The organism is Vogesella fluminis, from assembly GCF_014652335.1.
GTDB lineage: Bacteria > Pseudomonadota > Gammaproteobacteria > Burkholderiales > Chromobacteriaceae > Vogesella > Vogesella fluminis.
In genome coordinates this window covers 1-40,926 of sequence record NZ_BMYP01000028.1, presented here as the reverse complement: position 1 = coordinate 40,926, position 40,926 = coordinate 1, and the positions used below count along the sequence as shown (strand labels likewise).

At 63.5% G+C, this 40,926-nt stretch carries 39 protein-coding genes; 25 read left to right on the top strand and 14 right to left on the bottom strand.

The genetic code is table 11. The annotated features are described in order from the left end of the window. Window positions 1-227 precede the first annotated feature (227 nt). The 5 genes from IE083_RS11340 to edd form a co-directional block, all read right to left on the bottom strand. Complete coding sequence (locus IE083_RS11340) at window positions 228-1,403, bottom strand: MFS transporter (protein WP_189353713.1); 1,176 nt, start codon at window positions 1,401-1,403, stop codon at window positions 228-230. Window positions 1,404-1,475: 72 nt separating this feature from the next. Further along, window positions 1,476-1,994, bottom strand: coding sequence for a MarR family winged helix-turn-helix transcriptional regulator (locus IE083_RS11335; RefSeq protein ID WP_189353712.1), 519 nt, complete (start codon window positions 1,992-1,994; stop codon window positions 1,476-1,478). A gap of 74 nt (window positions 1,995-2,068) precedes the next feature. Then, window positions 2,069-2,305 carry a DUF932 domain-containing protein gene (locus tag IE083_RS11330; protein ID WP_373295188.1) on the bottom strand — a complete coding sequence of 79 codons (237 nt, stop codon included), beginning with the start codon at window positions 2,303-2,305 and terminating at the stop codon, window positions 2,069-2,071. Between the two features lie 44 nt (window positions 2,306-2,349). After that, a complete protein-coding gene (locus IE083_RS11325) occupies window positions 2,350-2,976 on the bottom strand; it encodes a bifunctional 4-hydroxy-2-oxoglutarate aldolase/2-dehydro-3-deoxy-phosphogluconate aldolase (RefSeq protein ID WP_189353711.1) in 627 nt (208 codons plus the stop codon). A 172-nt stretch (window positions 2,977-3,148) separates the two neighbouring features. After that, complete coding sequence (gene edd / locus IE083_RS11320) at window positions 3,149-4,990, bottom strand: phosphogluconate dehydratase (RefSeq protein ID WP_189353710.1); 1,842 nt, start codon at window positions 4,988-4,990, stop codon at window positions 3,149-3,151. A gap of 253 nt (window positions 4,991-5,243) precedes the next feature. On the opposite strand from edd, the gene zwf reads away from it, so the two are divergent. The 6 genes from zwf to IE083_RS11290 all read left to right on the top strand — a co-directional run bounded on the left by zwf (window position 5,244) and on the right by IE083_RS11290 (window position 13,035). Beyond that, on the top strand, window positions 5,244-6,716 hold the full coding sequence (zwf, locus tag IE083_RS11315) for a glucose-6-phosphate dehydrogenase (protein WP_189353709.1): 1,473 nt from the start codon (window positions 5,244-5,246) through the stop codon (window positions 6,714-6,716). Window positions 6,717-6,837: 121 nt separating this feature from the next. After that, on the top strand, window positions 6,838-7,515 hold the full coding sequence (gene pgl / locus IE083_RS11310) for a 6-phosphogluconolactonase (RefSeq protein ID WP_189353708.1): 678 nt from the start codon (window positions 6,838-6,840) through the stop codon (window positions 7,513-7,515). Continuing rightward, on the top strand, window positions 7,496-8,482 hold the full coding sequence (locus tag IE083_RS11305) for a glucokinase (RefSeq protein WP_189353707.1): 987 nt from the start codon (window positions 7,496-7,498) through the stop codon (window positions 8,480-8,482). Before pgl ends, IE083_RS11305 begins: the two co-directional genes overlap by 20 nt. Continuing rightward, the gene (gene hexR / locus IE083_RS11300; protein ID WP_189353706.1) at window positions 8,475-9,326 is read left to right on the top strand and encodes a transcriptional regulator HexR; all 852 of its coding nucleotides are present in this window, start codon (window positions 8,475-8,477) and stop codon (window positions 9,324-9,326) included. Before IE083_RS11305 ends, hexR begins: the two co-directional genes overlap by 8 nt. 91 nt (window positions 9,327-9,417) lie before the next feature. Further along, window positions 9,418-11,064, top strand: a complete 1,647-nt coding sequence (gene pgi, locus IE083_RS11295; RefSeq protein ID WP_189353705.1) for a glucose-6-phosphate isomerase — start codon at window positions 9,418-9,420, stop codon at window positions 11,062-11,064. A 360-nt stretch (window positions 11,065-11,424) separates the two neighbouring features. Further along, the gene (locus IE083_RS11290; RefSeq protein ID WP_189353704.1) at window positions 11,425-13,035 is read left to right on the top strand and encodes a methyl-accepting chemotaxis protein; all 1,611 of its coding nucleotides are present in this window, start codon (window positions 11,425-11,427) and stop codon (window positions 13,033-13,035) included. A 43-nt stretch (window positions 13,036-13,078) separates the two neighbouring features. Here IE083_RS11290 and IE083_RS11285 read toward each other — a convergent pair whose 3' ends face one another. After that, complete coding sequence (locus IE083_RS11285) at window positions 13,079-13,336, bottom strand: hypothetical protein (protein ID WP_189353703.1); 258 nt, start codon at window positions 13,334-13,336, stop codon at window positions 13,079-13,081. 173 nt (window positions 13,337-13,509) lie between these two features. Between IE083_RS11285 and IE083_RS11280 the strand changes: the two genes are divergently transcribed. After that, window positions 13,510-14,298, top strand: coding sequence for a substrate-binding periplasmic protein (locus IE083_RS11280; protein WP_189353702.1), 789 nt, complete (start codon window positions 13,510-13,512; stop codon window positions 14,296-14,298). Window positions 14,299-14,366: 68 nt separating this feature from the next. Here the strand turns inward: IE083_RS11280 and argH are convergent, their stop codons facing one another. Both argH and IE083_RS11270 read right to left on the bottom strand, forming a co-directional pair. Beyond that, on the bottom strand, window positions 14,367-15,749 hold the full coding sequence (gene argH / locus IE083_RS11275; RefSeq protein ID WP_189353701.1) for an argininosuccinate lyase: 1,383 nt from the start codon (window positions 15,747-15,749) through the stop codon (window positions 14,367-14,369). Window positions 15,750-15,854: 105 nt separating this feature from the next. Further along, complete coding sequence (locus tag IE083_RS11270) at window positions 15,855-16,388, bottom strand: hemerythrin domain-containing protein (RefSeq protein WP_189353700.1); 534 nt, start codon at window positions 16,386-16,388, stop codon at window positions 15,855-15,857. A 576-nt stretch (window positions 16,389-16,964) separates the two neighbouring features. On the opposite strand from IE083_RS11270, the gene ampD reads away from it, so the two are divergent. Next, entirely contained in the window at window positions 16,965-17,552 is a 588-nt protein-coding gene (gene ampD, locus IE083_RS16045; protein WP_373295190.1) for a 1,6-anhydro-N-acetylmuramyl-L-alanine amidase AmpD, read from the top strand. 25 nt (window positions 17,553-17,577) lie between these two features. Here ampD and IE083_RS11260 read toward each other — a convergent pair whose 3' ends face one another. The 4 genes from IE083_RS11260 to IE083_RS11245 all read right to left on the bottom strand — a co-directional run bounded on the left by IE083_RS11260 (window position 17,578) and on the right by IE083_RS11245 (window position 21,536). After that, window positions 17,578-18,663 carry a hypothetical protein gene (locus IE083_RS11260; protein WP_189353698.1) on the bottom strand — a complete coding sequence of 362 codons (1,086 nt, stop codon included), beginning with the start codon at window positions 18,661-18,663 and terminating at the stop codon, window positions 17,578-17,580. 382 nt (window positions 18,664-19,045) lie between these two features. After that, window positions 19,046-19,936 (bottom strand): Tim44 domain-containing protein, encoded by an 891-nt coding sequence (locus tag IE083_RS11255; RefSeq protein ID WP_189353697.1) that lies wholly within the window; start codon window positions 19,934-19,936, stop codon window positions 19,046-19,048. Between the two features lie 76 nt (window positions 19,937-20,012). Next, a complete protein-coding gene (gene tsaA, locus IE083_RS11250; protein WP_189353696.1) occupies window positions 20,013-20,714 on the bottom strand; it encodes a tRNA (N6-threonylcarbamoyladenosine(37)-N6)-methyltransferase TrmO in 702 nt (233 codons plus the stop codon). Between the two features lie 69 nt (window positions 20,715-20,783). Continuing rightward, window positions 20,784-21,536: a GNAT family N-acetyltransferase gene (locus tag IE083_RS11245; RefSeq protein WP_189353695.1), complete on the bottom strand. Its 753-nt coding sequence runs from the start codon at window positions 21,534-21,536 to the stop codon at window positions 20,784-20,786. 269 nt (window positions 21,537-21,805) lie between these two features. Here IE083_RS11245 and mnmG point away from each other — a divergent pair, with 269 nt between their 5' ends. The 16 genes from mnmG (at window position 21,806) to glmS (ending at window position 37,382) form a co-directional block, all read left to right on the top strand. Then, window positions 21,806-23,698, top strand: a complete 1,893-nt coding sequence (gene mnmG, locus IE083_RS11240; RefSeq protein WP_189353694.1) for a tRNA uridine-5-carboxymethylaminomethyl(34) synthesis enzyme MnmG — start codon at window positions 21,806-21,808, stop codon at window positions 23,696-23,698. 107 nt (window positions 23,699-23,805) lie between these two features. Further along, a complete protein-coding gene (gene rsmG, locus IE083_RS11235) occupies window positions 23,806-24,432 on the top strand; it encodes a 16S rRNA (guanine(527)-N(7))-methyltransferase RsmG (protein ID WP_189353693.1) in 627 nt (208 codons plus the stop codon). Continuing rightward, entirely contained in the window at window positions 24,429-25,220 is a 792-nt protein-coding gene (locus IE083_RS11230) for a ParA family protein (RefSeq protein ID WP_189353692.1), read from the top strand. Before rsmG ends, IE083_RS11230 begins: the two co-directional genes overlap by 4 nt. A 2-nt stretch (window positions 25,221-25,222) precedes the next feature. Beyond that, window positions 25,223-26,080 (top strand): ParB/RepB/Spo0J family partition protein, encoded by an 858-nt coding sequence (locus IE083_RS11225; protein ID WP_189353691.1) that lies wholly within the window; start codon window positions 25,223-25,225, stop codon window positions 26,078-26,080. Then, window positions 26,031-26,534, top strand: a complete 504-nt coding sequence (locus IE083_RS11220) for an ATP synthase subunit I (protein WP_229799721.1) — start codon at window positions 26,031-26,033, stop codon at window positions 26,532-26,534. The genes IE083_RS11225 and IE083_RS11220 overlap by 50 nt, the downstream gene beginning before the upstream one ends. A gap of 10 nt (window positions 26,535-26,544) precedes the next feature. After that, a complete protein-coding gene (atpB, locus tag IE083_RS11215; RefSeq protein ID WP_189353690.1) occupies window positions 26,545-27,357 on the top strand; it encodes a F0F1 ATP synthase subunit A in 813 nt (270 codons plus the stop codon). A gap of 62 nt (window positions 27,358-27,419) precedes the next feature. Beyond that, a complete protein-coding gene (gene atpE, locus IE083_RS11210) occupies window positions 27,420-27,707 on the top strand; it encodes a F0F1 ATP synthase subunit C (RefSeq protein ID WP_047968194.1) in 288 nt (95 codons plus the stop codon). Window positions 27,708-27,757: 50 nt separating this feature from the next. Next, entirely contained in the window at window positions 27,758-28,228 is a 471-nt protein-coding gene (locus tag IE083_RS11205) for a F0F1 ATP synthase subunit B (RefSeq protein ID WP_189353689.1), read from the top strand. Between the two features lie 7 nt (window positions 28,229-28,235). Next, a complete protein-coding gene (locus tag IE083_RS11200) occupies window positions 28,236-28,772 on the top strand; it encodes a F0F1 ATP synthase subunit delta (protein ID WP_047968192.1) in 537 nt (178 codons plus the stop codon). A gap of 8 nt (window positions 28,773-28,780) precedes the next feature. Next, window positions 28,781-30,322, top strand: a complete 1,542-nt coding sequence (gene atpA / locus IE083_RS11195; protein ID WP_189353688.1) for a F0F1 ATP synthase subunit alpha — start codon at window positions 28,781-28,783, stop codon at window positions 30,320-30,322. 45 nt (window positions 30,323-30,367) lie between these two features. Then, window positions 30,368-31,234 carry a F0F1 ATP synthase subunit gamma gene (gene atpG / locus IE083_RS11190; RefSeq protein WP_189353687.1) on the top strand — a complete coding sequence of 289 codons (867 nt, stop codon included), beginning with the start codon at window positions 30,368-30,370 and terminating at the stop codon, window positions 31,232-31,234. A 42-nt stretch (window positions 31,235-31,276) separates the two neighbouring features. Further along, window positions 31,277-32,671, top strand: a complete 1,395-nt coding sequence (atpD, locus tag IE083_RS11185; protein ID WP_189353686.1) for a F0F1 ATP synthase subunit beta — start codon at window positions 31,277-31,279, stop codon at window positions 32,669-32,671. A gap of 15 nt (window positions 32,672-32,686) precedes the next feature. After that, the gene (locus IE083_RS11180; protein ID WP_189353685.1) at window positions 32,687-33,109 is read left to right on the top strand and encodes a F0F1 ATP synthase subunit epsilon; all 423 of its coding nucleotides are present in this window, start codon (window positions 32,687-32,689) and stop codon (window positions 33,107-33,109) included. A 112-nt stretch (window positions 33,110-33,221) separates the two neighbouring features. Beyond that, window positions 33,222-34,586 carry a bifunctional UDP-N-acetylglucosamine diphosphorylase/glucosamine-1-phosphate N-acetyltransferase GlmU gene (glmU, locus tag IE083_RS11175; RefSeq protein ID WP_189353684.1) on the top strand — a complete coding sequence of 455 codons (1,365 nt, stop codon included), beginning with the start codon at window positions 33,222-33,224 and terminating at the stop codon, window positions 34,584-34,586. A 174-nt stretch (window positions 34,587-34,760) separates the two neighbouring features. Next, a complete protein-coding gene (locus tag IE083_RS11170) occupies window positions 34,761-35,549 on the top strand; it encodes a DeoR/GlpR family DNA-binding transcription regulator (protein ID WP_189353683.1) in 789 nt (262 codons plus the stop codon). A gap of 3 nt (window positions 35,550-35,552) precedes the next feature. After that, window positions 35,553-37,382, top strand: a complete 1,830-nt coding sequence (gene glmS, locus IE083_RS11165; protein WP_189353682.1) for a glutamine--fructose-6-phosphate transaminase (isomerizing) — start codon at window positions 35,553-35,555, stop codon at window positions 37,380-37,382. 332 nt (window positions 37,383-37,714) lie between these two features. Here the strand turns inward: glmS and IE083_RS11160 are convergent, their stop codons facing one another. Next, window positions 37,715-38,500, bottom strand: a complete 786-nt coding sequence (locus IE083_RS11160) for an AraC family transcriptional regulator (RefSeq protein WP_189353681.1) — start codon at window positions 38,498-38,500, stop codon at window positions 37,715-37,717. 157 nt (window positions 38,501-38,657) lie between these two features. Between IE083_RS11160 and IE083_RS11155 the strand changes: the two genes are divergently transcribed. After that, window positions 38,658-39,689 (top strand): 1-aminocyclopropane-1-carboxylate deaminase/D-cysteine desulfhydrase, encoded by a 1,032-nt coding sequence (locus IE083_RS11155; protein ID WP_189353680.1) that lies wholly within the window; start codon window positions 38,658-38,660, stop codon window positions 39,687-39,689. Window positions 39,690-39,745: 56 nt separating this feature from the next. Here IE083_RS11155 and IE083_RS11150 read toward each other — a convergent pair whose 3' ends face one another. Continuing rightward, a complete protein-coding gene (locus IE083_RS11150) occupies window positions 39,746-40,858 on the bottom strand; it encodes an IS30 family transposase (RefSeq protein ID WP_189353714.1) in 1,113 nt (370 codons plus the stop codon). Window positions 40,859-40,926 lie beyond the last annotated feature (68 nt).

Genomic DNA, 40,926 nt, shown 5'->3' with positions numbered 1-40,926 from the left:
TCAAAATTCTGCACACCCTCGTCCGCGGGAGTATCGCGCAGGTGAAGGAGAGACAGCAGCCTGTCGTAAGACATCATGTTCGGGTTTTCTGAAAACTGTTTGAATGACTGTGGGATGACAATAAGGACTTCCATGTAACCTCGACTATCTAATGGAGCACCACATTGAAGCTGGCAGGCGCGATTGCCAGTTGTCTCCAGGTCTCAAGCCTGTTGTTATTTATTGAGCTACGCCGTGATGGCGCGGCGTCCCGTCATCACATACAGGGTTGCCGCTCCCAGTAGCACGGCCAGAACCAGAAACGCCTGCCTTGTGGACTGCTGAACAGTTTGCTGTGCCAGCCACGGCCCAAGGCTGGCGCCGACGAATAGCACAAAGGTGTAGAACGCGACCGCTAATCCACGCACTGATGCGTCAGCCGTAGTGGCTACGCGGGCAATCAACCCCGGCACGCTGATGCCAACCCCGGCCACAAACACCACGCTGGCGACAAGTAGTCCATACAGCTGCACATCACCAGCCCAAGCACACAGGGCCAAGCCGCAGGTCGCGATCACCAGTCCAACCTTCACCACCCGCTCGGCTCCATAGCGTGGCATAACCAGTGCCACGGCCAAGGGGGCAAGAAAGGCGGGCAACGCCAGCTCACGTGCGATCAAGGGTGTAATGCCTTGTGCCAGCAGTGTCGACCCGAGATGAGTGTCCAATCCCATGTAGAAGGCAACGAAGCACATCAGCAGCAACAAGGCCGGACCATAGACACGGCGTAGTTGCGGACAGGCCAGAATCCGCCCGATCTGCCGATAGCCGGCCAGCAGCGAAGATGTTGGCGCACCAGCAGCATCAATCGGCGTCGTCCATAGGCACCAGGCGGTCAGGGCAAAAACTGCGGCCAAGGGTTGCAATGCAGAGCCTAGTCCCCAGCGTCCTGCTACCTCTGTGCCATAGATCTGCCCTAGCAGTCCGGCGGATAAGAAGGCTGTGCTCAGCCAGGCTACGCTCCATACCCGCTGCCTGGGCGTACCGCGTTCGGCAAGATAAGCGATGGCGACCGGCGGAAACGTGGCGGCAGCCAAGCCCTGTACCGCCCGGCCAGCAAGCAACAGTGGCATAGCTTCGACCGTTGATAGCCATACAGTGACGAGTGACAGTGTGGTCAATCCCCACATCATCACCGTGCGCCGCCCCAGTCGATCAGACAGTGGACCGAAGATCAGAAAGCCCGTCGCATAGGCGAAGCCAAAAGCGCTAATCACGCCCGCTGCCGTCGCAGTGCCCATGCCGTGGGCTTGCGCCAACTGCGGCAGGATGGGCAGTGGCAGATAAAGCAGCGATACCACTGCCAGTGCACAGAGCACCAACAAGGCTCGCAAGGGGAATGACGGAAAATGTGTAGATGACATTTCATGACTCCAAGTAATCAGCTAGCTACATAAATGGATAAAAAACAGCTGGCTACATAATTTCCCAAAAAATTAGCCAGCTTCCCCATGCCCGGCCAGTACGCCCGTCTGGGTGAGCTTGAGCATGAGTTGGTTGAGCATCCGACGTTCGTCAGCATTGAAATGGCTCATCAATTTAGCCACCCAGGCATAGTGGCTAGGTAGTGCTTTGTCCAGTATTTCATCGCCTGCCTGCGTCAGGCGCACCAGCCGGGCCCGTGCATCGACCGGATCGACATCACGACTGCAGAGGCCCGCACCCACCATGCGATCAATGATCCGCGTCATGGTCTGGGACGTAACTGACACGCCATCTGCCAACGTCCCCACACCTAGCCCGTCTGGGTTGCGCTTGAGCAACAGCAGCACAAAAAACTGGGTCTGCGACAGCCCGCAGCTATGCGCAAGGTTGGCTTCGAAAGCCGACAGCATTTCCTGGGTTGCCGATGCCCAGATCAGCCATGTCTGGAGACCTTGCACATCGGTATTGCCGTAGGTGGCGCCGAAACGTTCCAGAGTGTCGTAGCTGGGTAAGTCTTTGAGTTCGAACATCAGGGAAGCACCTCCTTTGCTTAAAATGTAGCTGGCTACATTTTTATTGTCAAGCGTCGTCTTCCTGTCATTCCTCAGACCGAATAATCACAGCGTCTGGCCGCGCTGCCTCCCAATCTCCCATGACATGCCATTGCCGCAAACGAAGCGGAACATCCGGCCAGCATCTGATAGTTACTGGTGTCATCGTGCGAGTTCAACAGCACGATTTCATTGACTGTCGTGCCGTTGATCTGGCTGCATGACGCAGCCGGATTATGTGCCTGGTACTCGTGCCTGCCTCCATGGCGCACACGGGGCTGTGTCACCATGAGAGGCGGCAAGCCCTTGTCAAAAACGGGAGCAGATCCGTGCGTCAGCGTGTCGCCAGCGCGCTGGCCTGTTGTGCCAGCGCGGTGATGCGTGCCCAGTCCTGGGCGGCGATGGCGTCGTCCGGGGTCAGCCAGCTGCCGCCGACGCACAGCACGTTGGGCAGCGCCAGGTAGTTCGGCGCGCTGTTGATGTCGATGCCGCCGGTGGGGCAGAAGCGCAGTTCCGGCAGCGGGCCGGCCAGCGCCTTCAGCAGCTTGATGCCGCCGACCGCCTCGGCCGGGAACAGCTTGAGGATGTTGAAGCCCTCGTCCTGCGCGTGCATCGCCTCGGACGGGGTGGCCACGCCGGGGATGAAGGGCACGCCGGACGCGCGCGCGGCGGCGGCCAGTTCCGGCGTCAGGCCGGGGCTGATGCCGAACTGGGCGCCGGCGTCGAGCGCGGCCTCCAGGTGGGCGCGGGTGCGCACGGTGCCGGCGCCGACGATGGCGTCCGGCACTTCGTCGCGGATGCGGCGCATCGCCGCCAGCGCGGCCTTGGTGCGCAGCGTGATTTCCAGCGTGCGGATGCCGCCGGCGACCAGCGCGCGGGCGAGGTCGACCGCGACCGCGGCGTCGTTGACCACGATCACCGGCATTACCGGGCCTTGGCGTAGCAGAGTCAGTGCGTCCATCTTTGTTTCCTCTTGATTGGCCACGGAAGCACACGGAAAACACGGAAAAAATCATGACCGGGCAGGGGGCGTTGTGATCGCGCGGGACAACCGTCATTCCGACGCCCTGTCCGTGTCTTCCGTGTGTTCCGTGGCTAAAAAAGGTGTTCGTGTTTTCCGTGGCGAAGGGTTGTTACTTGGCGTCCGTCCACAGCGGATGGGCGAAGGTCATCGCGCCTTCCTCGGCGGTGGTGGCCTGCTGGCGGAAGCCTGCGAACAGGTCGCGGCCGACGCCGTGCTGGTGCCCGTCAAGGTTGGCCGCAACGCGTTCGCGCGCCGCCCACTCGGTCGCTTCCACCAGGATGCTCAGCTCGCCGCGGTCGGCATCCAGCCGCACCAGGTCGCCGTTCTGCACCTTGCCGATGTCGCCGCCCAGCAGCGCCTCCGGCGACACGTGGATGGCGGCCGGCACCTTGCCGGACGCGCCGGACATGCGGCCGTCGGTGACCAGCGCCACCTTGAAGCCGCGCTCCTGCAGCACGCCCAGCGGCGGCGTCAGCTTGTGCAGCTCCGGCATGCCGCAGGCAGCCGGGCCCTGGAAGCGGATCACCGCGACGAAGTCCTTCTCCAGCTCGCCGCGCTTGAAGGCGGCCAAGAGTTCGTTCTGGTCGTGGAACACCACGGCCGGCGCTTCCACCACGCGGTGTTCCGGCTTCACGGCGGAGACCTTGATCACCGCGCGGCCGATGTTGCCGGTCAGCACCTTCAGGCCGCCGTCGGCGGAGAAAGGGTTGGCCGCAGTGCGCAGCACGCCGTCGTCGCCGCTGGCTGCCGGCGCCGCGCGCCAGGCCAGCTGGCCGTCGTTAAGCCACGCTTCGCTGCAGTGCGCGCGCAGGCCACGGCCCATCACGGTGGTCACGTCGTCGTGCAACAGGCCGGCGTCCAGCAGTTCGCGGATCACGAAGCCCATGCCGCCGGCGGCGTGGAAGTGATTCACGTCGGCCTTGCCGTTGGGGTAGGCGCGCACGATCAGCGGCACCACCGCCGACAGTTCGTCGAAGTCGTCCCAGTTGACATCGATGCCGGCGGCGCGGGCGATGGCATTGATGTGCAGGGTGTGGTTGGTGGAGCCGCCGGTGGCGAGCAGGCCGACGATGCCGTTGACGATGGCCTTCTCGTCGATCACGTCGCAGATCGGGGTGAAACGCGGGCCCTGGGCCGAGATCTCGGTGGCGACGCGGGCGGCGTGGCGGGTCAGCGCCTCGCGCAGCGGGGTGTTCGGGTTGACGAAGGCGGCGCCCGGCAGGTGCAGGCCCATGATCTCCATCAGCATCTGGTTGCTGTTGGCGGTGCCGTAGAAGGTGCAGGTGCCGGGGCCGTGGTAGGACGCCGATTCCGATTCCAGCAGCGCGTCGCGGCCAACCTTGCCCTCGGCGAACAGCTGGCGCACCTTGGCCTTGTCGTCGTTGGAGATGCCGGTGGTCATCGGGCCGGCCGGCACGAACAGCGCCGGCAGGTGGCCGAAGGACAGCGCGCCGATCAGCAGGCCGGGTACGATCTTGTCGCACACGCCGAGGTACAGCGCGGCGTCGAACATCTGGTGGGAGAGGGCGATGGCGGTGCTCATCGCGATCACGTCGCGCGAGAACAGCGACAGCTCCATGCCCTCGAAGCCCTGCGTCACGCCGTCGCACATCGCCGGCACGCCGCCGGCCACCTGCGCGGTGGCGCCGGCCTTCAGCGCCTCGTCCTTCAGCAGCGCCGGAAAGGTTTCCAGCGGCTGGTGCGCGGACAGCATGTCGTTGTAGGAGGTGACGATGGCCAGGTTAGGGCGTACCGACTCTTTCAGGTGAATCTTGATCCCGTCCGGCATCGCGGCGAACGCGTGCGCCTGGTTGGTACAGGACAGGTGGGCGCGCTCGACCTTGCCCTGGCGCACGGCGGCGCGGGCTTGGGCCAGATAAGTGGCGCGGGTGACGCGGCTACGCTCGATGATGCGCTGGGTCACGGCAGCAAGAACGGGATGCAGACTCATTGGTGTAGGCCCTGATTGGTGTGCCTGAATGGTAGTTTTACTACAGTATGTTGGCAAGGTGTTACGCGATAAAAAAGCGGATTCCGGCGCCGACGATGCCTTTAAGTCCATATAAATCAGCTGTTTGATGGCGTGTTGGTGATCGGCAACAGTGGGGTGTGCCGATTCGACCGGCTGCGTTTTCACGTAGACAAGTTGTTTTCGTTTGGTAATATAACTACATCACAACCCACTGTGCGAGAGAACACTCAGGATGGAGAACACAAACCTGCACACCCCGGCCTTCGACATGGTGCTGTTCGGGGGCACCGGCGATCTGGTGATGCGCAAGCTGCTGCCGTCGCTGTACCAGGCGCACGCCGCCGGCCTGCTGCACGACGACGGCCGCCTGCTGGCGCTGGGCCGCCGCGACATGAGCCGCGACGACTACCTGGCGATGGTGGAAAAGAGCGCGCGCGTCCACATCAAGGAGCATTTCTCCGACGCCGCCTGGCACAGCTTCCTCGCACGGGTGGAATACCTGAAGGTCGACGCCGCCACGCCGGAGCACTACCCGGCACTAGCCGACGCGCTGAACCGGCACGCCGGCCGCGTGGCGGTCTGTTATCTGGCCACCGCGCCGGACCTGTTCGAGGGCATCTGCGACAACCTCGCCGCCGTCGGCCTCAACCACGACAAGGTGCGCGTGGTGCTGGAGAAGCCGCTGGGCCACGACCTGGAGTCGTCGCACGAGATCAACGAAGCCGTCGCCCGCCACTTCCGCGAAGAGCAGCTGTACCGTATCGACCACTACCTGGGCAAGGAGTCGGTGCAGAACCTGCTGGCGATCCGTTTCGCCAACGCGCTGTTCGAGCCGCTGTGGCGCCGCGAGTGGATCCACGACGTGCAGATCACCATCGCCGAGGACCTCGGCGTCGGCACCCGTGGCGACTTCTACGACAGCACCGGCGCACTGCGCGACATGGTGCAGAACCACCTGCTGCAGCTGTTGTGCATCGTGACGATGGAGCCGCCGGCCAACCTCGGCGCCGACGCGGTGCGCGACGAGAAGCTGAAGGTGCTGAAGGCGCTGCGCCCGTTCGGCGAGCAGGACGTCGCCAACAAGACGGTGCGCGCGCAATACAAGGCCGGCGCCGTCGGCGGCCAGCCGGTGGTTGGCTACCTGCAGGAGCAGGGCATCCCCGCCGCCAGCCACACCGAGACCTTCGTCGCCATCAAGGCCGAGATCGACAACTGGCGCTGGGCCGGCGTGCCGTTCTTCCTGCGCACCGGCAAACGCATGCAGGAGCGCGTGGCCGAGATCGTGATCAATTTCCGCGACGTGCCGCACCAGCTGTTCCCGAGCCCGATGGGCCTGAACACCGCCAACCGCCTGGTGATCCGCCTGCAGCCGGAGGAGAGCATCCGCCTGTACTTCCTGTCCAAGGAGCCGGGCGACACCCAGCGCCTGCAGCCGGTACACCTGAACCTGGATTTCCACGAATCGTTCAAGGTGCGCCGCGCCGACGCCTACGAGCGCCTGCTGCTGGACGTGATCCGCGGCAAGCTGGCGCTGTTCATGCGCCGCGACGAGCTGGTGGAGGCCTGGCGCTGGGTGGAGCCGATCATGGACAACTGGGCGCGCAGCACCACGCCGCCCAAGCAGTACACCGCCGGCAGCTGGGGCCCGGCCGCGTCCAGCGCGCTGCTGAGCCGCGACGGCATCAGCTGGCACGAGGAGTGTTGAAAGCCGGCTCGCGGCCGGCCTTCAAGGTTGGCCGCATGACCGGCGGCGACACGCCGCCGGCGCATTGAGACAACAAGACGCGCGGCAACACAGCCGCGCGCATGGCAACGGAGACACAGAGATGATGTTCCACGCTTTCGAATCGCAAGCGGCGGCGGCCGAGGTGCTCGCCCGCCGCGTCGCCGCCGACCTCGCCGCCGTCATCGGCCGCCGCGGTCACGCGGTGCTGGCGGTGTCCGGCGGCCGCTCGCCGGTGCCCTTCCTGCAGGCGCTGTCCGCCGAGGTGCTGGACTGGTCGCGCGTCTGCGTCACCCTGGTCGACGAGCGCGTGGTCGCGCCCGATCACGCCGACAGCAACGCGGCGCTGGTGCGCGACCACCTGCTGCAGGGCGGCGGCGCCGACGCCGTGTTCCGGCCGCTGGTGAGCGTTGCGGCCAACGTCGACGCCGAGCTGGCGCAGGCCGCCGCACAGTGGCAGACCCCGGACGTGGTGGTGCTGGGCATGGGCGACGACGGCCATACCGCGTCGCTGTTCCCCGATGCGGCCAACCTCGCCGAGGGCCTGGACCCGGCCAATCCGGCCGCGCTGCTGGCGGTGGTGCCGCCCGAGGCGCCGCACACCCGCATCAGCATGACGCTGGCCGAGATCCTGCGCAGCGGCAAGCTGTATCTGGCGATTGCCGGTGACAACAAGCGGCGGGTGCTGGAACATGCCAGCCGCACGCTGAGCGCGGCGCAGCCGGTCAGCCATCTACTGCAACAAACGGAGAACCCGCTTCATGTCTACTGGGCAGCCTAATCCTTTCCCGCGCCTGCTGGCCGACATCGGCGGCACCAACGCCCGCTTCGCACTGGAAACCGCCCCCGGGGTGCTGGAAGACATCGACGTGTTGCCGTGCAAGGACTACCCGACGCTGGTCGACGCCATCCGCAGCTATCTGGAGCGCGCCGCCAGCCGCGCGGTGCACCATGCCGCTATCGGCATCGCCAACCCGGTGACCGGCGACTGGGTGCAGATGACCAACCATCACTGGGCGTTCTCGATCGAGGCCACCCGCCGCGAGCTGGGCTTTGCCACCCTGCTGCTGCTCAACGACTTCACCGCGCTGGCGATGTCGCTGCCCTTCCTGCCGGCCGGCGAGCTGGTGCAGGTCGGCGGCGGCGAGCCGCGCCACGGCGCCAAGGCGCTGATCGGCGCCGGCACCGGCCTCGGCGTCTCCGGCCTGCTGCCGCACGCCGGCGGCTGGGTGGCGATCGCCGGCGAGGGCGGCCACGTCGCCTTCGCCCCCGGCAACGAGGAAGAGGTGGCGCTGTGGCGCTACGCGCAGCGCCGTTTCGGCGAGCACGTGTCCGCCGAGCGCTTCCTGTCCGGCCCCGGGCTGGAGCTGATTTTTGACGCGCTGGCCGAGGCCGACGGCGAAGCCGCCGGCCAACTGCCGGCGGCGGCGATCAGCGAGCGCGGCCTGTCCGGCACCTGCCCGCGTTGCGTGAAGGTGCTGGCGCTGTTCTGCGGCATGCTCGGCAACGCCGCGGCCAACCTGGCGGTGACGCTGGGCGCCGTCGGCGGCGTCTACATCGGCGGCGGCATCGTGCCGCGCTTCGGCGAGCTGTTCGCGCGCTCGCCGTTCCGCGAGCGCTTCGAGGCCAAGGGCCGCTTCCGCGACTACACCCGCGCGCTGCCGGTGTACGTGATCCACAGCGCCTACCCGGCGCTGACCGGGGTGCAGGCCGCGCTGCGCGAACATCTGGGAGAACGTGATGCTTGAGAAAATCCGTGCCGAGCTGGATACCCTGTCCGGTGCCGAACGTCGCGTCGCCGAGCAGGTGCTGGCGCAGCCGTATACCGTGATGCAGTCGGCGGTGTCCGACATCGCCGCCAGCGCCGGCGTCAGCCAGCCGACGGTGATCCGCTTCTGCCGCAGCATGGGCTTCTCCGGCCTGTCCGACTTCAAGCTCAAGCTGGCCGGCACCCTGGTCGGCGGCGTGCCCTTTGTTCACTCCAGCGTGCGCCCGGAAGACCCGGTGTCGGAGATCACCGCCAAGGTGTTCGACAACACCGTCACCGCGCTGCTCAAGTGCCGCAACGAGGTCAACCCGCAGGCGGTGGACGAGGCGGTGGAGCTGCTGGCCCACGCCCGCCGCATCGAGTTCTACGGCCTCGGCAACTCCGGCATCATCGCCGCCGACGCGCAGCACAAGTTCTTCCGCTTCGGCATCCCCACCGTCGCCTACGCCGACAGCCACATCCAGATCATGGCCGCCTCGGTGCTGACCCCGGACGACGTGCTGGTGACCATCTCCAGCTCCGGCCGCTCGCGCGAGCTGATGGACGCGGTGGACGTGGCGCTGGCCAACGGCGCCAAGGTGATCGCCATCACCGTGCCGGACACGCCGCTGGCGGCGCGTGCCACGGTGACGCTGGCGGTGGATGCACCGGAAGACAGCGAGACCTACAGCCCGATGCTGTCGCGCATCCTGCACCTGGTGATCATCGACATCCTGACGGTCGGCGTCGCGCTCAAGCGCGGCCCCGGCCTGGTGACGCAACTGGAAAAAGCCAAGCGCAGCCTGAAGCAGAAGCGCCTGCGCGGTGACGAAGACCATGACTAGCGCTGCCGCCAACCGCCCGCGCGGCCGGCGCAAACCAGCCAGCCCGCCAGAGCTTGGCCGCAACAAGACGACAAAGAGACCCGGAGCCATCATGAGCAAACTGACCCAGCTTCCCGCCTGGCACGCCCTGTGGGACCACTTCAACGACGCCAAGAACCTGCACATGCGCGAGCTGTTCGACAGCGACCCTGCGCGTGCCGAACGCTACTCGCTGGAAGTCGGCGGCCTGTTCCTGGACTACTCCAAGAACCGCATCACCGACGCGTCGCTGCAGGGCTTGATGCAGCTTGCGCGCGAGGCCGGCCTGCCGGCACGCATCAAGGCGATGTTCAAGGGCGAGAAGATCAACAGCACCGAACACCGCGCCGCGCTGCACGTGGCGCTGCGCAACCGCACCAACTCGCCGATCCTGGTCGACGGCGAGGACGTGATGCCCAAGGTGAACTCGGTGCTGTCGCGCATGGGCAAGTTCGCGCACGCGGTGCGTTCCGGCGAGTGGCTGGGCTACACCCACCAGCCGATCACCGACATCGTCAACATCGGCATCGGCGGCTCCGACTTAGGCTCGCTGATGGTCTGTAGCGCGCTCAAGCCCTTTGGCCACCCGCGCATGAACATGTACTTCGTGTCCAACGTCGACGGTGCGCAGCTGAAGGAAACGCTGAAGAAGGTGCACCCGGAGACCACGCTGTTCGTGGTGGAATCCAAGACCTTCACCACCCAGGAAACGCTGACCAACGCGCTGACCGCGCGCGACTGGTTCGTGGCGCGCGCCCGCGACGAAAAAGCCGTGGCCAAGCACTTCGTCGCGGTGTCCACCAACAAGAAAGCCGTCGCCGACTTCGGCATCGACCCGGCCAATATGTTCGAGTTCTGGGACTGGGTCGGCGGCCGCTACAGCCTGTGGTCGGCCATCGGCCTGCCCATCATGCTGTACCTGGGCGAGGAGAACTTCACCGAGCTGCTCAACGGCGCCCACATCATGGACCAGCACTTCGCCAACGCGCCGTTCGAGCAGAACATGCCGGTGCTGCTGGCGATGATCGGCATCTGGTACATCAACTACTACGGCGGCGGCAGCCATGTCATTGCCCCGTACGACCAGTACCTGCACCGCCTGCCGGCCTTCATCCAGCAGCTGGACATGGAGTCCAACGGCAAGCAGACCATGCTCGACGGTGCGCCGGTGGACTTCGAGACCGCGCCCATCATCTGGGGCGAGACCGGCATCAACGGCCAGCACGCGTTCTTCCAGCTCTTGCACCAGGGCACCCACATCTCGCCGATCGACCTGATCTGCTCGCTGCAGAACAGCTCCAGCCTGCCCGGCCACCACGAGATCCTGCTCGCCAACGTGTTCGCGCAGGCCGAGGCCTTCATGCGCGGCAAGACCGCGGACGAGGCGCGCAGCGAACTGGAGGCGCAGGGGCTGACGGGCGAGGCACTGGAGGCGCTGGTGCCGCACAAGGTGTTCGCCGGCAACCGTCCGACCAACACCCTGCTGATGGACAGACTCGATCCGCGCAACCTGGGCAGCCTGATCGCCGCCTACGAACACAAGATCTTCGTGCAGGGCGTGATCTGGCACATCAACAGCTTCGACCAGTGGGGGGTGGAGCTGGGCAAGCAGCTGGCCAAGACCATCCACGCCGAGCTGGCCGGCAAGCTGAAATCGGCGCCGCACGACAGCTCGACCAAGGCGCTGATCGAGCGCTACCGCCGCGCCAACGCGCAGTAAGGCGTCGCCATTTCCAAGCCAACCGGAGCCTCGCGCTCCGGTTTTTTCATGGCCGCGGCTGCGGCAACTAGGGAAAGCCGCAATGCGGTACTCCCCAATGGTGGGGCGGCCAAGGGCGGCACTAGCATGCTCTTGCCGTCGCGGCCGCCATGGCGCCTTGTTTCATGACAATGGCTGGCTATGCTGTAGCAAGGTTATGACGTTGGCCGCAAGGGGCCGTGCGCGGCGGCCGGCAAGCCGCAATATTACCAAGCCGTTGTCAGCGCTTTGTAAGGCCGCGCTGCTAGTCTGGACCGCGAATTGTCTGCGCGGGCCGCTTGCCGGCCTGCCTCCCCCGTCTTTGTTTGCAAGGAAATCATCATGCGCGTTTCTACCCGGCTGGCCGTCATCATCCTGGCCAGCTTTATCGGATTGCTGCTGCTGGCCGGGCTGTCGCTGCACAGCATCCGCCAGTCGCTGTACGAGGAAAAACAGGCCTTCATCGTCAACCAGCTGCGCATGGCGGAAGGGGTGCTCGGCCACTACGCCGCCGCGGCACAGCAGGGGCGGCTGAGCCAGGCCGAGGCGCAGCAGCAGGCGCGGCAGGCGCTGGCGATGCTGACGGTGGACGACGTGTACTACTTCGCCCGCGACAAGGACAACGTGATGCAGGTGCACGTGAAGGCCGACCGCATCGGCAAGGTCGACCTCGGCTCCAGGCTGCCGGACGGGCGCACGGCAGTCGATGCCTACAATGAGGCACTGCGCACGGCCAAGTACGGCCTCACCGAGATCTACACCACACGCAAGGGCTCGGACCAGCAGGTACCCAAGCTCAACGGCGTGGTGCGCTTCGAGCCGTGGGGCTGGATGGTGGGCACCGGCATCTTCGTCGACGACATCGCCGCCACCTTCTGGCGCAATGCCTCGCTGCTGCTGGCGCTGGCGGCCGTGGTGGTGGTGGTGCTGGCGGCGCTGGCGCTGACCATGTCGCGCCGCATTATCGGCTCGCTCGGCGGCGAGCCGGCCTACGCGGTGGCGGTGGTGGAGGCGATCGCCGCCGGCGACCTCAACCAGAGCATCCGCCACAATGGCAAGCCGCACAGCCTGCTGTTCGTGATGGCGGCGATGCAGCAGAAGCTGCGCGAGATGATCGCGCAGATCAGCGACTCCGCCGCGCAGCTGGGCGACACCGCCGCGGCGCTGGGCGAGCAGATGCAGCGGCTGGATACGGTGTCCGCCACCGCCAACGATTCCACCACCGCGGCCGCGGCGGCGATCGAGCAGCTGTCGGTGAGCATCGATCACGTGTCCGACAGCGCGCGCCAGACCGAGGTCGATTCGCACGGCGTGGCACAGCTGGCACAGCAGGGGCTGGGGGTGGCGCAAGGCGTGGTGTCCAGCATCCGCGGCATTGCCGGCGAGGTCAGCGACGCCTCCGGCCGCGTGCTGTCGCTGAGCGAGCGCACGCGCAGCATCAGCGGCATCGCCGACACCATCCGCGACATCGCCGACCAGACCAACCTGCTGGCGCTGAACGCGGCGATCGAGGCGGCGCGGGCCGGCGAATTGGGACGCGGCTTCGCGGTGGTGGCGGACGAGGTGCGCAAGCTGGCGGAGCGCACCGCGCAGGCCACCAGCGAGATTTCCACCATCATCCACAGCGTGGTGCAGGAGACCGCCGGGGTATCCGGCGCGATGGAACAGATCGCGCCGCTGGTGGAGGACGGCGTGCAGCAGGTGACGCAGCTGGCCGGTGCGCTGGGCCAGATCGACGACAAGGCCGGCCACACGCTGGAACGCTTCCGCAACGTGGCGCTGGCGATGAGCGAGCAGAGCCAGGCCGGGGTCAGCATCGCCGGCAGCGTGGAGCAGGTGGTGCAGGTGGTGGAGGAAACGCAGTCCTCGGTGCGCTTCACCACCGGCGCCTCGGCGCGGCTGCAAACGTTGGCCGCAGGCCTGCAGCAGGCGGTGTCGCGCTTCCGCGTGTAGGCGTGAGCGTCCGGTGAGCGCCAGCACTCACCGGACGTATGACTCAGGGGGCGCTGCTGTCGCGCATACACTTCTTCACGAAGCTGTTCTTGGCGGCGCCGGCCAGTTTTTTCTCGGCGGCCTTGCCGTCGCACATGGCTTGCGCGTTGCCCGGCTGTTCGCGTTCGCACTTCTTCATGAAGCTGTTCTTGGCGGCGCCGGCGAGCTTCTTCTCGGCAGCCATTTTTTCGCAGGCCGGATTGGCGGCCAGCAGCGGGCCGGAGAACAGGGCGAGGGTAAGCAGCAGGATCAGTTGACGCATGGTGTGTCCTTTCGGGAGGGGGAGTCGGGGCCAGGCGCCGTCGCGGCGCCTGGCTTCACTATGGTTGCTGCCGGTCAAAAATGAAATGCCGCTTGTTGCGCTATGCTGGTCATGGCATTGTCACGCGGCAATGCCATCATCACTGCCAGGACAGATACGGGATGCGACAGGGAATGAGCGGGAGAGGGGTTGGCGTATGGCTGGGGCTGCTGTGCGCCCTGCCGCTGGTAGCGCTGGCGGCAAGCGAACGGCCGCAGCTGAGCATCGTCGCCATGGATCAGGCGTCGCCGCCCTATCTCATCGGCGAGGGCGACCGCTTCGCGCCGCAGCCCGGCCTTGCCGTCGAGCTGGCGCAGCGGGCGGCGAACGCCTGCGGCGTCGAGCTGCAATTGCTGCGTCAGCCGGGGCTGCGCATGCTGCAGAGCCTCAAGAGCGGCAGCGCCGACGCCGCGCTGCTGCTGTCCTACAACGAGGAACGCGCGCAGTTCGCGGTCTACCCGCTGCGCGACGGCCAACCCGACGGCCGCCAGCGCATGAGCACGCTGCGCTATGTACTGTTTGTGCGCCACGACAGCCAGCTTGTGTGGGATGGCACGCGGCTGACTCCGCCGCAGGCGGTGGTGGGCAGCAATATCGGCTGGTCGGTGATCAAGGATCTGGAGCGCTACCAGATCAGGGTCGAAACCGCGCTCAGTGTCGGCAGCAACTTCAACAAGCTGCAGGCCGGGCGCATCGATGCCTACGCCATCCAGGATCTGCTGGCCGAGGGCTATCTGGCGGCACAGCCGCAGCTCACGGTGCGCGCGCTGCCGCAGCAACTGGTCAGCAAGGACTACTTCATGCCGTTCAGCCGCCAGTTCGCCGCCCGCCAGCCGCAGCTGGTGCAGTGCATGTGGCAGCAGGTGGCGCGCCAGCGTGATGCGCTGCTGAAACAGCGCATGGCGGTCTATATCAATCACTGATGCGGCCAACGTTGGCCGCAAAAAAGCCGACGCACGGGCGTCGGCTTTTTGTCGGGCGGGATGGATGATCAGCCGGCCAGTCGCGCGCGGTGGCGGGCGATCTGCGCGCGCACCTGGTTCGGCGCGGTACCGCCGACGTGGTCGCGCTGCGCCAGGCTGCCTTCCGGCGTCAGCACGGTGAACACGTCCTGCTCGATCAGGGTGCTGAACTCGCGCAGTTTTTCCAGGCTCAGGTCGGCAATGTCCACGCCCTGCAGCTCGGCGTGGCGCACGGTCAGTGCCACCACTTCGTGGCTGTCGCGGAACGGCATGCCTTTTTTCACCAGGTAGTCGGCGAGGTCGGTGGCGGTGGCGAAGCCCTGCAGCACCGCGGCGCGCACCGCGTCCTTCTTCACGGTGATGCCGCGCATCATGTCGGCGTAGATGCGCAGGGTGTCGATCAGGGTGTCCGCGGTGTCGAACAACGGTTCCTTGTCTTCCTGGTTGTCCTTGTTGTAGGCCAGCGGCTGCGCCTTCATCAGGGTAACCAGCGCGATCAGGTGGCCCACCACGCGGCCGGATTTGCCGCGTACCAGCTCCGGCACGTCCGGGTTTTTCTTCTGCGGCATGATGGAGCTGCCGGTGCAGAAGCGGTCGGCGATGTCGATGAAGCCGACGCGCGGGCTCATCCACAGGATCAGCTCTTCCGACAGGCGGCTCAGATGCACCATCACCAGGCTGGCGGCGGCGGTGAATTCGATGGCGAAGTCACGGTCGGATACCGCGTCCAGCGAGTTGTGGCACACGTCGTCGAAGCCCAGCAGTTGCGCGGTGTAGTGGCGGTCGATGGGGAAGGTGGTGCCGGCCAGCGCGGCGGCGCCCAGCGGCAGGCGGTTCACCCGCTTGCGGCAGTCGGTCATGCGCTCGGCGTCGCGACCCAGCATTTCGACGTAGGCCAGCATGTGGTGGCCGAAGGTCACCGGCTGGGCGACTTGCAGGTGGGTGAAGCCCGGCATCACGGTGTCGGCATTGGCTTCGGCCAGGTCCAAGAGGCTGGTCTGCAGCTCGGCGATGAAACCGACGATGGTGTCGATCTGCGCGCGCAGCCACAGGCGGATGTCGGTGGCGACCTGATCGTTACGCGAGCGGCCGGTGTGCAGGCGCTTGCCGGCGTCGCCGATCTTGTCGGTGAGGCGGCGCTCGACGTTCATGTGCACGTCTTCCAGGTCCACGCTCCACTCGAAGTTGCCGGCGCGGATGTCGGCGATGATGGCGGCCATGCCGTCGCGGATGGCGGCGAGGTCGGCATCGGACAGCACGCCGCACTTGTTGAGCATCGCGGCGTGGGCCAGCGAGCCTTCGATGTCGAATTCGGCCAGACGGTTATCAAAGGTGACCGAAGCGGTGTATTTCTTGACCAGCTCGGAGACCGGCTCGGAGAAGCGGCCAGACCAGGCGTGCGTGTCTTGCATGGTGATGATGTCCCGGGTTTGTACGTGGAGGGCGTGTCTGGCCAACGATTATAAGGAAAGCCCGCCATCAGGGCGAGGGCGGGCTGGTTCCGTATGCAGACGGGATCAGCGTGGCAAAGTGCGCCGCGCCGCCATGCGCTTGCCGGCGTCGCGCAGCTCGTCCTCGCTGATCAGCTGGCCGGCGACCGGGAACAGCCAGTCTTCCTCGCGCTGCGCGTGCTCACGGTACAGGCGGGTGAACTCGGCGATGGCGGCGGTGTCCAGTTCCGCCAGCTCGCCGCGACCGAAGGTCTGCAGCTGCTCGTGGATCGCGTTCCAGCGCGCATGCAGGTAGCCGTGCTCGGCCAGCAGCTGCTCGATCTTGGCGGCGGCGTCCGGCTGCCGCGCCACGATCAGCGGAAACAGCTCACCTTCTTCGTCCTGATGATGCGCGGGGCCGGCAATCTCGAAATAGCGCACGATGCCGGCGATGGTATTCAGCACGGCATGGCTGTGGCCGTGCTCGGTGATATAGCCGGGCAGTGCGTCCAGCTGCTTGCAGAAGTGGCGCACCTTGTCGTGACAGGCATACAGCATGTCCAGCGGTTCGTCGAAGGAAGGCGCGGGGACCGCGCTGGTCAGGGCATCCAGGCTCAGCATGGCAGGCTCCAGAATTGATGGCGGGTTACTGCAGTATGGCGCATGGCGGCGCCGCTGCCCATGATCCGTCTCAAGCGGCGGGCGGAGATTTGCATTACAGTCTCGGCTGATATTTCTTGTTGCAGGCGAGTGATGACTGTCCCGTTCCTGATCCGTGAACTGTGCCGCGACGATGCGGCCAACCTTGGCGCCGCGCTGGTGCTGCACGACGCCGCCCACGCGCTGGAAGCGGCGTGGCTGGATGGCTACCCGCTGCCGCGGCTGTGGGATAGCGCCGCCGACATCGCCGCCAGCCCGCTGAACATCCTTGCCGGCTACGACGAAGCGATGCAGCTGTGTGCGCTGCTGGCCTGCGGCCGGGCCGACGACGGCGGCCTCGACATCGTGCGCCTGCTGGTGGCGCCGGCGCGGTTGGGCGAGGGCTGGGCCGGGCGCCTGCTCACCGCCGCGCTGGCCGGCGAAACCGCCGCCACGGCCGGCAGCGCGCAGGCCAACTGCGCTGCGCTGCGCTGCTATCACAAGGCGGGTTTCGTGCGCGTGCGCGACTTTGCCGCCGCGGACGGACTGGCGCTGACCATGCTGCGCTGGCAGCGCGACGACAGCGAGCTGCTGCTGACGCTGGATGCCGGCGGCTGGGTCAAGGAGGCCGAGCGGCTGCCGTCGCCCAATTGCGACAGTTATCCACAGCCAGAGGTGCCGCTGCTGGTTATCCACAATATCAGCCTGCCGCCCTACCGCTACGGTGGCGACGGCGTGGCACAGCTGTTCGGCAACAGCCTCGATCCGGCGGCCGATCCCTACTACGCCACCATCGCCCACTTGCGGGTGTCGGCGCACTTCTTCATCCGCCGCGACGGCAGCCTGCTGCAGTTCGTGTCCACCCGCCGGCGCGCCTGGCACGCCGGGGTGTCGCAGTGGCGCGGCCACGAGCGCTGCAACGACTTCGCGCTCGGCATCGAGCTGGAAGGTTGCGATTTCGAGCCGTTCTGCCACGCGCAGTACCGCACGCTGGCGGCGCTGGCGCGGCTGCTGCAGCGCGAGTGCGGTATCCGCGCCATTACCGGCCACCAGCACATCGCGCCGGGGCGCAAGACCGATCCGGGGCCGTACTTCGACTGGCCAAGGTTGGCCGCAGCGGTGGGGCGGGCATTGCCGGAGAACTGAGGCGGCGGCGTGGGCGGTAGCGGAGTCAGAAGTCGCGCCAGGAGGCGGTTTTCCTGGCGATGGTATATTCGGCGCCGGGGAGACCGGGCAAGGACCCGAATGACGGATTGCCCATATTGGGCCAGCCCGTGAATTTGGTATTGGCGGTGATGTCGGTCAGGTCGCCTTCGATTGCCAGCGTGCCGGTGAGGGTGGCGCCGCCCCAGCCGTTCTTGCTGCAGCTGTCGGCGTAGTAGACCAGGCCGTGGATCACCACGCCGCCGTTCATCTTCGGGCAGCCGGCGCCGCTGTCGAACACCAGGATCGCAGGCTGGCTCGGGCTGCCGACATTCCGGTGCCAGTTCTGGCTGCCGATGTCCCCGATATTGCTGGCGTCAAAGTAGTAGACGGTGCGCTGATAGCTGGTGCCGGCTTGCTGTGCCGCCAGTTCCGCTGCGGCCTGCGCCTCTGATTCCAGCCGCATCTGCTCCTTGCTGGTGTCCGGGAACACGAAATTCCACGCGCTGCCGCTGAAGGCATTGCCCTGGATCTGGCCGGTGACCGACAGGTGGCCCGGCTGGTTGGATGCGGCGGAGGCCGAGGTCATGATCGCCACGCCGCTGTCGCCGGCGCTCTCCGACGGATTGCCGGTGATGCAGCTTTTTTTCTTGCCGCAGTCGCCGAGGCTGCCCGCAACCACGATGGGCGCCATGCCGGCCAGATTTGGCGGCATTGTCAGCATTACCCGCTGCCGGATGCCGACAGGAATGTCGTTGCCGGTGATGGCACGGATTTCAAGCATGGTGTGGCCGGGGCCGGAGGCAATTTGCCACAGGCTGATGTCCACACTGATATCACCGATGCGTTGGCTGGCGATATTGGTGTCGAGCAGGCTGCCATTGGCTTGGCCGTCATCCCAGTTGCCGGCATGAACCAGTGCGCCGGGTCTTACTGCCCCGGATGAAAGCCAGGCCAGCGTGGTTTCGATGCCGCCTCGTGCGGCTTCCATCGCCCTGGCCTGGCTGATTCTATTACTGCCGGCCTTGATCTCAAACAGCATGGCGCTGCTGCTCTGGAATACCATCAGGCTGCTAAGAAACAACACCAGCAAGGCCATTGCCAGTGTTGCCATGCCTTGTTGCCGGCCGGTGGGCGTGCAGGGTAGGGCGGAATCCGTGCTGGAGATGGAATGCATGGCGGTACCGGCGGCGAATTGGAGGTGCCGTGGCCGGGAACCTTCAAGGTGACGGGTATTTGCGCAATCATTGCAAATGACATGCCATTTATCATATTCGAATGATGTGCATAGAGACAATATTCCTTATGCAAATAAACAAGGCTTGCACATTGCCTTTCAGGCCGCTGGCAGGATGCCGTCTCTTGGCGCGGACGGGCTGAAGGTCAGGGATTTATTCGGGTGCCGGGCGTATTGGTGCCGGGAGAGGGCGGAGGCTGGTGTCTTGTGACGCCAGCCTCCGTGGCGGCGCTGATGGTGCCGCCGTGGCAGTGCGGGATCAGGCTTGCTGGATGCCGGCGATCAGCCACTTGGCGCTGTTGCTGTCGTCCTTCACGTAGTGCCACACCTCGCTGAACGGTACCGGCGCAGTGCCGACGCTTTCGCTGACGGTGCCGCTGAAGCGGACGCTGGCGATCATGCGGCCGCCTTCGTTGACGGCCTCGATCACGCTGCAGTCCAGCTGCGGGAAGTCGGCCGCTTCGCTGTTGCCGCTGATATCGTCACGCAGCGCGTTGAACAGCTCCGGCGTCATGTACTTGCGCACTTCTTCGAGGCTCTCCGCCGAGTTCAGGTTCTGCAGGTGCAGGAAGGTGGCCTTGGCCTGGCGCAGGAAGTGCGGGATCTCGGTGCCGTCCGGCAGGCGCTGCAGGCTGGCCGGTGGCGGCGTCAGCCCGCTGCCGCCTTGTGGCTGCATGCCGGAGCCGATAGGCGGAATGGCACCGTTGGGACCGGCGGCGGCCGGTTCGAAGCGGCTGGCGTTCGGTACCGACATCGGACGCGGTGCCTGCTGGCGCTGACGGGCGGCGCGGTTGCGCAGGAAGGACAGCAGCGCGAGGCCGCCGAGGCCGCCGGCGAGGATGCCCAGCCACGGGAAGTCGCCATCGCCGCCAAAGGCGGAGCTCAGCATGTAACCGGCAGCGGCGCCGACGGCGCCGGCGGCCAGCATGCCACCGATGCCGGAGCCTTTTTGCTGGCCGGCTGCGGCTGGCGCCATCGGCGCGGCAGGCTGGGCCGGTGCGGCGCCAGGCTGCTGGTAGCTTTGTGTCGGGGTCGAGCGCTGCATGCCGGCGCTGCGGCCCTTGCCCAGCCGTGCGGCTTCGGCAAACGGGGCAGCAAGGATGCTGATGAGGGAGAGGGCCAGAAGGGCGGTCTTCGCTCGGGAAGTCATGTTGTCAATCTCCAGTGTAAGCGGCACGTCCGTGTTTCGGAGGGTCCGGACGCGGTTCGACCGGGTGCCACACGGATTAGTTCTGGGTGGGCGGGTTTATTTCAAGTACCGTCGCCACATTGTCGGCAATGTTGAACACGATGTTGCAGTCCGCCAGCCGCACGCCGTAGCGCCGTTGCGGGTCGTCCTGGTAGGCCGGGCGCGGGTCCTGCGCCAGTACCTCTGCGATCAGCTGCGGCAGCCACGCCGGCGCCTGCGGCCAAGCTTGCAGCTGCGCGCGCGCGGCCTCGCTCCAGCGCACCGCCAGCTGCGGCGGCGGGCCGTCGACGAAGCCGCCACGGGCGTCGGGCTTGGCCTCCACGAACGGGATGTAGGGCTTGATGTCCAGCACCGGCGTGCCGTCGAGCAGGTCGGCGCCGCTCAGCCGCAGCGTGACGCCGTGGCCGGTATCGATGCCCTGCAGCGCCACCAGCGACAGCCCGAGGCCGTTGGGACGGTGCGTGGCGCGGCTGGCGAACACGCCGACCTTGCTGTTGCCACCCAGCCGCGGTGGCCGCACCAGCGGCTGCCAGCCGCGTGCCAGCGTGTCGTGGAACACGAAGGTCAGCCACACGTGGGAGAAGTCTTCCAGCCCGCGCACGCAGTTGGGCTGGTTGTAGGGCGGCAGCAATTCCAGCGTTACCAGGGCGGACGGGGCCAGCGCCGGCTGACGCGGGATGCCGAATTTTTCCTGGTACGGCGAGTGGATGATGCCGACGGGGGTGACCGAATATTCCATCCCGCGATTGTAACAGCGCTCGCAAGGTTGGCCGCAAGGCGGTGCCTGCGGCCAAGCTTGCACCATGCCTCAGCTGGCGGCGAAGTGCTTCTGGTGGCGCAGGTCGAGGCGGTTCATCGGCAGCAGCATGAAGAAGTCGGCGCAGTTGAAATCCGGGTCCCACGCTGGCTCGCCGCACACCCAGGCGCCGGCGCGCAAATAGCCCTTGATCAGCGGCGGCAGCGGTGCCGGCGCGGCGTCGTCCTGTATCTGGTGCAGCGGCAGGGCCAGGTGCGGCGTCACCCGCCACTCCACCGGCGCCAGATGCTTGCCTTCCAGCTGGCGATAGAGGCTGACTGCCTGGTGGCCGCCGTCGGCGAGGCTGACGCTGGCGCAGCCGGCCAGATACTGGCCGCCCTGCTGCCGTACGTAGTCGGCGAGGCCGGCCCACAGCATGGCGATCACCGCGCCGCGACGGTAGTCCTTGTGCACGCAGGAGCGGCCGACCTCGATCACGTGGTCGCGGATGCCGGCCAGCCGCGACAGCTCGAATTCGTGCTCGGAATACAGCTGCGGCAGCTGCCGTGCCCGGTGCGGCGGCAGCATGCGGTAGGTGCCGACCACCTTGCCGCTGAGGTTGTCCTCCACCAGCAGGTGGTCGCAGAAGGCATCGTAGTCGTCGCGGTCGATGCCTTCGGCGGCGGAGGCCAGCTGTGCGCCCATCTCGGTGGCAAACACCTGGTAGCGCAGCTTCTGCGCGCGGCGGATGTCCTTGTCGCTGCGCGCCAGTCGCACGCTCAGCCGGGGGGCGGTGCTGACCGCCAGTTGTTCGCTCAATTGCATGCTGCATTCCTGTGCGGGGTCGATGGCTGCATGCTAAACGCCGATTCTGACAGCGCCGTGTCCAGTCCATGAACGGCGGGTGACCGGGCGGTGAAACCCTGATGACAGTCAGGGTGATGAAAATCAAGGACTTAACCTCGGTGGCGGATTTCGGTTACAATGTCCGGTTCTTTCCATAGCCGGGCAGGTGCTGCCGCTTGCGGCCAACCTTTAGACGGTGGCGGCACGGCGGCAACGGCTCACGGTCTTATTTAGCAGGCGGGCATTTCATGATTTATCCGACGACCTTTGACGTGATCGTGGTGGGTGGCGGCCATGCCGGTACCGAAGCCGCGCTGGCGGCCGCGCGCATGGGCTGCAGCACCTTGCTGCTGACCCACAATATCGAGACGCTGGGGCAGATGTCGTGCAACCCGTCGATCGGCGGCATCGGCAAGGGTCATCTGGTCAAGGAAGTGGACGCGCTGGGCGGCGCCATGGCGCTGGCCACCGACACCGGCGGCATCCAGTTCCGCACCCTGAACGCGTCCAAGGGTCCGGCGGTGCGCGCTACCCGCGCCCAGGCCGACCGCGTGCTGTACAAGGCCGCCATCCGCGAGATGCTGGAAAACCAGCCCAACCTGACGCTGTTCCAGCAGCCGGTGGACGACCTCTTGATCGAGGGCGACCGTGTCGCCGGCGCCATCACCGCCATCGGCATCACCTTTCGCGGCAAGAGCGTGGTGCTCACCGCCGGCACCTTCCTGTCCGGCAAGATCCACGTCGGCCTGGAAAACTACAGCGGCGGCCGCGCCGGCGATGCCGCAGCGTCGACCTTGGGCGAACGCCTGCGCGAGCTGAGCCTGCCGGTGGGCCGCCTGAAGACCGGCACCCCGCCGCGTATCGACGGCCGCAGCATCGATTTCAGCGTGATGGAAGCGCAGCCGGGCGACACCCCGGAGCCGGTGTTCTCCTATCGCGGCAGCCGCGCGATGCACCCGAAACAGCTGCCGTGCTGGATCACCCACACCAACGAGCGCACCCACGACATCATCCGCAGCGGTTTCGAACGCAGCCCGATGTTCACCGGCGTGATCGAAGGCGTCGGCCCGCGCTACTGCCCGTCGATCGAGGACAAGATCAACCGCTTCGCCGACAAGGACAGCCACCAGATTTTCCTGGAGCCGGAAGGCCTGACTACGCACGAATACTATCCGAACGGGATTTCCACCAGCCTGCCGTTCGACATCCAGCTGGCGGCGGTGCGCTCCATCCCCGGTCTGGAGAACGCGCACATCCTGCGCCCCGGCTACGCGATCGAATACGACTACTTCGACCCGCGCGGGCTGAAGTCGACACTGGAAACCAAGGCCATCCACGGCCTGTTCTTCGCCGGCCAGATCAACGGCACCACCGGCTATGAAGAGGCGGCGGCGCAGGGCCTGCTCGCCGGCCTCAACGCCGGCCTCTTCGCCCGTGAACAGGCCGGCTGGTGCCCGCGCCGCGACGAGGCCTACCTCGGTGTGCTGGTCGATGACCTGTCCACCATGGGCGTGTCCGAGCCGTACCGCATGTTCACCAGTCGCGCCGAGTTCCGCTTGCAGCTGCGCGAGGACAACGCCGACCTGCGCTTGACCGAGCTTGGCCGCAAGCTGGGTCTGGTCGGTGACGCACAGTGGGACGCGTTCTGCCGCAAGCGCGACGCGGTGGCGGCGGAGAAGCAGCGCCTGGCCACGCACTACGTGCACCCGGGCAAACTGCAGCCGGGCGAGGACGAGGCGATGTTCGGGCAGAAGCTGGCGCGCGAGTACAGCCTGCACGACCTGCTGAAGCGCCCCAACGTCAACTATCGCCAGCTGATGACGCTGTCGCAGGCGGGGGAGGGCGTCGCCGACGAGGTGGTGGCAGAGCAGGTGGAGATCCAGGTCAAGTACCAAGGCTATATCGACCGCCAGAACGAGGAAGTGGCCAGGCGCGAGCAGCTCGACGACGTGAAGCTGCCGCTGGACATCGACTACGCACTGGTGAAGGGCTTGTCGAAGGAAGTGTCGCAGAAGCTCAATGAGCACCGTCCGGAGACGCTGGGCCAGGCCTCGCGCATCCAGGGCATTACCCCGGCGGCGATCGCGCTGCTGCTGGTGCACCTCAAGCGCGGCTTCAGCGACGCCCGTCACGGCGCCTGAGCGCCAAATTGCTGCACTGCGCTCCGGAGTGCCGACTTCGGGGCGCATTTGTTTTTGATACCCGTTACAATCGGGCTATTCGTTTCCAATCATTGCCCAACTTCATCATGACGCACCACGCAGAACTTACCCAAGGGTTGGCCGCAATCGGCCTGGCACTGACGCCGGAACAGATCGCTCTGCTGGAAGGCTATCTGGGCCTGTTGGCCAAATGGAACCAGACCTACAACCTGACCGCCATCCGCGAACAAGAGCGCATGGTCAGCTACCACCTGCTCGACAGCCTGACGCTGGTGCCGCATCTGGCCGGCGGCACGCGCCTGCTCGACGTCGGCTCCGGTGGCGGCATGCCCGGCATCCCGGCAGCGATCGCACGCCCGGACCTGCAGGTGGTGGTGCTGGACGCCAACCACAAGAAAACCACCTTCCTGCGCCAGGCGGTGATCGAGCTGAAACTGCCGAACGTGGAGGTGATCACCGACCGCGTCGAGGCCTACCAGCCGGCGCAGAAGTTCGACCGTATCACCAGCCGCGCCTTCTCCGAGCTGGCCGAGTTCGTCAAGCTGTCCAGGCACCTGCTGGCTGACGGCGGCCAGTTCGTGGCGATGAAGGGGGTTTACCCGTATGAAGAAATCGCGCAGCTGCCGGAAGACTTCGCGGTGTCCGAAGTGCTGCCGCTTGTCGTGCCCGGCCTCGATGCCGAGCGTCACCTCGTGCGCGTCGTCGCCAAATGACGGCACGCATCATCGCGGTCGCCAACCAGAAGGGCGGCGTCGGCAAAACCACTACCGTGGTCAATCTGGCCGCCGGCCTGGCCGAGCAGGGGCGGCGGGTGCTGATCGTCGATCTCGACCCGCAGGGCAACGCCACCATGGGCAGCGGCATCGACAAGAGCGCGCTGCAGCGCTCGGTCTACCACGTGCTGCTGGCCGAGCACGAGGTGGCCGAGGTGGTGCAGCCGGCGAAGCAGGGCGGCTACGATGTGCTGCCGGCCAACCGCGACCTGTCGGCGGCCGAGGTCGAGCTGATGCAGGAGCTGGCGCGCGAGGCGCGGTTGAAGAACGCGCTGGAGCAGGTGGCGGCCAACTACGACTACATCCTGATCGACAGCCCGCCGTCGCTGAACCTGCTGACGCTGAACGGGCTGGTGGCGGCACAGGGCGTGCTGATCCCGATGGTGTGCGAATACTACGCGCTGGAAGGGCTGACCGATTTGGTCGGCACTTTGCGCAAGGTGCGACTGGCGGTCAATCCGAAAATCGAGATCATGGGCCTGCTGCGCACCATGTTTGATACCCGCAGCAACCTGTCGCAACAAGTGTCGGAACAGCTGGCGCGCCACTTCGGCGACAAGGTGTTCGAGACCGTCATCCCGCGCAACATCCGGTTGGCGGAGGCGCCCAGTCACGGCCTGCCGGCACTGATCTACGATCGCAACGCCCGCGGCGCCCAGGCATACCTCGCCCTCGCAGCGGAGCTGACTGCCCGCCTCGAGCCGCAAACAACCACAGCAGAGCAATGAAGATGGCCAAACTCAAAGGACTGGGCCGCGGTCTTGACGCGCTGCTCGCCACAGTCGAATCCGTTGATGACCGCCTGACCGCCGTGGCGATCGAGCGTATCCGCCCCGGCAAGTACCAGCCGCGCAGCCGGATCGATGACGCCGCACTGGAAGAACTGGCGGCCTCCATCCGTTCCCAGGGCGTGATCCAGCCGGTAGTGGTGCGCGAGGTCGGCCTCGGCGACTACGAGCTGATTGCCGGCGAACGCCGCTGGCGCGCCAGCCGCAAGGCCGGTCTGGCCGAAATTCCGGCCGTCATCCGCAGCGTCTCGGACGAGGCGGCACTGGCGATGGGGCTGATCGAGAACATCCAGCGCCAGGAGCTGGACCCGATCGAGGAAGCGCGCGGCCTGAAGCGGCTGATCGACGAGTTTGCCCTCACCCACGAGGCGGCCGCCGAGGCGGTCGGCCGTTCGCGCAGCGCAGTCAGCAACCTGCTGCGCCTGCTGGCACTGCCGGAGCCGGTGCAACAGATGCTGCATGATGGTCGCCTGGAAATGGGCCATGCGCGCGCGCTGCTGCCACTACCGGTGCTGGAGCAGATCAACCTGGCACAGCAGATCGCCGCCGACGGCCTCACCGTGCGCGAGGTGGAACAGAAAGCGCAACAGCAGGACGGCAAGGTTGGCCGCAAGCCGGCCGCGCCGGCGCGGCAGGATGCCGACGTGCGCCGGCTGGCGGAAACGCTGTCCGAGCAGCTGGGCATGAACATCAGTTTACGCAGTGCGGCGCGTGGCAGCGGCAAGCTGATCATCGAATATGCAAATCTGGATGAACTTGACCGGCTGCTGGAAAAACTGCAAGCAAAATCAAAGTCGTGAGCCGGATTCGGGTCATAAACAGCGGAACGAAGCAAAGTTGACGCTTTCGTCACGTCAAGCCTATAATCGTCCGATTTTTTACGATTCAGACATGATTAATCCAGACGCCAGACGCGTAGTCCGCATTCAGCTCAGACTGACGCTGCTTGCCATGCTGCTTGGCCTGGCGGTTGCCGATGCGCCACTGAATGCCGCCATGTCTGTCTTGTTGGGTGGTTTGTGCGCCATCATTCCGGCGCTGGTGTACATCCGCATCGCTGGTACGCTGCAGCGTGGCGATCCGGCGGCCATCATGCGCAGTCATTACCGCGCTGCCGCGGCAAAATTTATACTGACACTGCTCCTGTTTGGTGGTGTGCTTTTGTTTTTCAAGGATTTATCGGTGCCGGGATTGTTTGGGGGCTTCATCGCTGCCACTTCCGCGTACTGGTTCGGGCTTCTGATCAAAAATTGAGACCAAAGCAATGGCAAGCAACGCAACTGAATATATCCAGCACCACCTGACATTCTGGAAGTCGTCGCATGAAGGCGGCTTCTGGACCCTGCACCTTGATACCTTCTCGGTATCACTGGTTCTCGGCTTCATTTTCCTGGCCGTGTTTGCCTCCGTGGCACGCAATGCCAGGATGGAAAACCCGGGCCGCTTGCAGATGTTCATTGAAACCATCGTCGAGATGGTCGATACCCAGGTGAAGGAAATTTTCCATGCCAAGAGCAAGGTCATCGCCCCGCTGGCACTGACTATCTTTGTCTGGATTTTCCTGATGAACACCATGGACTTGCTGCCGGTTGACCTGATCCCGATGGTTGCCCAGTGGGTTGGCTACACCTTCTTCGGTGCCGATCCTCACCACACCTATTTCCGTGTCGTGCCGTCCGCCGACGTGAATGCCACTTTCGCCATGTCGTTGTCGGTGATGTTGTGCATCATCGGTTTCTCCATCTCCGCCAAGGGCCTGGGTGGTTGGATCAAGGAACTGTTCACCGCCCCGTTCCATGCCGAAGGCTTGGTGATGTCCATTATCCTGGCACCGGTCAACTTCGCATTCCAGCTGGTCGAACTGGCCGCCAAACCGATCTCTCTCGCACTTCGTTTGTTCGGTAACATGTACTCCGGCGAACTGATTTTCATCCTGATCGCATTGCTGCCAGTTGCGTTCCAGTGGATTCTGGGCGCGCCATGGGCGATCTTCCACATTCTGGTGATCACCCTGCAGGCCTTCGTGTTCATGATGCTGACCATCGTGTATCTCAGCCTCGCGGTCGAGAAGCACTGATTTAACGATTTTCTTAGTACCTTTTTTCAAACCATCCTTGCATTAGTCTTTAGGAGATTTAAATGGAAGCTCTCGTATCTCAGATCCAGTCGATGACCGCTCTGGCCGCAGCCCTGATCATTGGTCTTGGCGCGATCGGCACTGCTCTGGGTTTTGCCATCCTCGGCGGCAAATTCCTGGAATCGTCCGCTCGTCAGCCTGAGCTGATCCCGGTTCTGCAAACCAAGCTGTTCATCATCGCCGGTCTGCTCGACGCGATCTCCATGATCGGTGTGGGTGTTGCCATGCTGTACACCTTCAACAACCCGTTCCTGACCGCAGCTATCGCTGCCGTTAAAGCTGGCGCTTAATCTCAAGACGCAAGCGGTTGTTGTCGTAACCCCACTGGAGGAAAACAAGCGTGGAATTCAATGCAACACTACTGGGCCAGGCGATAACGTTCGCTATCCTGGTATGGTTCACCATGAAGTTTGTTTGGCCTCCGCTTACCAACATGATGGACGAGCGTGCCAAGCGTATTGCTGATGGCCTGGCCGCTGCAGAGCGTGGCAAACAGGATCTGGAAGCAGCCGAAAAGCGTGTTGCTGACGAACTTCGTCAGGCAAAACAACAAGCTACCGAGCTGATCCTGGCCGCTGAAAAGCGTGCCAGCCAGATCGTGGATGAAGCCAAGGACGCAGCTCGCACCGAAGGTGCAAAGCTGGTGGCGGACGCGAAGGCCCAGATCGATCAGGAAGTGTTGCGTGCCAAGGAGTCGCTGCGTGAGCAGGTGGCCTCCTTGGCCGTGAGCGGCGCGGAAAAGATCCTGCGCAAAGAGATCGATGCAGCCAAGCACGCTGATCTGTTAGCTTCCATCAAAGCGGAGTTTTAAACAACTCATGGCAGAACTTATTACCGTAGCAAGGCCCTATGCCGAAGCGGTATACAGCCTGGCCGCCGAGCAGCAGTCGCAGGCCAAATGGTCTGAAGCGCTCGCGTGGCTGGCTGCCATGGTGACAAACCCGGACGTGGCCCAGGTGGTCACCAACCCGAAACATACCGCGCAAGAGGTTGAGGCGCTGTTGTTGGACGTGTTGGGTGAACGTGGCAGTGATGACATCAAGCAATTTGTTGTCACCCTCATCGAAAACCGCCGTCTGACATTGTTACCGGAAATTGCTGGCCAGTTTGAACAGCTCCGAGCCAAGTCCGAGGGAGTCGTCGACGCAGTCGTCGAATCGGCTTTCCCGCTGACCGAAGCTCAGCAAACCGATCTGATCGCCGCGCTTACCAAGAAGTATGGCAAGACCGTACGAATTGAAGTGCGCGAAGCTGCCGAGCTTATCGGCGGCGTACGCATTCTGATCGGTGATGACGTGATTGATGCGTCTGTGAGCGGCAAACTGCACGCAATGGCGGCAAGCCTCAAGAATTAGGAGAGATCATGCAGTTGAACCCCTCTGAAATCAGTGACCTGATCAAGGCGAAGATTCAGAACCTGTCCGAAGGCGTAGAGACACGTACCAAAGGTACCGTGATCTCCGTAACCGACGGTATCGTTCGTATCCATGGCCTGGCAGACGTGATGCAGGGTGAAATGCTCGAGTTCTCGGGCAACACCTTTGGCTTGGCCATGAACCTGGAGCGTGACTCTGTCGGTGCCGTGGTGCTGGGCGAGTACGAGCACATCTCCGAAGGTCAGGAAGTAAAGTGTACCGGCCGCATTCTGGAAGTGCCGGTAGGCCGCGAACTGGTTGGCCGCGTGGTCAACGCGCTGGGTCAGTCTATCGATGGCAAGGGCCCGATCAATGCGTCCGCGACTTCCCCGATCGAAAAGATCGCTCCGGGCGTGATTGCCCGTAAATCGGTTGACCAGCCGATGCAGACCGGCCTGAAGTCGATCGACTCCATGGTACCGGTTGGTCGCGGCCAGCGTGAGCTGATCATTGGCGACCGTCAGACAGGCAAGACCGCTGTCGCACTGGACGCGATCGTCAACCAGAAAGGCACCGGCGTTGTCTGCATCTACGTAGCCGTAGGTCAGAAAGCATCGTCGATCGCCAACGTGGTTCGCAAACTGGAAGAGCACGGCGCACTGGCCCACACCATCGTGGTTGCCGCGACCGCTTCCGAAGCCGCCGCGCTGCAGTTCATTGCTCCGTACTCCGGTTGCGCAATGGGCGAATACTTCCGCGACATCGGTGAAGATGCACTGATCGTATACGACGACCTGTCCAAACAGGCCGTTGCCTACCGTCAGATCTCGCTGCTGCTGCGTCGTCCGCCGGGCCGTGAGGCCTATCCTGGTGACGTATTCTACCTGCACTCCCGTCTGCTGGAACGCGCGTCCCGCATCAACGAGGACGAGGTGGAGAAGCTGACCGCTGGCGTCGTCAAAGGTAAAACCGGTTCGCTGACCGCACTGCCGATCATCGAAACCCAGGCTGGCGACGTTTCCGCCTTCGTTCCGACCAACGTGATTTCGATTACCGACGGTCAGATCTTCCTGGAAACCGACCTGTTCAACGCCGGTATTCGTCCTGCGATCAACGCCGGTATCTCGGTGTCGCGCGTGGGTGGTGCAGCACAGACCAAAGTCATCAAGAAGCTGGGTGGCGGTATTCGTCTGGCTCTGGCCCAGTATCGCGAACTGGCTGCATTCTCGCAGTTTGCTTCCGACCTGGACGAAGCAACCCGCAAGCAGCTGCAGCACGGTGAAGTGGTTACCGAACTGATGAAACAGAAGCAGTTCTCGACCCTGTCGACCGCCGAAATGGCACTGACACTGTGGTCCGTGAACAAGGGTTACTACGAAGATGTGCCGGTGAAGAGCGCATTGGCTTTTGAAGCCGCCTTCCTGGCCTATGTTCGCGCCAACCATGCTGAAGTGCTGGCTGCAACGGATGCGAAGGGTGACCTGTCTGCCGACAACGAAAAAGTACTGGCCTCGGCGATCGCGTCGTTCAAGGCTGGCTACAGTTTCTAAACTGAGTCTTTCGGACAACCTCGAGTTTAAAGAAAGGTTCGGGATATGGCAGTCGGTAAAGAGATTCTCACCAAGATCCGAAGCGTGCAGAACACGCAGAAGATCACCCGCGCTATGCAAATGGTGTCAACCTCCAAGATGCGCAAAACGCAAGAGCGTATGCGCGCTGCCCGTCCTTACGCCGAGAAGGTGCGCTCCGTTATGGCGCACCTGGCTTCGGCCAATACGGATCTGGAGCACCCACTGCTTGCACGTCGTGACGTTATCAAGCGTGCCGGTATTCTGCTGATCACTTCGGACAAGGGCCTTTGCGGTGGTTTGAACGCCAATACCCTGAAGCGCTTTTATGCCAAAGTCAGCGAACTGCAAGCGCAGGATGTCGCAGTTGACGTCTGCGCCATTGGCCAGAAAGGCCTTGCAGCATGCCAGCGTGCCAGACTGAACGTTGTGGCAAGTGCGGTTCAGCTGGGCGATGTGCCCAAGCTGGAAAAATTGATCGGCCCGCTTACAGTACTGCTGAAACAGTATGCTGAAGGCGAACTGGATGCGGTTTATATCGTGTATTCCCGTTTCATCAACACGATGAAGCAGGAGCCAGCCCTGGAACAACTGTTGCCGTTGACCGACGAGCATATGGTATCGGAGCACACCCATTCGTGGGACTACCTCTACGAGCCGAATGCCACTGACGTGATGGAGTTCCTGGTGAAGCGTTATCTGGAGTCCGTGGTGTACCAGTCCGTGGCGGAAAACATTGCTTCCGAGCAAGCCGCCCGTATGGTCGCCATGAAGGCTGCAACCGATAACGCGGGTAATGCGATCAAGCAACTGCGTCTTGTGTATAACAAGTCGCGTCAGGCAGCAATTACCAAAGAGCTGTCCGAGATCGTGTCTGGTGCCGCTGCGGTATAACCGTCGCAGGACTGTAAAAGTTTATTGAGTTAGGAACCGATAATGAGCCAAGGCAAAATCGTACAAATCATTGGCCCGGTGGTTGACGTGGAATTCCCGCGCGACGCCATGCCAAAGATTTATGATGCCCTGAAGCTGGTTGACGCAGATCTGACGCTTGAAGTCCAGCAGCAGCTGGGCGACGGCGTCGTGCGTACCATCGCGATGGGTAGCTCTGACGGCCTGAAGCGTGGCATGGCGATCACCAATACCGGCGCACCGATTTCGGTACCGGTTGGCGCTGCCACCCTCGGTCGTATCATGGATGTACTGGGCAATCCGGTTGACGAAGCAGGTCCGGTGGCTAGCGAATCCGTTCGCGCCATTCACCAGACTGCGCCGAAGTTCGACGAACTGTCCTCCGCTACTGAACTGCTGGAAACTGGCATCAAGGTTATCGACCTGCTGTGCCCGTTTGCCAAAGGCGGTAAGGTGGGTCTGTTCGGTGGTGCCGGTGTCGGCAAGACCGTTAACATGATGGAACTGATCAACAACATTGCCAAGGCACACTCGGGTCTGTCCGTGTTTGCCGGCGTTGGTGAGCGCACTCGTGAAGGTAACGACTTCTACCACGAGATGAAAGACTCCAACGTTCTGGACAAAGTGGCAATGGTGTACGGCCAGATGAACGAGCCGCCAGGCAACCGTCTGCGCGTAGCGCTGACCGGTCTGACCATGGCTGAGCACTTCCGCGACGAGAAGGACGAAAACGGCAAGGGCCGCGACGTGCTGTTCTTCGTGGACAACATCTACCGCTACACTTTGGCCGGTACCGAGGTATCCGCACTGCTGGGCCGTATGCCTTCGGCAGTGGGTTACCAGCCGACGCTGGCCGAAGAAATGGGTCGTCTGCAGGAACGCATTACCTCGACCAAGGAAGGTTCCATCACCTCCATCCAGGCCGTTTACGTCCCTGCCGATGACTTGACCGACCCGTCTCCAGCCACAACGTTTGCCCACCTGGACGCAACCGTGGTGCTGTCGCGTGACATCGCTTCCCTTGGTATCTACCCTGCGGTAGACCCCCTGGATTCGACTTCCCGTCAGCTGGATCCGCTGGTTGTTGGCGACGAGCACTACAGCGTTGCCCGCGGCGTGCAGACTACCCTGCAGAAGTACAAGGAACTGCGTGACATCATCGCGATTCTGGGTATGGACGAACTGTCTGAAGAAGACAAGCTCACCGTATACCGTGCGCGTAAGATCCAGCGTTTCTTGTCCCAGCCGTTCCACGTGGCAGAAGTGTTTACCGGCTCGCCGGGCAAATACGTTCCGCTGAAGGAAACGATCAAGGGCTTCAAGGCAATTATCAGCGGCGAGTACGACCATCTGCCGGAACAGGCGTTCTACATGGTCGGCTCCATCGACGAAGCTGTCGAGAAAGCCAAGACCCTTTAATCAAGGAGAGGGCTAATGGCCAAGATGCATGTGGAAGTGGTCAGTACCGAACAGCAGATCTACTCCGGTGAAGCCGAATTTCTGGTGGCACCGGCTCAGGAAGGCGAGATCGGTATCTATCCACGTCACGTGCCGCTGTTGACCCGTATCAAACCGGGCCTGTTGCGTTTGACAGTGCCTGGTTCCAAGGAAGAAGTGCTGGTGGCAGTATCGGGTGGCATGATGGAAGTGCAACCTGACCACATCACGGTTCTTGCAGATACGGCGATTCGCGGCGAGGATCTCGACGAAGCGCGTGCGGCAGAAGCCAAACGTACTGCTGAGGATGCCCTCAAGCATGCGGCCAGTGATCAAGACACGGCGAAAGCACAAGCTGCTCTGGCTTCTGCGATTGCCCAGCTCAAGGCACTGGAGTATCTGCGCAAGCGCGTGCACTAAGCGCGTCAGCGTTTGCTGTATAGTTCAGGCTGTCACTCCGGTGACAGCCTTTTTCATTTCTGGATAGACAGGCACGCTCGCCGCCTGGCTATTGTCATTATCTGGACTGTTCATGGACTCACTCAGCGTTGTCATTCTGGCTGCCGGCAAAGGCAAGCGCATGTACTCGGCCTTGCCCAAGGTATTGCACCCGATCGGCGGCCAGCCGATGCTGGCGCGCGTGATCGCGACCGCCCGCCAGCTGCAGCCAGCCAGGATCGTGGTGGTCTACGGCCACGGCGGCGAACAGGTGCGCGAGCAGATCCAGGACCCGGACATCGCCTGGGCGCTGCAGGCCGAGCAGCTGGGCACCGGCCATGCGCTGAAGATGGCGCTGCCGCACCTGCCCAAGGTTGGCCGCACGCTGGTGCTGTACGGCGACGTGCCGCTGACCACGGTGATGACCCTGCAGCAATTGCTGGCGGCGGCGGAGCAGGGCATGGCCTTGCTGGTCGACGTGTTGCCGGATGCCAGCGGTTACGGTCGCATCGTGCGCAATGCCGCCGGCGACATCGTCGCTATCGTGGAAGACAAGGATTGCAACCCGCAGCAGAAGGCGATCCGCGAGATCAATACCGGCATGCTGGTGCTGCCCAACGAGCACCTTGACGGCTGGCTCAGCGCGCTGAAAAACGGCAATGCGCAGGGCGAATACTATCTGACCGACATCATCGGTCTGGCAGTGGCAGACGGTCTGGCGGTCGCCGGCGTCACCGTGGCCGCCTCGTGGGAGGCCGCCGGCGTCAACAACAAGTGGCAGCTGGCCGAGCTGGAGCGCCAGCTGCAGCTGAACCAGGCACAGGCGCTGCTCACTGCCGGCGTCACGCTCGCCGACCCGGCGCGCATCGACGTGCGCGGTGAGCTGCAGCACGGCATGGATGTCAGCATTGATGTCGGCTGCGTGTTCGAAGGCCGGGTCAGCCTGGGTGATAAGGTGCAGATCGGCGCCTATTGCGTGCTGAAGAACGTCACCGTCGCCGCCGGCAGCCGCATCGCGCCGTACTCGCACCTGGAAGACGCGGTGGTGGGCGAAGGCTGCCGCATCGGGCCGTATGCGCGGCTGCGCCCGGGTGCAAGGTTGGCCGCACACGTGCACGTCGGCAACTTTGTCGAGATCAAGAAGGCGACCGTGGGCGAAGGCTCCAAGGTCAATCACCTGAGCTATATCGGCGACGCCGACATCGGCAGCAAGGTCAATGTTGGCGCCGGCTCGGTGACCTGCAACTACGACGGCGTGAACAAGTACCGCACCGTGATCGGCGACGGCGTGTTCGTCGGCTCCGGCACGCTGATGGTGGCGCCGGTGACGCTGGAAGAGGGGGCCACCATTGGCGCCGGCTCGGTGCTCACCAGGACCGCCCCCGCCGGCCAGCTCACCGTGGCGCGTGCCAAGCAGCTGACGGTGCCGGGCTGGCAGCGTCCGCAGAAGAAACACTGACGCGTTTTCGTGCGGCAGAAAACCGCCTTGGCCATCCGGCAAGGCGGTTTTTTCATTCTGTCGAGGTGGCAAGGTTGGCCGCAAGCACGCGCCGTGAAGGTCATTGCCGTAAGGCGCTTGTTTTGTACTGGGTTCGCTGATATATTTCGAAAAACTTTCGAAACGAAACTTTGCATGAGCAAACGAAACACACAGCAACGCCGACACGCCATTGTTGCCCTAGTGCAGGAGCGCGGCGAAGTCAGCGTCGAAGAGCTGACCCGCAGCTTTGCCACCTCCGAAGTGACCATCCGCAAGGATCTGGCGCTGCTGGAAACCGGCGGCCTGTTGCTGCGTCGCTATGGCGGTGCGGTGTCGCTGCCGGCGGAGATGGTCAATGCCGGCGATCCGGCAAAAGTTTCGGAGCGAAAGCTCGCCATCGCCCGCGCGGCGGCGGAGCGCATCCGCGACCACAATCGCATCATCATCGACAGCGGCACCACCACCAGCGCCATGATTCCGCTTTTGGGTCACAAGCGCGGGCTGATCGTGATGACCAACTCGCTGAACGTGGCTGGCGCGCTGCGTGAGCTGGAAAATGAACCCACGCTGCTGATGACCGGCGGCACCTGGGACCCGCATTCCGAATCGTTCCAGGGGCAGGTGGCCGAGCAGGTGCTGCGCTCCTACGACTTCGACCAGTTGTTCATCGGCGCCGACGGCATCGACCTGGCGCGCGGCACCACCACCTTCAACGAGCTGGTGGGGCTGTCGCGGGTGATGGCCGAGGTGGCGCGCGAAGTGGTGGTGATGGTGGAATCCGACAAGATCGGCCGCCGCATCCCCAATCTGGAGCTGCCGTGGGAGCGCATTCAGACCCTGGTCACCGACGACGCGCTGTCGCCGGAGGCCCGGGACAGTATTCAAGCCAAGGGGGTGACGCTGATCTGCGCCCCGTCGCTGTCTGATCATTCAAGGAGATAAAGCATGTGCGGCATCGTCGGCGCCATCGCCAACCGTAATATCGTTTCCGTACTGGTAGAGGGCCTGAAGCGGCTGGAATACCGTGGCTATGACTCGTCCGGCATCGCCGTGCACGCCGGTGACCGGATCACCCGCGTACGCCGCGTTGGCCGCGTGGCGGAGATGGAAGCCGCGGCGCAGGCGGACAAGGTGCACGGCGAGCTGGGCATCGGCCACACCCGCTGGGCCACCCACGGCGGCGTCACCGAATACAACGCCCACCCGCACGTGTCGCATGGCCTGATCGCCGTGGTGCACAACGGCATCATCGAAAACCACGAAGACAAGCGCGCCGAACTGAAAGCCGCCGGCTACCAGTTCGAATCGCAGACCGACACCGAGGTGATCGCCCACCTGGTACACCAGTACTACCTGCAGGAAAAAGACCTGTTCTGCGCCGTGCACAAGGCCACCCGCGAGCTGACCGGCGCCTACGCCATCGGCGTCATCGCGCTGGACCGTCCGGACGAACTGGTATGCGCGCGCATGGGCTGCCCGCTGCTGGTGGGCCTCGGCGAAGGCGAGAACTTCATCGCCTCCGACGTCTCCGCCATCCTGTCCGCCACCCGCCGCGTGCTGTTTCTGGAAGAGGGCGACATCGGCCACCTCACCCGTGACGGCGTGAAGCTGATCGACAAGGACGATCAGCCGGTGGAGCGCAAGGTGCACGTGTCCGACGTGTCGCTGGCCTCGCTGGAACTGGGGCCGTACAGCCACTTCATGCAGAAGGAAATCCACGAGCAGCCGAAAGCGCTGTCCGACACCATCGAGGTGGTGCTGGATGATGGCTTTGTACCGGAGCTGTTCGGCGCCGCTGCGGCCAACGTGCTGCCGGCACTGACCGGGGTAAAGATCCTCGCCTGCGGCACCAGCTACTACGCCGGCCTCACCGCCAAGTACTGGATTGAAAGCATCGCCGGCGTGGTGTGCGACGTGGAAATCGCCAGCGAATACCGCTACCGCGCAGCCTTCGCCGACCCGCAACACCTGGTGGTGACCATCTCGCAGTCCGGCGAGACGCTGGATACCATGGAGGCGCTGAAATACGCGAAGTCGCTGGGCCATCGCCATGCGCTGTCGATCTGCAACGTGCGCGAATCGGCGATCCCGCGCGCCTCCGACCTGGTGTTCTACACCCGCGCCGGCGCCGAAATCGGCGTCGCCTCCACCAAGGCCTTCACCACCCAGCTGGTCAGCCTGTTCGCGCTGGCGGTCACCCTGGGCAAGGTGCGCGGCCGCGTCAGCGCCGAGCAGGAGGCGCAATACCTAGCCGAATTGCGCCACCTGCCGGGCAGCGTGCAGCACGCGCTGAACCTGGAGCCGCAGATTACCGGCTGGTCGGCGCAGTTCGCCACCAAGAACGACGCCCTGTTCCTCGGCCGCGGCCTGCACTACCCGATCGCGCAGGAAGGCGCGCTGAAGCTGAAGGAAATCTCCTACATCCACGCCGAAGCCTACCCGGCCGGCGAACTGAAGCACGGGCCGCTGGCGCTGGTGGACGAGAACATGCCGGTGGTGGTGATCGCCCCCAACGACGCGCTGCTGGAGAAGGTGAAGTCCAACATGCAGGAAGTGCGCGCCCGCGGCGGCGAGCTGTTCGTCTTCGCCGATGCCGACAGCCACTTCAGCGACTCCGACGGCGTACACGTGATCCGCACCCCGCGCCACGTGGGCATCCTCAGCCCCATCGTGCACTCCATCCCGGTGCAGCTGCTGGCCTACCACGTTGCACTGGCGCGCGGTACCGACGTGGACAAGCCACGTAATTTGGCTAAAAGTGTGACGGTTGAATAGAGGGTGTGCAGAATTTTGTGTAATGATCAGAAAGAATAAAGTCTGTCACGAGGTAATGAAGTCTGTCACGACGATGACCTGCTCAGCTTGTTGCTAGCAGCACTAAACAAAGAGGCCCGGTAGGGCCTCTTTTCGTTTGAGATTGCTTGGTTTTGATGATGCGGATCGAACGGCAGTTCGTCGGCCAAAGCAGCCGTGTATGACTGAAGTCTGGAATGGCTGCTTCTTGTTATAAAGCTGCCTTATGATACCGGCACGAAAACCGGTCATTTTGCTACTTCAGACGATTCAACAATGAGCTTCGTAACAGCATGTCCGTCGCTCTGATCAGACTACAGCTGCACGATTCGTTTACGAAACTCATCAGGCGTTGCCCCCATCAAGCGGTGGAACATCGCAATGAATGCAGATGACGTGCTGTAGCCCAACTCCAGAGCCACCGCCTGTACCGTCTGCCCATCCTCCAGCATTGAAAGCGCCCGCACCAGTCTCAGTCGCTGCCGCCACTCTACAAAAGACATACCTAGATCGCGCTGGCAACGCCGTGACAGGGTGCGTTCCGTGCTATGGACCATCCTTGCCCATTCCGCCAGCGACCGATTATCCCCCGGCTGCTGGCAAAGTGCTTCCAATACCTGGTTCAGTGCCCGATCCCCCGAAATAGGCAGGTAGGTATCTTGGCGTGGCGCCAGGCTCATCTGATCGACCAGTACCTGCATCAGTCGCTCGTCGTCGTCGTTACGTGGATAGTCCACCTGACGCGCCACCAGGTCAGCCAGAATCGCCTTGATGATGGGACCGACAGCAAGCGTACATACGGCCATCGGCAGCCTGTCGCAGAGGTCGGATGCAATGTCCAGCACACAATAGCAAGCCTCTGACCGCGTACTGGCCCCATGCTCTGTCTGCGGAGGCAGCCACAGACCGTAATGAGGTGGCGTCAGGTACTGACGGCTTCCCACGGTCAGTTCAATCACGCCGCTGAACGAGAACACAAATTCGCCCCAGTCGTGGCGCTCGGTCGGGTAGGTCGTCACCTCGTTCAGCCGCATCGTCCGGAAAACCAGCGAATGCGGCAGGGACTCCCCGAACGGATATGAAATTTTAGCACCAGGCATCTTGTCGGAAACCTCGTATGCGTTGTCTGATTTTCATTATATAAGCCTAGCCCGCCACAACCACAATGGTTTCCATGAAGGAAGCGCATTGGCTTGCGTCAGGCGAAACCTTCATATCCGTTTCCCGCTTGAATCATGGCCACCCGGAGGTATTCAAATGAATGCGCTTGATACATTAGCCCAACTCCCCAGACTCAACTTGCGCGGTTTTACATCGCCCGTGCAACATCTTGAGTGTTTAAGCGCAAAACTTGGCGTCGAAGTATGGTGCAAACGTGACGACATCGGCACGGTTGGCTTGGCCGGCAACAAGGTGCGAAAACTTGAAGTCGAACTTGCCTACGCCATCGCACAAGGAGCCAAACACCTAGTTGTCGAAGGCTCGCGCCTTTCCAATGCAGCGCGTGCGGTTGCCGCAGCTGCCGCAGCGACAGGCCTGCAATGCACACTCGTGCTGTGCCACGACGAACCAAGTGAAGCGGTAGGCAATCTGCTTCTGGACGGTTTGTATGGCGCAAATCTGCGCTTTGTCGGTAATGTAAGCTGGGCGGAGCTGGCACAACATGCTGAGGCCGTCGTGGCCGAACTTGAGAATACCGGGGAGCGTGTTTACCGGCTGCCCATCGGTTGTGCTTCGGCGAGAAGCTCATTGGGCTTCGCTCTGGCATATGCTGAGCTACATGAGCAAATGGCCTCGCAAGGGCGCGAGATTGGCACCATCTTGCACGCCAGTTCATCGGGTGGCACCCACTCCGGATTAGTACTGGGCAATGCACTTTTCGGCTCGCCAAGCACGATCAGGGGCATCGTCGTCGCCGGAGAGGTATATGACGATGTACCAGGCCAGTACCTCGCTTTTGCGCAGGGTGGCGCGCGTCTGATCGGCGCGCAGCTTGAGCTGACGCGTGAGGACATCAATCTTACCGAGGACTATCTCGGGGACGGTTACGGGTTGTCTGCTCCAGGGGTAATGGAGGCGATAGATCTTCTCGCCACAACGGAAGGTATCCTGGTAGATCCGGTCTACAGCGCCAAAGCCGTCGCTGCTCTCATTGACCTTGCTGCAAAGAAAGAGTTGGAGGGTCCTGTCGTCTTCTGGCACACCGGTGGATATCATTCCCTTTTCGATCCCCATTACTCTCGAAAAGTCTGGTGCGGGATTGAGCGACTTTCAGCCATGCAGTTATAACCCTGATTCACCCCGCGTGTACTAGATACATTTGTGGCCGCTTTCATGGTGCGGATTCAACCGGTGGATGCAACACATTGCTGAAACCGCTGAGCCGGTGTTTCGTAGTTGAGAGTCTTCCTCGGTCGCTCGTTCAATTGCCTTGCCACCTTGTCGAGCTCAGCTTGCGAGTACGCAGAGAGATCAACGCCTTTCGGGAAATACTGCCTCAGTAGCCCATTTGTATTCTCGTTCGTTCCACGCTGCCAAGGGTTTTGTGGATCACAGAAATAGACCTTAATGTCGGTGGCCAAGGTGAATCGCTTGTGACCTGCCATCTCCTTGCCGCGATCCCAGGTCAGCGATTGATACAGCTCTTGGGGAAGTTTCCGGGCATGCCCAATCAGGGCGCTAACGACCGTCTCGGTATCCTTGCCCTTCACCTTCACCAACATCACGTAGCGTGTCTGGCGTTCCACCAGCGTGGCAATCTGGCTGTTGGCGCTACCGCACAGTAAATCACCTTCCCAATGCCCCGGCACCGCTCGATCCTCAACTGCTGCAGGACGCTCGCTGATTGAAACGGCATCGATAATTCGGCCATGGTTGTCCGTCTTCTGCGTGTGATGCCGCGAACGACGCATGGCGCGCGCACGTCGTAAGTATGCCAACAGTTCTTTCTTCAGAGCGCCTCGCGCTTGTATGTAGAGGCTGCGATAAATGGTCTCATGTGACACTTGGTTGTCCCTAGCCCCAGGATGAACATATCGTAACCATCCGGCAATTTGCTCTGGCGACCATTGCATTTGCAGCTTGCTTGCCACGAGCTCAGCCAGGCCTCGGTTCGCTGCCAGCTTACATAGCTTGGGGCGCCGTGCCCGCTCCCAGGCTGCTTGTTCCGCTTGGTTGGCCCGGTAGTTTCCCGGTCCTCCGTTGCGCCTGATCTCCCGGCTGATGCTCGAAGGGGCGCGCTTGAGCAAGGCGGCGATTGCTCGGATCGAACGACCTGCGACCAACCCACGTGAAATCTCTTCCCTTTCGGCAAGCGTCAGTGCTAACCGGGATCGGTGCCTGGGCGTTGGCTGAATGCCCCCGGTCTCAGCCAGTATCCGCTGGATCGATGAGTGGTTGCGATCAAACAGCTGGGCAATCTGTTGAAGCGAATCTCCTTTACGCCATCGCTCCCACATCAGTGCTTTGTAAGCGTCCAGCCCGTCCACCTATCCACCGCCCCCTCCAATCCCCATGATCAGGTTTT

Coding starts and splice junctions, on each gene's coding strand:
- IE083_RS11325 (WP_189353711.1), bottom strand. CDS start 2,976: ATGGACGCACTGACTCTGCTACGCCAAGGCCCGGTAATGCCGGTGATC.
- zwf (WP_189353709.1), top strand. CDS start 5,244: ATGGAGAACACAAACCTGCACACCCCGGCCTTCGACATGGTGCTGTTC.
- IE083_RS11220 (WP_229799721.1), top strand. CDS start 26,031: ATGAACTTGACCGGCTGCTGGAAAAACTGCAAGCAAAATCAAAGTCGT.
- glmS (WP_189353682.1), top strand. CDS start 35,553: ATGTGCGGCATCGTCGGCGCCATCGCCAACCGTAATATCGTTTCCGTA.
- IE083_RS11230 (WP_189353692.1), top strand. CDS start 24,429: ATGACGGCACGCATCATCGCGGTCGCCAACCAGAAGGGCGGCGTCGGC.
- IE083_RS11285 (WP_189353703.1), bottom strand. CDS start 13,336: ATGCGTCAACTGATCCTGCTGCTTACCCTCGCCCTGTTCTCCGGCCCG.
- pgl (WP_189353708.1), top strand. CDS start 6,838: ATGATGTTCCACGCTTTCGAATCGCAAGCGGCGGCGGCCGAGGTGCTC.
- IE083_RS11155 (WP_189353680.1), top strand. CDS start 38,658: ATGAATGCGCTTGATACATTAGCCCAACTCCCCAGACTCAACTTGCGC.
- glmU (WP_189353684.1), top strand. CDS start 33,222: ATGGACTCACTCAGCGTTGTCATTCTGGCTGCCGGCAAAGGCAAGCGC.
- mnmG (WP_189353694.1), top strand. CDS start 21,806: ATGATTTATCCGACGACCTTTGACGTGATCGTGGTGGGTGGCGGCCAT.
- hexR (WP_189353706.1), top strand. CDS start 8,475: ATGCTTGAGAAAATCCGTGCCGAGCTGGATACCCTGTCCGGTGCCGAA.
- ampD (WP_373295190.1), top strand. CDS start 16,965: ATGCTGCGCTGGCAGCGCGACGACAGCGAGCTGCTGCTGACGCTGGAT.
- IE083_RS11255 (WP_189353697.1), bottom strand. CDS start 19,936: ATGACTTCCCGAGCGAAGACCGCCCTTCTGGCCCTCTCCCTCATCAGC.
- IE083_RS11330 (WP_373295188.1), bottom strand. CDS start 2,305: ATGGTGACACAGCCCCGTGTGCGCCATGGAGGCAGGCACGAGTACCAG.
- IE083_RS11225 (WP_189353691.1), top strand. CDS start 25,223: ATGGCCAAACTCAAAGGACTGGGCCGCGGTCTTGACGCGCTGCTCGCC.
- IE083_RS11245 (WP_189353695.1), bottom strand. CDS start 21,536: ATGCAATTGAGCGAACAACTGGCGGTCAGCACCGCCCCCCGGCTGAGC.
- IE083_RS11160 (WP_189353681.1), bottom strand. CDS start 38,500: ATGCCTGGTGCTAAAATTTCATATCCGTTCGGGGAGTCCCTGCCGCAT.
- IE083_RS11170 (WP_189353683.1), top strand. CDS start 34,761: ATGAGCAAACGAAACACACAGCAACGCCGACACGCCATTGTTGCCCTA.
- IE083_RS11150 (WP_189353714.1), bottom strand. CDS start 40,858: ATGTGGGAGCGATGGCGTAAAGGAGATTCGCTTCAACAGATTGCCCAG.
- atpA (WP_189353688.1), top strand. CDS start 28,781: ATGCAGTTGAACCCCTCTGAAATCAGTGACCTGATCAAGGCGAAGATT.
- IE083_RS11280 (WP_189353702.1), top strand. CDS start 13,510: ATGAGCGGGAGAGGGGTTGGCGTATGGCTGGGGCTGCTGTGCGCCCTG.
- IE083_RS11335 (WP_189353712.1), bottom strand. CDS start 1,994: ATGTTCGAACTCAAAGACTTACCCAGCTACGACACTCTGGAACGTTTC.
- atpE (WP_047968194.1), top strand. CDS start 27,420: ATGGAAGCTCTCGTATCTCAGATCCAGTCGATGACCGCTCTGGCCGCA.
- atpB (WP_189353690.1), top strand. CDS start 26,545: ATGGCAAGCAACGCAACTGAATATATCCAGCACCACCTGACATTCTGG.
- IE083_RS11200 (WP_047968192.1), top strand. CDS start 28,236: ATGGCAGAACTTATTACCGTAGCAAGGCCCTATGCCGAAGCGGTATAC.
- tsaA (WP_189353696.1), bottom strand. CDS start 20,714: ATGGAATATTCGGTCACCCCCGTCGGCATCATCCACTCGCCGTACCAG.
- atpG (WP_189353687.1), top strand. CDS start 30,368: ATGGCAGTCGGTAAAGAGATTCTCACCAAGATCCGAAGCGTGCAGAAC.
- IE083_RS11305 (WP_189353707.1), top strand. CDS start 7,496: ATGTCTACTGGGCAGCCTAATCCTTTCCCGCGCCTGCTGGCCGACATC.
- IE083_RS11340 (WP_189353713.1), bottom strand. CDS start 1,403: ATGTCATCTACACATTTTCCGTCATTCCCCTTGCGAGCCTTGTTGGTG.
- IE083_RS11180 (WP_189353685.1), top strand. CDS start 32,687: ATGGCCAAGATGCATGTGGAAGTGGTCAGTACCGAACAGCAGATCTAC.
- edd (WP_189353710.1), bottom strand. CDS start 4,990: ATGAGTCTGCATCCCGTTCTTGCTGCCGTGACCCAGCGCATCATCGAG.
- IE083_RS11290 (WP_189353704.1), top strand. CDS start 11,425: ATGCGCGTTTCTACCCGGCTGGCCGTCATCATCCTGGCCAGCTTTATC.
- rsmG (WP_189353693.1), top strand. CDS start 23,806: ATGACGCACCACGCAGAACTTACCCAAGGGTTGGCCGCAATCGGCCTG.
- argH (WP_189353701.1), bottom strand. CDS start 15,749: ATGCAAGACACGCACGCCTGGTCTGGCCGCTTCTCCGAGCCGGTCTCC.
- IE083_RS11270 (WP_189353700.1), bottom strand. CDS start 16,388: ATGCTGAGCCTGGATGCCCTGACCAGCGCGGTCCCCGCGCCTTCCTTC.
- IE083_RS11260 (WP_189353698.1), bottom strand. CDS start 18,663: ATGGCAACACTGGCAATGGCCTTGCTGGTGTTGTTTCTTAGCAGCCTG.
- pgi (WP_189353705.1), top strand. CDS start 9,418: ATGAGCAAACTGACCCAGCTTCCCGCCTGGCACGCCCTGTGGGACCAC.
- atpD (WP_189353686.1), top strand. CDS start 31,277: ATGAGCCAAGGCAAAATCGTACAAATCATTGGCCCGGTGGTTGACGTG.